The sequence below is a fragment of the Mesorhizobium album genome (assembly GCF_033977205.1).
GTDB classification, from domain to species: Bacteria; Pseudomonadota; Alphaproteobacteria; order Rhizobiales; family Rhizobiaceae; genus Mesorhizobium; species Mesorhizobium album.
The window spans coordinates 164,968-217,825 of the sequence record NZ_JAVIIW010000006.1 but is presented as its reverse complement, the minus strand read 5'-3'; the positions used below and the strand labels follow the sequence as shown (position 1 = coordinate 217,825).

The window sequence follows — 52,858 nt, the reverse complement described above, 5'->3', positions numbered from 1 at the left end:
ACGCCTGGCGATAGGTCGGGAAGCCGAACAGGCCGAGGAAGGTGTAGCCGGAGGCCTTCATCAGCTTGTTGTGCTGGGCGACCAAAAGGTTTTCGAGCAGCGTCATGCCTGAGAACAGGCGGACGTTCTGGAAGGTGCGCGCCACCTTGGCGCGCGCCGGGATCTCGTGGTTGGGCAGGCGCTCGAGGAGATAGGTCGAGCCGTTGCGCTTGTTCAGCGTGATCATGCCTTCGGTCGGTTTGTAGAAGCCGGTGATGCAGTTGAACACCGTCGTCTTGCCGGCGCCGTTTGGGCCGATCAGCGCGGTGATCTCGCCGCGCCTGGCCTGGAAGGACAGGTCGCCGATGGCGACCAGGCCGCCGAACTTCATCGACAGGTGCTCAACCTGCAGGATGAAGTCATTCGTCGAGGGGGTCGCGTCCATCAGCCGTGGCCCTCCTTGGTAAAGGAGCCTGAGACCGCTCTTCGCTCCTTGAGGAAGGCGGTCGGCTCTCGGCTGCCGACGAAGCCGCGCGGTTTCCACAGCATGACGATGACCATGGCCATGCCGAACAGCAGCATGCGGTAGAGTTCCGGCGTGAAGTCGGGGCCGAAGCCCGGAATGATCGTCATGTTACCCCAGTGCAGGCCCGTCTTGAGGAAGTCGAGCTCGCGCAGGATCTCGGTGCCGCCGATCATAACCATCGCCGCCACCGCGATGCCGCCGAGCGAGCCCATGCCACCCAGCACCACGATGGCCAGGATGATCGCCGATTCCAGGAAGACGAAGGACTCGGGACTGACGAAGCCTTGCCGGGCCGCGAAGAACGCGCCGGCGAAGCCGCCGAACATGGCGCCGGTGGCGAACGCCGTCAGCTTGGTGGTGGTGGTGTTGATGCCGAGCGAGCGGCAGGCGATCTCGTCCTCGCGCAGCGCTTCCCAGGCCCGGCCCACCGGCAGGCGGCGAAGCCTGATGGTGACGAAGGCGGTGAGGAAGCAAAGCCCCAGGATCAGGTAATAGAGGAAGATCTTGTAATAGGCGCCAGACTGGGTGATGTGCAGCACTTTGGCGATGTAATTCGGGTCCGAGACGTTGAACGACATCAGGCCGAAGAATGACACCTTCGGAATGCCGGAAACGCCGGCCGAGCCGTTGGTCACCTCACGCCAGTTGATCAGCACCAGGCGGATGATCTCGCCAAAGGCGAGCGTCACGATCGCCAGGTAGTCGCCGCGCAGTCTCAGCACCGGGAAGCCGAGCATGACGCCCCAGAAGGCGGCCATACAGCCTGCGGTCGGCAGCAGGATCCAGAACGACAGGCCGAAATGGGTGCCGAGCAGCGCATAGGCATAGGCGCCGACAGCGTAGAAGGCGACGTAACCGAGGTCGAGCAGGCCGGCCAGCCCGACGACGATGTTCAAGCCCCAGGCCAGCATCACATAGATCAAAATCTGGATGCCGAAATTGTCGACCCATTTGAGCGAGCCCTGGAAGCCGAATGCCAGGACCATCACGACTGGATAGGCGATCAGCACCGTGACGCCAATCCTGTTGAAGTTGCGCCGCACAAAGCCCGGCTCGGCCGCGACGGCTGCGGGCGCTTTAGCCTTCTCGGCCCTGGACCGTTCGATCGCGGGAAGCGCGTAGGCGACATAGAGGAAGCGGCCGGCGGCGACGGCGATCACCACTGCGGCAAGCAGGACCCAGCGCTGTACCAGGATCAGCTCGTTGTTGATGTTCTGGTCGGTTCTCAAGCCGATGAACAGCACGAACAAGCCGAGCGCAATGGCGCCGGCATAGAACGCTTCGCGCAAAGCCCGCTGCAAGGGAGGAGCGACCACGTCGCGCTCCGGAGACACGGTGACGGCCATGAGGATCAGACCTTTTCGACTTCAGGCCGGCCCAGTATGCCGGAGGGCAGGAAGATGAGCACAATCGCCAGGATCGAGAAGGCGGCAACGTCCTTGTAGTCGATCGAGAAATAGGCCGACCACATGCTCTCGATGAAGCCGATCAAAAGCCCGCCGAGCACCGCGCCCGGCAGCGAGCCGATGCCGCCGAGCACCGCCGCGGTAAAAGCCTTCACGCCCGGCACGAAGCCGTCGGAAAACACCACGACGCCATAATACATCAGGAACAGCGTGCCCGCGACCGCGGCAAGCGCCGCGCCCATGATGAAGGTGATGGAGATAGTGCGGTCGACGTCGATGCCAAGCAGCGCCGCCATCTTGCGGTCCTGCTCGCAGGCGCGCTGCGCCCGCCCCAGCGCCGTCCTGTTGACGAGGTACCAGAAGATGACCAGCAGCGCCGCGGTCACCAGCACGATAATGATCTGCTTCAGCGAGACGCTGATGCCGTCGACCGTGTAGACCTGGCTGACCAGCGGCGGGATCGGCTTATTGCGCGGGCCTTGCGTGACCTGCACGAAGTTGGACAGCACGATCGACATGCCGATGGCGGTGATCAGCGGCGCCAGACGGAAGGAGCCGCGCAGCGGCCGGTAGGCCACCTTCTCGATCGTCCAGTTGTAGAGGCTGGTAAGCAGCATGCCCACGATCATCATGATCAGGAGCGCCACCACCACCGGCACCGAATAGAACATCGCGCCGAGGATCAGGAAGACGATCAGGGCCGCGAAGGCGCCGACCATGAAGATGTCGCCATGGGCGAAATTGATCATGCCGATGATGCCGTAGACCATCGTGTAGCCGATCGCGATCAGCCCGTAGATAGATCCCAGCGTCAGCCCGTTGATAAGCTGCTGGACGAAGTACTGCATATTTATGCGGCTCCCCTGGAATGTCGCCCTTCGGGACGCATTCCTTTTCGTATTGCCCCTAGTCGTAAAGTTTCGAGCCCGGATTGCAACGTGATTTTTCAATCGCCACGCGTGGTTTGGAAGCACGACGCCCGATTGCCCGTTTTTTCGCACCCGGCCCCTGGACTATCGCGGACCCTATCATTGGCACAACGCAATGTCTTTGACGATTCAGCCGTATCATGCGCGTCGTTTCGAAGAAATCGCCGTCAAAATAAATTGATGAGGAGATTCCTTGCGTCGACGGGGGCGCTCGATTTTGCCGGCCCGCACATTCCGCGGGATCAGGATTCTGCTCAATGTGACGGTCATGCGACAGCGAGGCGACGCCGCGAATATTCGCCTCGCCAATGAAGCGTTTCTCCGGAGCCGAAGCGTCAGTAGGCAGAGCCTCCGTCCCCGTTGAGAGCATGCCGTTCCGTGCCCTGGAGCGGCGGATTGAAGACGCTGACCAGCACCATGTCGCCGGCCGCATCGGCGCGCAGGTAGTGATCGTCATGGGCATCGAGAACGTAGATCGTGCCGGGTTCGATGCGATGAACCGCGCCGGACATATCCTCGACTTCGCCGCTGCCGGAAATGCAGTAGCAGGCCTCCAGATGCCGCCGGTACTGAAGCCGCGACTCGCTGCCGGCACGCACGACCGTATGACAGACGGTGAATCCCATGCCGTCTCGCTGGGTGAGCAGCCGGTGGCTCGTGCCATTCCCCCAATCGACGAAGAAGTCAGTTTTTTCTACATCGGTCAATAGCCTGGTGAACATGGCATCTCTTTCTTGTGCGTTGTGGCGAGAGCGACAACGCTCCCGGATTGGTATGGTTTTTGCGGGTTCGATGCGCTATTTTTTCGAAACCGGGTCAAGAGATGTCGTAAGCGACAGCCAAGTTCAAATGACCGATTTTCGCCCAACGCATTAGAAAAATTTACAGATGGACTATTTGCCGCTGAACGCCATTCGCGCTTTCGAAGCCGCCGCGCGCCATCTCAGCTTCTCGGCCGCCGGCGAGGAGCTGCACGTTACCCATCCAGCGATCAGCCATCAGATCAGACGACTGGAAGAATGGCTCGGGGTGCCCTTGTTCCACAGGGATGCCCGCAAGGTTCGCCTGACCGACGCCGGACTGGCTCTCCAGGACTCGGCCAGCGCAGCGCTCTCCGACCTCGCGGCTGCCTGCCGGCGTATTCGCAGGAACGCGGTCGTCGCGTCGATCTCGGTGGGTTGCATTCCATCGATTGCCAGCCGGTGGCTGGTTCCACGCCTGCCGGACTTTGCTGCCCATCACCCCGAGATTGCGATCCGCGTCGCCTATGCGAAAGCCGAAGACCGGCTCGAGGACGACGACAACGACATCCTGATCACGCTCGGCGCGGATCCGTCTCCGAGGGCCACCAGCCTGAAGCTCTTTTCCCGCGTCAGCCAGCCCGCCTGCAGCCCGCATTACCTGGCCCGCAAAGGCTGGCTTGGCACGCCGGCGGACATTGCCGCGGCAGACCTTTTGCATGATGAGACCCGGCAGGGCTGGCGCGAGTGGTTCTCGCAGGCCGGCATGGCCGGAGTCGATGTCGGCAACGGGCCCGTCTTTGCGGATTTCAACATACTGGCGACCGCCGTCATCGCCGGCCACGGCGTCGCCCTTTGCCCGATCCAGGTTTTCCGTGAGGAATTGCGACGCGGCGATCTCGTTGTCGTCTCCGACATAGCGACCGACAAGGACAAAGGTTACTATCTCACCATGTCGGCGCAGCCCTCGGCCGCCGAGACCACATTTGCCGGCTGGTTTTGCGATCAGGTTTCGGCGGACGTCGAAGCAGCCTGACGCCTCGACCGGGAGCGATCAGGTGACGATGAATCCATGCGCGAACGGATCGCGGTCGTCGATGAAGATGGTGTTCAGTCCGGTCATGCGCGCCCAGCCGCCGATCGAGGGGATGATCGCCGGCTTGCCGGCCACGCTGACCTCCTTCTCGACCCTGCCCTTGAACAGCGAGCCGATAATCGATTCATGCACGAAGCCGTCGCCCGCCTTGAGCTTGCCCTTGGCGTGGAGCTGCGCCATGCGCGCCGATGTGCCGGTGCCGCAGGGCGAGCGGTCGATCGCCTTGTCGCCGTAGAAGACGGCGTTGCGCGCATCGGCCTCGGCATCTCTCGGCTTGCCGGTCCACAGCATGTGCGACAGCCTGTTGATGCCCGGGTTCTCGGGGTGCACGAATGAATATTTCTCGTTGAGGCGCTGGCGCACTACCGGGCTCCAGGCGATGAGGTCGGCGGCCGAATAGTCGGCCATGTCACGGTAGTTCTTCTGCGGCTCGACGATGGCGTAGAAGTTGCCGCCATAGGCGACGTCGACGCTGATCTCGCCAAGCACGGGACACTCCACCGTCAGCCCTTCGGCGTAGAGGAAGGACGGCACGTTGGTGATGCGCACTTCCTCGACATATTCGCCGACCTGCTTGTACTCGGCGACGACTAGGCCGGCCGGGGTATCGAGCCTGAGCACGCCCGGCGTCTTCGGCTTCACCAGCCCGTGCTCGATCGCCATCGTGACCGTGCCGATCGTGCCGTGGCCGCACATCGGCAGGCAGCCGGAGGTCTCGATGAAGAGAATGGCGATGTCGCAATCCCCGCGAGTCGGCGGGTAGAGGATCGAGCCCGACATCACGTCATGGCCGCGCGGCTCGAACATCAGGCCGGTGCGGATCCAGTCATACTCGGCAAGGAAATGCGCGCGCCGTTCCATCATCGTCGCGCCATGAAGCAGCGGCCCGCCGCCGGCGACCAGCCTGACCGGATTGCCGCAGGTGTGGCCGTCGATGCAGAAGAAGGATTTCTTGGCCATGGCGCTCTCTTGCTGTCAGAACCGTTGCGGACGGAAAGGGGTGAGATCGAGCGGCGGAGTCTGCCCGATAACGAGATCGCGGATCAAGCGGCCGGTCGCCGCCGCCTGAGTCAGGCCGAGATGGCCGTGGCCGAAAGCGTAGAAGACGTTCGGTGCGCGCGCCGCACCGATGACCGGCAGCGAATCCGGCAGCGACGGGCGGAAACCCATCCATTCGCGCCCGCCCGAGGGGTCGAGGCCCGGCAGGAACCGTTTTGCTTTTTCCAGCATCGCCTTCGAGCGGGCATAGTTCGGCGGACGCTCGATGCCGCCGAGTTCGACCGCGCCGCCGACGCGCAGACCCGTTTCCAGCGGCGTGATGACGAAGCCGTGCCCGGAAAAGATCAGTTGGCGCTTCACGTCGAAGGCCGAGACCGGCAGCGTCGTGTTGTAGCCGCGCTCGGTCTCGAGCGGGATGCGCTCGCCAAGATTTCTGGCAAGCAGATGCGACCAGGCGCCGGCGGCGATGACGAGCTGCTTCGCTTTCCGGGCCGTGCCGTCTGGAAGCGCGATCGCAGCACCATCCGCGCCGGCTTCAACGCGCTCGATGCGCGCATGCTCGAAGCGGGCGCCGAGCCGTTCCGCATAGGCCCAGACCGCTTGGCCGAGCAGCTTCGGATCGGCGACCGTCTTCCAGCCCGGCACGAAGGTGCCCTTGACGAAGCGCGGCGCAAGACCCGGCTGCAGCGCCGCCATCTCCTCGCCCTCGACATGGCGGAAGCCGATGCCGAAGCGCTCTCGCGCACGCCAGCCGGACAGGGAGGCGCGGAACTCGGCCGCGCTCTCGTAGAGCTCCAGCGAGCCTTCCTCGCGCAGCATCGGCCGCGTGCCGGAGCGGTCGAGCAGGCCCATCCATTCGGCCTCGGCGAGCTTCATCATGCCGGCCTGCGCCGCAAGGCTCGCCTCGAAATGCTTCGCGGCGCCCGCACGCCAGAAGCGGATCAGCCAGGGAAGCAGCTTCGGCAGATAGGCGGGCGGGATGGCGAGCGGCCCGAGCGGGTCGGCGAGCCATTTCGGCAATTGCCTGATCATGCCCTTATGCGCCAATGGCAGCACATCGGAGAAGGCAAAGGCGGCCGCGTTGCCGGAGCTCGTCTCCTCGCAGATGCCGGTGCGGTCGAAGACGGTAACATTGCGGCCCGCCTCGGCAAGAAAGGCCGCGGCGCAGATGCCGATGATGCCGCCACCGATGATGGCGACATCTTCACCTTCTCCCCGTTCACGGGGAGAAGGTGTCTGAAGGGTGTATGCGGGGCGGCGCCCCTCTTCAGTCATGGTATGTCCTTGCACGCTGGCGCTGCCCCTCGTCTGGCTGCCGCCATCTTCTCCCCGTGAACGGGGAGAAGAAAGCTATCAAAACGCCGGCAGTTCCGGCCGCGCGGCCAGCGCATCCTTGACGGTCTTTTCCACCGCCTTGCGGCGCTCGCCCGACAGCGGCTGGCGCGGCATGCGCACGCGGTCGTTGGTCTGAATGGCGAACACTTCTGCAAGCTTGATGTTCTGCACCAGATAGGTCGAGACATCGAGATCGAGCAAGGGCCGGAACCAGCGGTAGATCTTCAGCGCCTCCTCGCGGCGGCCTTGCTTCATCAGCTGATGGATGGCGACCGTCTCGCGCGGGAAGGCGGTCACCAGGCCGGCCACCCAGCCGATGGCGCCGACCGACAGCGCCTCGAAGGCGAGGTTGTCAACGCCGGTGAAGAGATCGTAGCGGTCGCCGAGACGGTTGATGATCTCGGTCGAGCGGCGGATGTCGTCTGAAGATTCCTTGATGGCGACGAAGCGCTTGTCCGACGCCAGCTCCTCCATCAGGTCGACGGTGACGTCGACGCGGTAGGCGAGCCGGTTGGAGTAGATCATGACCGGCAGGTCGCCGGCCTCCGCGACGGCGCGCAGCGCTGCGACCGTCTCTTCGGGATTGGTGTGGTAGATCGGGCTCGGCACCACCATCAGGCCGTTGGCGCCTTCCTTGGCGGCGCGGCGGGCGATGCTTGCCGCCTCGCGCGTGCCGGGCTCGTTGACGGTCAGAAGCACCGGCTTCTTGTCGGCCACCTTCTGCGCCGTCTTCAGCACATCGATCTTCTCGTCATGCGACAGCATCGGCCCCTCGCCGAGCGAGCCGCAGACGATGATGCCGTCGCAGCCGGCGTCCATCTGCAGGGAAAAGCAGCGCTCCATCTCGGCATGGTCGAGGCGGTCGTCCGTCGTGAACTTGGTCGTGACTGCGGGGAAAACTCCGGCCCACATGGCTATGTCTCCATCTGATATATCAGCCGTATATTTATTAAGAAGCGGGCTGTCAACGCTGAATCTGCTATGATATATGAAAAATATATCAGGAGCTGCCAATTGATATCCATCGAGACGAGCGCGGCCTTCGAGCCGGTTGCGACCAAGGCCTATCGTGTGCTGGAGCACATGATCGTGACCCTCGAGCTGGCGCCTTCGAGCTTCGTCACCGAGGGCGCGCTGATCGAGCGCCTAGGCTTCGGCCGCACCCCGGTGCGCGAGGCGATCCAGAGGCTGGCCTGGGAAGGCCTGCTGGACGTGAGGCCCCGCGCCGGCATCGCGGTCGCGCCGCTTCACCCCGGCGACTGGTTGCGTGTGCTTGACGCCAGGCGCGGTGTCGAGGTGGTGCTTGCCCGCTCAGCCGCCCGCTTCGTCACGCGCGAAGCTGCGGACCTTTTTCACGAAGCCGCCCTTGCTATGCAGAAGGCGGTGATCTCCGGCAACGTGCTTGCCTTCATCCAAGCCGACAAGGCGCTCGACGAAGCGCTGGCGATCGCCGCCGACAATCCGTTCGCGGCGCGCGTGGCCGCCCCCCTGCAGACGCACAGCCGCCGTTTCTGGTTCCGCTACAAGGCAGATACCGGCCTCGCAGAATCGGCCGAGCACCATGTTGCGCTGATCCGCTCGATCCTCGACGGCGACGAGGAAGCCGCCGCCAGGGACGCCAAGAAACTGATGGCACTGCTGCGCGGCCACGCCGAGGCGGCCGCGACGCGCTGACCGGAGCGGTTCAGCGCTTGCTCCAACTATTTGTTTTACGCAATTCCGGACGGAAAACCGTTGCACGCTTTTCCTGGAATTGCTTGGGCGGTCATCCGCCGGACTGACCAATCGTGGTGGCAAGCGTGTCTTCCCATCCGTCACCGGCGGCCAGGATGCAGGCTTGGCCTTTCACGTCGGTCATCAGGATGGTCCAGGTTCCGCCTGCCGAGACGAATACCTCGAAGATGGCGACCTGTCCGGCCACGCCGTAACCGAGCCGCTTCTCCTCGAATGTCGCCGCCAGCCTTGCGACCAAGATGTCATGGACGCCGCATATGATTTGCGCCCGCGCGGGGAATGCCGGCAACGCCATCGCAATGCCGACCACCGCAAGCCTGATCCATCGAAAAGAAGATAAGCGTGCCATGTGGCACCTCCTTCGCCTTCGCATTCCGGCAAGGGAGGCACATTCGGCCGCCTCAGTATGCCGGAACGCTCCAGGCCGGATTCGACGTTTTCATCACGTCACTCCTTCTGGTTTCCGGTCTGTCGCAGGGAGATTTATGACTCCCCGGATTCGATATGGTGAAGCAACGCCCGCTAAACAAGCGGGCGTTGCGGCGATCGCGTGGTTTCAGTTAACGCTCGACCGCAAGGGCTTCGACGCTTCGCCGGGCTCTGGGTGTCAGGCACCCGGCATGCGCGCCGTGATCGAAGGACTGTCCCAGCCTTCGCCTACGGACAGGATGCAGCTCTGCCCCTTGGTGTCGGAGGCAAGCACTGTCCAACTGCCTTGGTCGGACACAAAGATCTCGAGCACCACGTTCGGATTGATCAGCCCGCGCCCGGCTTCGCTTTCGTGGAACCTGTCGCCAAGCGCCTTGATGATGTCGGCGCGCGGTGCGCATTGCGCGGCCGCGTTGGCCTGGACGGCACCGCCGAACACCGCAGCCGCCGCAAGGAACATCGCCGCCATAAGAAATCGTGTCATCTGACACCTCCTCGCGCCAGACGAGAACCCCGGCTGCAACCGGCGCTGTTTGATTGGCCTGCATGCTCTGCAGGATACAGCCTAAGGCGGATGGTGGCCTGTTGGTTCCATTGCGTCGGCGTTTTGGTAGACGGACTTGGCGATCGAAACGCAAAAAGGCCCGGTACGCACCGGGCCCTTTATGTCGATCTGCGCTGGATCAGTTCATCGTCGGGATGGCGAATTCCGCGCCGTCCTTGATGCCTCGCCGCGCGCCCGCAGCCACGAAGTGGCGAGGACGCGCAAACAAGAAAACCGTCCGGCTAGTTCATCGTCGGGATGACGAATTCAGCGCCGTTCTTGATACCGGACGGCCAGCGCGAGGTGACCGTCTTGGTCTTGGTGTAGAAGCGGAACGCGTCCGGCCCATGCTGGTTGAGATCGCCGAAGGACGAGGCCTTCCAGCCGCCGAAGGTGTAGTAGGCGATCGGCACCGGGATCGGCACATTGATGCCGACCATGCCGACCTGGACCCTGGAAGCAAAGTCACGCGCGGCGTCGCCGTCGCGGGTGAAGATGGCGACGCCGTTGCCCATCTCGTGGTCGTTGGCGAGCTTGAGGGCGTTCTCATAGGTCGGGGCGCGCACCACCGACAGCACCGGCCCGAAGATCTCTTCCTTGTAGATGCGCATGTCCGCCGTCACGTTGTCGAACAGGCAGCCGCCCATATAGTAGCCGTTCTCGTAGCCCTGCATCTTGAAGCCGCGGCCGTCGACGACCAGCTTGGCGCCCTCCTTGACCCCGAGGTCGACATAGCCCTTGACGCGCTCGAGCGCCTGCGCCGTCACCAGCGGGCCGAAATCGGCGGAAGAATCCGTCGACGGACCGACCTTCAGGCTCTCGACGCGCGGCACCAGCTTTTCCATCAGCCGGTTGGCGGTATCGTTGCCAACTGGCACGGCCACCGAGATCGCCATGCAGCGCTCGCCCGCAGAGCCGTAGCCGGCGCCGACCAGGGCGTCGACAGTCTGGTCCATGTCGGCGTCGGGCATGATGATCATGTGGTTCTTGGCGCCGCCGAAGCACTGCACGCGTTTTCCCGCCGCGCAGCCGCGCGCATAGATGTACTGAGCGATCGGCGTCGAGCCGACGAAGCCGACGGCCTTGATGTCCGGATCGTCGAGGATGGCATCGACCACTTCCTTGTCGCCGTTGACGACATTCAGCACGCCTTCCGGCAGGCCAGCCTCGATGAACAGCTCGGCGATGCGGATCGGCACACCCGGATCGCGCTCCGAAGGCTTCAGGATGAAGGCGTTGCCGCAGGCGATCGCCGGCGCGATCTTCCACAGCGGGATCATGGCCGGGAAGTTGAACGGCGTGATGCCGGCGACGACGCCGAGCGGCTGGCGCATCGAATAGGTGTCGATGCCGGGGCCGGCGCCGTCGGTGAACTCGCCCTTCATCATATGCGGCGCGCCGATGCAGACCTCGACCACTTCGAGGCCGCGCTGGATGTCACCCCGCGCGTCGGCAATGGTCTTGCCATGCTCGCGCGCCAGGATGTCGGCCAGCTCGTCATAGTCGCGCTGGACCAGTTCGAGAAACTTCATCAGCACGCGCACGCGGCGCTGCGGGTTGGTGGCTCCCCACTTGAGCTGCGCGGCCTTAGCGTTCTCGACCGCGGCGCGCAGTTCCTGCGCCGAGGCGAGCGCCACCGTGGCGCGCACGGTGCCGTCCATCGGCTGCATCACATCCTGCTTGCGACCGCTGGTGCCGGCGACACGCTTGCCGCCGATGAAATGACCGTATTCGATCATGGCTTCTCTCCCTGTTCTGGTGATGAGGCATTGTCCGCCTTTGCGGCGACGATGGCAACGCGAGGAAGATCGCAACCGTTGTGCAAAAAATAGACAACCGCTGGAAGCAGTGCATTAATTGCCGCAAATGGCCGGTACGGCCTGGACGCTTAAAGGAGTAGAGGCTTGCATTCCTTCACACCCCCCTCTGTCCTGCCGGACATCTCCCCCGCAAGGGGGGAGATCGGACGTCACGTCCGCTTTCGCCTGTCACCAGCGCTCGAAGAGAGGCGCCGTCAAGGAAGCTGCCAACCTCCCCCGTTGCGGGGGAGATGGCCGGCAGGCCAGCGGGGGGTGGGCGGGAACGCGGCCTTTGCGAGTAATTCGGATCATCCCCATGAACTGGGATGACGTCCGCGTCTTCCTCGCCGTGGCGCGCGCCGGGCAGATTCTCGGCGCAGCGAAGCGCCTGGAGCTCAACCATGCCACCGTCTCGCGCCGCATCGCCGCGCTTGAGGAGGCGCTGCGCACAAAGCTGTTCCGCCGCCTGACCACCGGCAGCGAGCTGACGCCGGCCGGCCAGCGCTTCCTCGACATTGCCGAGCGCATGGAAAGCGACATGATCGCCGCGCGCTCGACCATCGCCGGCGAAGGCGACGATGTCTCCGGCACGGTGCGCATCGGCGCGCCCGACGGCTTCGGCGTCGCTTTCCTCGCCAAGCGGCTCGGCGAGATCACCGCGCTTCATCGCGAGCTCACCATTCAGCTGGTGCCGGTGCCGCGCTCCTTCTCGCTGTCGCGGCGCGAGGCCGACATCGCGATCACCGTCGAGCGGCCGACGGAGGGGCGATTGGTGGCGGGCAAGCTGGTCGACTACACGCTCGGCCTGTTCGCCTCCCGCGCCTATGCGGAAGCCAATGGCCTGCCGAAGATCGCGGCCGAGCTCGGTCGCCACACGCTGATCGGCTATGTGCCCGACCTCATCGTCAGCCCCTCGCTCGACTACGCCGCCGAGTTCAGCCCGGACTGGCGATCGAGCTTCGCCATCTCCTCCGCGCTCGGCCAGGCGGAAGCGGTTCGCTCCGGCGCCGGCATCGGCATCCTGCATACTTTCGTTGCCCGCTCGATGCCGGAGCTGCTGCCAGTCGACATCGTCAGGCCCATCCGCCGCGCCTACTGGCTGGTCTATCACGAGTCGGTGCGGCCGCTGCGCCGCGTCCAGCTCGTCGCCAATTTCATCACCAGGGCCGTGGAGCGGGAGAAGGGCTTGTTCGTTTAAAGCATGTCTCCCGAAAGTGGGAACCGGTTTCGGGATAAAGACATGCGTAAAATCAAAAACCTAAAGCGCATGGAGCGAATCTGAAAGATCGCGACGCGCTTTAGATCCGTTTTCAGGGCGGATCCAGCACGAACGAGTTCACGACCTTTTCGGCTTCATCGGCGAGCGGCGCCCACATCCGCGCGGTTTCGTCGGCGCTGTCGCCCATCAGCCCGCAGGTGACGAAGCCATAGCGGTCGCTGCGTATCGAAATCGCGATCTTGGCATGGCCGTAGAAGCTGGCGTTGCCATCGCTGAGCCGAAAATCCATGTCGGCTATCCGCACCGGATAGCCGTCCGGAAAATGCGCCAGCCTGTCCTTGCTGAAACTGGCCGAACCAAAGGCGGAGCCGATCAGTGTCTGCCAGTTGTCCAGCGACCAGTCCTTCTGGGCGAAGGCCCTGGGATCGGGCGGATTGTCCGGGGCGGTCGGATCGTAGAAGTTTTCCGACACCCTGCAGGTCAGGCCCTTTGCGCCGGATTTGACCTTGAGCCGCATGGTGTCGCTGAACGTGGTTTCGCTCGTCCATTCCTCGGGATAGGTGAGCGAGAAACCATGCTCCTTGTCGTGAACGGTCTTGTCCGCGGCAAGCGCGGCCGAGGCGCAGAGCAGATATCCGATCGCGATCAAAAGAAATGGGCGCATCAAAACGTCCCCGCCACAGCCGACGATAGCACAACCGGCGCTTCGACACCTTAAAGCGCGTCGCCTTAGTCGTTTTCGCCGCAACGCGCTTCAAGCTTTGACGTACCGGTCCGGGCTGAGGTCGAGCGCGTTGATCTCCGGCACCCGGTTGGAGATGATGTCGGCAAGCACCTTGGCCGAGCCGCAGGCCATGGTCCAGCCCAGCGTGCCGTGGCCGGTGTTGAGATAGAGGTTGGACAGCTCGCTGCGCCCGACCAGCGGCGGCCCGTCCGGTGTCATCGGCCGCAAGCCGCACCAGAAGCTTGCCGCCTTGAGATCGCCGCCGCCCGGGAAAAGATCGCCGACCGAGTGCTCGAGCGTGCGGCGGCGCGATTCATGCAGGCGAAGGTCGAAGCCGGAAATCTCCGCGGTGCCGCCGACGCGGATGCGGTCGCCGAGCCTAGTGATCGCCACCTTGTAGGTCTCGTCCATGACGGTCGACACCGGCGCCGCCTCGACGGTGGTGATCGGCACGGTGATCGAATAGCCCTTGACCGGATAGACCGGGATAGGCCGCTTGAGCTTGCGCATGAGCTGAGCCGAATAGCTGCCCATCGCCATCACATAGGCATCAGCCACCCGCCAGCCCTTGTCTGTGGCGACATTGGCGACCCGGTTGCGGTTCCTCACGACGCGCCGGATCGTCGTGCCGTATTCGAAGGTGACGCCGCGCTCCACGCAGAGCGCGGCAAGCTTGTCGGTGAACATCTTGCAGTCACCGGTCTCGTCGCCGGGCAGCCTCAGCCCGCCGACGAACTTCTCGCGCACACCGGCCAGCGCTGGCTCGGCCGCGATGCAACCGTCCCGGTCGAGGATCTCATAGGGAACGCCGTATTTCTTCAGCACCTCGACATCGTCGCCGGTGCCGTCGAGCTGCTTCTGCTTGCGGAAGAGCTGCAGCGTGCCCTTGGCCCGCTCGTCATAGGTGATCCCGGTCGCCGCGCGCAGCGCCTTCAGTGTGTCGCGGCTGTACTCGGCGACCGGCACCATGCGCGACTTGTTGAGCGCATAGCGCTCGGCCGTGCAGTTGCGTAGCATCTTGATGAGCCACGCCCACATATGCGGGTCGAAGGCCGGCCGCACCACCAGCGGACCGTATTTCATCAAGAGCCATTTGACCGCCTTGACCGGGATGCCGGGCCCGGCCCATGGCGAAGCATAGCCGGGCGACACTTCGCCGGCATTGGCGAAGCTGGTCTCCAGCGCCGGCCCCTGCTGCCGGTCGATCACCGTGACTTCATGGCCGGCCTCGGCAAGGAAGTAGGCGGTGGTGACCCCGATCACGCCGCCGCCCAACACCAGGACTTTCATTCGATGCTCCCTCAAAGCCGGCCGAACGCCTGACAGCGTTGGCCCTTTCATCTGTCTGCCGGATTTTGTTGCGCCCGCCAAGTAGGGCGGTTACGCGCCGATGTAGCGGCGGTGAAAGCGCGCACCCAGGCTGGTCAGGATTTCGTAGCCGATGGTGCCGGCGTGGCCGGCGGCGTCGTCGACGCTTTGCGACGGGCCGATGAGCTCGACGAGGTCGCCCTCGCCCAGCCTGCCCGCCGCAAGCGCTGAAATATCGAGGACGATCGAATCCATCGATACGCGCCCGACGAAGGGCAGCCGCATGCCCTCGAACCAGGCGGCCGAAGCCGCGCGCCGGTGCCAGCCGTCGGCATAGCCGAACGAGATCGTCGCCAGCCTGAGCGGTCCGCGCGCATGGTAAGTGTGGCCATAGCCGACGCCGGCGCCTTCTCCGACGCTGCGCGTTTGCGCCACCTTTGCCTGCAGCCGCACCACCGGCAGCATCGGGTTGGCCTCGCCCGGCGTCGGGTTGATGCCGTAGAGCGCGGCGCCCGGCCGGGCGAGATCGTAATGATAGGGCGCGCCAAGGAAAATGCCCGACGAATTGGCGAGCGAGGCGGGCGCCGCCGGCAGCATCCTGCGCAGCCGTTCGAACGCCAGCCGCTGTTCTTCGTTCGCCGGATTGCGCGTCTCGTCCGCGCAGGCGAGATGGCTCATCACGTAGCGGATGTCGATGCCGTCGAAAGCTTCCTTCGAGAGCGCCTCGACTTCGGCCGGCGGCATGCCGAGCCGCGACATGCCGCTGTCGACCTGGATGGCGGCCTGCAGCGTTCGACCGCTGGCCCGCGCCGTTTCGCGCCACGCCTTCAGTTGGGCGGCGCTGTTGACGACGGGATGAAGTGCGGCCGCGACCGCTTCCGATTCCGAGCCCGGAGGTAGGCCGTTGAGAACAAAGATATCAGACCCCGGCCCGACCGACTTGCGCAGCGCGATGCCCTCGCCGAGCAGCGCGACAAAGAAGATATCGCAGCCCTCCTTGATCAGCGCCGCTGCCACCGGCGCGGCGCCGAGACCATAGCCATCGGCCTTGAGCACGCCGGCGCAGCGCACGCCCGCCAGCCGCGCCTTGAGCCGCCGGTAGTTCTCACGGATGGCGCCGAGATCGATGGTCAGGATCGCGCCGGCCGCCGCTTCGCTGACCGTCGAACCGCCGGCGCAGTGTGCAGCCGGGAAACCGTGTCCGGTGTCGTCATTCATGGCGACCCCCTCATTGCATCAAAGGCAATCATTAGGACGCCGGTGCCGGCACGGCAACCGTGGCGGCTCAACCAATGCTGCACCGCTCTGGCCTGTTTATATTCAGGTCAGGCCGAGTCGAAGATGGTGGATTCCGAGAACCGGAGCGGAGCGTACTTGAAGTACGTGAGCACCGGAAGCGCAGGAAGCCGCCATCTGCAGGCCGGCCTCACCTGAATATCAACAGGCCAGATGCTGGAAGGCCGCCACCACCTGCTCGTACACCTGGCGCTTGAACGGCACTATGAGGTCGGGCAGCTCCTGCATCGACCGCCACGCCCATTGATCGAATTCGGCCTTGTGATCGCCCGGCGGCGGGTTGATCTGGATCTCGCTCTCGTCGCCCTCGAAGCGGTATGCGAACCATTTCTGCGTCTGGCCGCGATAGCGGCCCTTGAAGGCGACGCCGACCAGATGCGGCGGCAAATCGTAGTTGATCCAGCGCGGCGCTTCGGCAAGCAGCGAGACGCTGCGCATGCCGGTTTCCTCGTAAAGCTCCCGCTCCGCGGCCGCGAGCGGCTCCTCGCCCTTGTCGATGCCGCCCTGCGGCATCTGCCAGAGTTTGGTCGTGCCGGAAAACTCGCTGTCCGGTTCGGGAATGCGGTGCCCGACCCAGACCAGCCCGGCGCGGTTGAGGATCATCAGGCCGACACAGGGGCGGTAAGGCAGCGTCTCGGGATCGATCATTTTCTTGGATATTCCTGTAATCCGGCATCGGCGAAAAGCCGATGGCTAGCCTTTTTGGGGATCTATGGCCACAGCCGAGATCGGCACGATCTCGATGCCGCGCTTCTTCGCCTCGGCAACCCAGGACGCCACCGTGTCGACGGTGATATCGAAGGCCGAGCCGATGCCGACGGCGCTGCCCTTGGCCCGTGCCGTGGCTTCCAGACTGTCCAGCTTCTTCAAGATCTCGCCGCGATCCTGCACCGCGTCGATCGCCATGTCGCCGGCGACGAACGGCACGCCGTCCTTCAGCGCAAGGTCGGGCGCCAGGCTCCGCGCCGACGAGCCGTCGTCGACATAGGCAAGGCCGCGCTTGCCGAGCTCGGCCATGAACGGTCCCATCGCGTTTGCGTCGGCCGAAAACCGCGCGCCCATATAGTTCATGACCCCGGTATAGTTGGTCGTCCTGGACAGCGCCCAGTACAGGCTCTTCAGGTTCTCATCCGCGCTCGCCGAGACCGTCAGCGTGTTGCGCCCCGGACTGACGTTCGGATAGTCGAACGGCTCGAGCGGTATCTGCATGACGATCTCATGTCCGCCCTGCCGGGCCGCCTTCATCCAGCGGTCGATGCTGTTGCCCTGCGGCGCGAAGGCCAGCGTCACTTCGGCCGGCAATTTGGCGATCGCCGCCTGCGTGCCGGTCTGCGAGACGGCGAGCCCGCCGATGACGATCGCCACACGCGCACCGCGCGCGCCGGACCATGGCCGCGCATAGACATCGAACGGCCGCCTGCCGTCGGCGGAGCGGATCGGCAGCGGACCACTGTCGCTCGCCTCGATCAGCGCCCGGTCCGGGATATGCGCGACCTTGAAATTCTGGCTGAGCGAGGAAGGATCGCGGATGACAATCCCTGCCTTTGGCGGGCCGTCTCCCTCTTCTGTCTGGACATGGATGATCTGCGGGCCGCCGCTCTTCATTGGCGTGCTCACATTCGGGCTCGCCGTTGCCGCAGCAGCCGGCGTCGGCGCCGCGGCCGGCGCGGGCGTTGGCGCCACGGTCACCTTCGGCGTCGAAACGGCTATCTCTTCCGGCTTGCGAAAAGGTTTTTCACGCAAGGCGATCGCACCGGAAACGCCGATCACGGCGAGGACGGCGAGAGCGGCGACAAGCGTGCCGGCGCTGATGCCGCGCGCGCCGGGGCGCTGGTGCCGGATCGTCTGTCCGAGCGGGCGGTCGATGTCCTTGCCGATGTCAGCCAAGTTGTTTCCCCGGAAGCACGCCCTCAGGTGAGGTCACGTTTTTCGTGACATGTCGCGAACACTTCGCGATCGCCGGCACGATACCCCAGACATATGCCGCCCCTGCCGCGATCCCCGAATCAAACTGCCGGAACCTCGCGGTCCCGGCAGCATCGCATCGCTTCGGTCGGTCGGCCAGAGCGATATGCTCCGGCCATCCCGCCCTTACTGGTTCAGCACGGCCTTGTCCGGGTTCGGCGGGAAGGACGGGTCGGTCTTTTGGCCGCGCAGCAGCTGTTCGGCATAGATCAGCTGCAGATCGTCCTTCGGCTCCGGCGGCACATAGGCGGCCGAGCCCGAGCCGGTGGCGCTCTCGTCGGCGCCCTTGATGTGGCCCTTGAGGTCGGATTCGCCGCGGGTCAGGTCCCTGCCCTGCAGGTCCGGCGGCAGCGGCTGCTCGACCTTGATGTCGGGCGTGATGCCCTTGCCCTGGATCGACTTGCCGGACGGCGTGTAATAGAGCGCCGTGGTGAGCCTGAGCGCGCCATTCTCGCCGAGCGGGATGATGGTCTGCACCGAGCCCTTGCCGAAGGACTGCGAGCCGACCACGGTGGCACGGCGCAGATCCTGCAGCGCGCCGGCGACGATCTCGGACGCGCTCGCCGAGCCGCCGTTGACCAGCACGATCAAGGGCTTGCCGCCGATGTCGTCGTTCTGCTTCGGCTTGGCGTCGAAGCGGGTGACGTCCTTTGGATCACGACCGCGGGTCGAAACGATCTCGCCGCGCTTCAGGAAGGCATCCGACACGCTCACCGCCTGATCGAGCAGGCCGCCCGGGTTGAGGCGCAGATCGAGGACATAGCCCTTCAGCTTGTCGTTCGGCACCTGCTTCTTGATGTTCTCGATGGCATTCTCGAGATCGTCATAGGTCTTCTCGGTGAAGGAGGTGATCTTCATGTAGCCGACGTCGTTCTCGACCCGGTACTTCACCGCCTTGACCTTGATGATGTCGCGCACCACCGTCAGTTCGATCGGCTTGTCGGCACCCTGGCGCAGGATCGTGAGCTTGATCGGCGTGTTGACCGGGCCGCGCATCTTCTCGACGGCGTCGTTGAGGGTCAGGCCGCGCACTTCTTCGCCGTCGATCTTGGCGATGTAGTCGCCCGCAAGCACGCCCGCTTTGGCGGCCGGCGTGTCGTCGATCGGTGTGATCACCTTGACGAGGTCGTTCTCCATGGTGACCTCGATGCCGAGGCCGCCGAACTCGCCCTTGGTCTGCACGCGCATATCCTGCGCCTGCTCGGCATTCATATAGGAGGAGTGCGGGTCGAGCGAGGCGAGCATGCCGTTGATGGCGTTCTCGACGAGCGACTTGTCATCCGGCGGCGTCACATACTGCGCGCGCACGCGCTCGAAGATGTCGCCGAAGATTGCCAGCTGCTTGTAGGTTTCGGAACCCGCAGCGTTCGCCGCCGAGCCGGGTGCGCCGTAGACCAGGCTCATTGCCGATGCGCCCATCAGCGCGCCGGCAAACAGAAGCGACAATTTCCGCATCATTTCACGTCCTTCCAGAAAATCGGTCCGCCCACCAGGGTGCCGGATCGACGGGTTTTCCATCCTTGCGGAACTCCACATAGAGTTCCAGCGCCGCATTTCCATTCTGCGAGGCCGAGGTGCTTGCCACCCGGGCCTCTCCCATCGCGCCGATCGGTTCTCCTGCGAGCACCGACTGTCCGGTCGCGACGCTGATTCTGCTCATCCCCGCCAGAACGACATGATACCCGTCGCCCGCATTGAGGATCAAGAGTTGACCATAGGAGCGAAACGGCCCCGCATAAAGTACGTTTCCATCCGCCGGTGCGGTGACGATGGCTCCCGATTGTGTCGCAACCATGTCGCCTTGCATCATCTGGCCGTTGCCGTCGTCGGTGCCGAAGCGCCGTTTGATCTTACCGATGACCGGCAGCGCGATCTGGCCCTGCAGTGCCGCGAACGGCGCGGAAGCGGTCAGACGGTTGCCCTCTGGAACCGCCGGCGGAGCGGGCTCCGCCGTGGACGCCGTCGTATCGCTGTCCGTCGATTTCCGCTCCGCCGCCTTGGCCTGCTCGACCGCCTTGCGCGCCTTTTCGGCTTCGAGCGAGGCGATCAGGTCCTTGAGGCTGCTGGCCTTGGCCGCCAGTTGCTGCGAGTGCTGCTGCTCGGCGGCCAAAGCCGTCTCCGTGTCGGCCTGCAGCTTCTGTTTGGCCTCGAGCAGCATGGTGAGCCGCTTCTTTTCCGCCGTCTGCTCGGTGACGGCGGCGGCGAGTCGCGCCCGTTCGGCCTCGATCGACGCCGTCACCCGGGTCTGCTCCTTGAGGTCGGCCATCAGCCTCTCGGTTTGCTGGCGCAACTCCGGCACCACGGCGCCGAGCAGGATGGCGCTGCGCACCGACGACAACGCATCCTCCGGCTTGACCAGGATCGCGGGCGGCGGATTGAGCCCCATGCGCTGCAGCGCGCCGAGCACTTCGGCAAGCACGTCGCGGCGCGCGAGCAATGACGAGCGCAGCTTCTCTTCCTCCGCCTTCAGCCCTTCCAGCTTGGCGCCGATGTCCTCGATGTCCTGGCCGAGCTTCTGCTCGGTCATGGCCGACTGGATGAGCGCCGCGCTGATCGAGGCATGGTCCTTCTTGACCGTCGCGACATCGGCGGCGAGCTTCGCCAGCCGCTCGGACGACAAGGTGATTTCCTTGGAAACCTGCTCGTATTCGGCCCGGCTCCGGTCGGGATCGGGCGCGACATCGAGTGTGTTTTCCGTCGCCCGCGCCGGCCCGAGCGCAATGAGCGCGGCGACAAGGGTCAAGCCGCAGCGGCCGCGCCAGGCGCGCATTCTCGAATTCCAGCCTTCAGACATCAGGCCTCGACTCTAATCGCCGCTTCGTTAACGAACCATCAACCATGTTGGAAGGACCCACGCTCGTTCACGATGGCGTGTCATTGGGGCGGAAATCCGGGCAAGAAGCCGCGATCCCCGGCTTTCGGCGCGGATCCGGCGAACAACGGCTCATGCGCGGTGGTAGGGATGGCCGGACAGGATCGTCGCCACCCGGTAAAGCTGCTCGCCGAGCATGACGCGCACCAGCTGATGCGGCCAGGTCAGCGCTCCGAACGACAGCACCAGATCGGCCTTTTCGCGCAGCGATTTGTCGTGACCGTCGGCGCCGCCGATCGCGATGACCATCGCCTTGCGGCCACCGTCTCGCAACTGGCCGATGCGGGCGGCCAGATCCTCCGATGACAGCGCCTTGCCGCGCTCGTCGAGCAGGATCAGCACCGTGCCAGGCTGCAATTGGGCTTCAAGCTTCTGGCCCTCCTCGCGTCGGCGCTCGTCGGCGCTCTGTCCACGGCTCTCGGGAGTCTCGACGATGCCGGCAAATTCCAGCCCGATCGCGGGCCCGCTCCTGGCGAAGCGCTCGAAATAGCGGTCGGCGAGTTCTCTCTCGGGGCCGGTCTTCATCCGGCCCACGGCATGAATGGCAATCTTCATCCTCGCCCCGGCGAGCCCTCGATCGGTGCCGGACCGGACCGGTCGCGGCAGGCGATATGGCTTAGTGCAAGGTCTCTTCCTCGAGGTCCGGCGCCTGCCACATCTTCTCGAGATTGTAGAACTCGCGGACTTCGGGACGGAAGACGTGGACGATGATGTCGCCCGAATCGATCAGGACCCAGTCGGCGCTGGCCAGCCCCTCGACGCGCGCCATGCCGAGGCCGGCATCCTTGAGCGCCTTGAGAAGATGATCGGCGACAGCCGAGACATGACGGTGCGATCGGCCCGACGCGATGACCATATAGTCGCCGAGGCTCGATTTACCCTGGATGTCGATTGAGACGATGTTTTCGGCCTTGGAGTCTTCCAGACTGGCAAGGACTGTGTTGATGGCGAGGGAGGCAGCATCGCTTCCGCTGATCCCGGCCGGCGAAGGCACGATATCGGCCTTCTTCCGCAGTGCTGTTCTCAGTGTGTTTCCTTTCCCAATAAGAACAACCAAATCACCCAGCAAATCAGGTGACACCACTTAGATAGGCAGAGTTCCGTTGCAGTTTCAAGACGGGCACCCTGCCTGCGCCAACGCGGTCCGCTTCGGCAGGTTCCGTAGTCCCGGAAAAATCGGAACCCTTTGCGCTTGGCACGGGTTATCGGCTCATCGACCATCGGGGACTTCATTCATGCCGACCGACCCGCAAAACGCATTTCTCACCGTTCAGGCCGGACTTGCGCAGCTCAGCACGCTGATCGTCTCTTACTCCTTCTCGGCGATCGGCGCCGTCATCCTTCTGATTGTCGGCTATTTCGTCGCCGGCCTTGCCGAGCGCTCGATCTTCGCCGGCCTCGGCCACATCCACGGCTTCGACGCCACCTTGCGCCATTTCTTCTCGAAGATCGTCCGCTACGGCATCCTGGTCCTTGTCGTTATCATGGTGCTCGGCCAGTTCGGCGTGCAGACGGCCTCCATCATTGCCGCCATCGGCGCCGTCGGCCTGGCTATCGGGCTGGCTCTCCAGGGCACGCTGCAGAATATCGCCGCCGGCATCATGCTTTTGGCGCTGCGGCCGTTCCGCATCGGCGAAAACGTCGAGGTCGGCACGATCGCCGGCACGGTCGAGGAGATCGGGCTGTTCGCAACCAAGCTGCGCACCGTGGAAGGCGTCTACATCCTGGCGCCCAACCAGACGCTGTGGAACCAGCCGGTGCGCAACTTCACCCGCAACGGTGTCCGCCGCACCGACATCACGCTCAACATCGGTTCATGGAACGACATCGACCGTGGGCAGAAGACGCTGCTTGGCATCGCCGGCGCCGAGAAGCGCATCAGGCGCGAGCCGGCGCCGATCGCCTTCGTTGCGAGCCTCGGCGAGAGCACGGTTTCGCTCACCCTGCGCTACTGGACGTCGGCGGCCGATTACTTCGCCACCCAGATCGACATGACCAAGCGCGCCAAGCAGGCCTTTGACAACGAGGGCATTTCGATCCCGCTGCCGCCGCCCGAGGCGCCGACGGCGGAAGCCCGCAAGCAGTAGAGCAGTCGGAATTTTCAGTCGTTGGTTCGCCGCGGCTCATCGTCCGGCGCGAAGGCGAGTTCCACGGGTAGAGGCGCCTGCGCGCTCATCGGCGCGAAGCTGGCCGTCGCGATTGCCGGAGCCGGCCGCGCCGCAAACACCCGCCACAGCACGAACAGGCAGAACGCCGAGGCGATGAAGATGCCGACATAGATGAAGGTCTCGGTGCCGAAGACGGCGGAAAGCGCCGTCACGACGCCGGGCACGACGAAGCCGGACAGCGACCAGGCAAAGAGCAGCGAGCTCGACAGGGCGAGCAGCTCGTCCTTGCCGGCGCGGTCGGCGGCATGCGCGCTGGAAAGCGAATAGATCGATTCGGACGCCCCGTCCCAGATCAGATAGATCACCGCAAGGATGGCCAGCGCGCCGCCGTCGAAGCCGATGGCAAGCAGGCTGGCGGCGACCGCGAGCGCCGCCGCGCCCGCGAGCACATAGCGCCTGTCGGTTCGGTCCGAAATCCAGCCGAGCGGCACCTGCAGGATCAACGTGCCGATCGGCATCGCCGACAAGAGCAGCGCCACATCCGCCTGGCTGTAGCCCTTGGCGGTGGCATGGATCGGCGCGAAGCCGGAAATGCTCATCGAGAGGCCGCCGACGGCCAGCATACCGACGACGCCGACTGGCGAGATCTTCCAGGCTCGGGCGAGCGCTACCGAAGCGGCCTGCGGCGGTGGCGGCTGCGCAAGCCGCGTCATGCCGACCGGTAGGATCGAGAGCGCCGTGAAGGTGATGCCGATGAGCGGCACGGCTGCACTCAGTATATCGACCGTGGCGAGCGTCGCGTAGCCGACGCCGAGACCCGCGACATAGGCAACGTAGAACACCGCCATGATCCGGCCGCGTATCGCATTGGGCACGGCATCGTTGAGCCAGCTCTGCGCGACGATGAAAATGCCGCATATGGCAAAGCCGTAGAGCGCCCGCGCCGCGATCCAGAGCAGCGGGATAGGACCGGCGCCGATTGCGGCATTGGAAAGCGCGATCAGCGCCGAAAGCACCATGAACGCTCGGGCATGGCCAACCCTTCTGACGAGAGGCCCGGTCAGGATGCAGCCGGCGAGCCCGCCGGCAGAGAGCCCGGTGACGATCAGCCCGGCCCAGGTCGGATCGAAGCCGTCGGCGCCGAGACGAACGGGGATATAGGCGAACATCAGCCCGTTGCCGATCGCAATCAGCGCCATCGAAACGATGACGCTGGCAATGGCGATCAGCGGCGCCGACGGCGCGGCCTGTCCGGTGTCGGTCGTGGTGCGGCTGGTCTTCAGCATGCCTGCCAGCATCGCTCACGGTAGAGCGAAAAGCCGCCGTAAAAGCGACATGGCCAAGCTCCCCTTCTCCCCTTGTGGGGGAAGGTGGATTGCCGCGAAGCGGCAAGACGGATGAGGGGTGTTGGAAGAAATGAGGCATCGGTGATTGAGGCCTGTGTCAAGCTGGAGCACCCCTCATCCGTCTCGGCGCTGCGCGCCGATCCACCTTCTCCCCCAGGGGGAGAAGGAAAATGCCTACCCATTCGCCCCGTTGCGTATCGCGGTGGAGGAGAGCGACGAACGCGGACCGTGGATGAAGGTCCAGGCCGGCGCCCGCATGCGGGCCAGCCGTGGCGCGTCGCCCTCGTCGACGCGGGCATAGTCGAAGGTCTTGGCGACGACCGACGACAGGAAGGAGAGCGTGGCGCCCGGACGGTCGATGACCGCGATCGGGAAGGTGAGCACGATCTCGCGCCAGCGCTGCCAGTGATGGAAGTCGCGCAGCGAATCGGCACCCATGATCCAGACGAAGTCGACGCCGGGATTGCGCGCCTTGACCAGAGCCAGCGTGTCGGCGGTGTAGCGGACGTGATGCGTCGCCTCGAAGGCGGTGACCTTGATCTTCGGGTTGCGGGCGATCTTTTCCGACAGCGCGATGCGCTCGGCGAGCGGCGCCAGCTCGCGCGCGCTCTTCAGCGGATTGCCGGGCGTCACGATCCACCACAGCTGGTCAAGAGCCAGCCTTCTCAGCGCGATCTCGGCAACCAGCGCATGGCCGGCATGCGGCGGATTGAACGAGCCCCCGAACAGGCCAACGGCCAGCCCCCTGCCGGCATGCGGCATGTGAAGATAAGGCGCAGGGACGGGCTGCTCGGGCTGGGAAAGCATTCGCCAGGCCTCCCCTCAGGCCTTGGTGGCGAAAAAGGTCAAGGCCTCACCTGTCCCGACCCGCGCACGCGGTATTTGAACGAGGTCAGCTGCTCGACACCGACCGGTCCTCGCGCATGCATCTTGCCGGTGGCGATGCCGATCTCGGCGCCCATGCCGAACTCGCCGCCGTCGGCGAATTGCGTCGAGGCGTTGTGCAGCAGGATCGCCGAGTCGATCTCGTTGAAGAATCTTTCGACCGCTTGCGGATCCTCGGCGATGATCGCCTCGGTGTGATGCGAGGAGAAGGTCTCGATATGCTCGATCGCGCCGGCGACGCCGTCGACCAGCTTCACCGCGATGATGGCGTCGAGATATTCCGTCACCCAGTCGGCATCGGTCGCCGGGCTGGCATCGGAAAAAGCCTGCATCACTTCCGTATCGGCGTGAATCTCGCAACCCGCCGCACGCAGCGCTTGGAGGATCGGCACCAGATGCGTGGACGCCACCGCGCGGTCGACGAGCAGCGTCTCGGCCGCGCCGCAGACGCCGGTGCGCCGCATCTTGGCGTTGACCGCGATCTTCACCGCCATGTCGAGCTTTGCCGAGCGGTCGACATAGAGATGGCAGATGCCTTCGAGATGGGCAAAGACCGGTACGCGGGCCTCGTTCTGCACGCGTCCGACCAGGCTTTTGCCGCCGCGCGGGATGATGACATCGAGATTGCCGCTCAAACCTTTGAGCATCTCGCCGACGGCGGCGCGGTCGGTGGTCGGCACCAACTGGATGGCGTCCTCCGGCAGGCCGGCAGCCTTCACCCCCTCGACCATGCAGGCATGGATCGCCGAAGAGGAATTGATCGAATCCGAGCCGCCGCGCAGGATGACCGGATTTCCCGCCTTCAGGCAGAGCGCGCCGGCATCCGCGGTGACGTTCGGGCGGCTTTCATAGATGACGCCGACGACGCCGAGCGGCGTGCGCACGCGCTCGATATGGAGGCCGTTCGGCCGGTCCCATGCGGCGATCACGTCGCCGACCGGATCCTTGAGCGCCGCGATCTCGCGGATGCCGTCCGCCATGGCCTTGATGCGCGAGGGGTTAAGCTTCAGCCGATCCATGAAGGACGCGGACAATCCGGCTTCCGCGCCGTTCGACATATCGATGGCGTTGGCCTGGAGGATCGCCTGCTCGTTGCGCAGGATGGCGTCGGCCATGGCGAGCAACGCATCGTTCTTGGCCTTGGTCGTGGCGACGGCCAACGGTCGGGCGGCGGCGCGGGCGCGGCGGCCGATATCGGCCATCATCGCCACCGTGTCTTCGCCGGATTTTTCATGCAGCTTCAGCATGGTTCATCCTCCGCCGGGTCATTCGTCGCCGGTCAATACTTGGTCGCCCGCCAATACTTGATCACTGGATTGGCTTATCACAAGGTCGTCGCGATGGATCATCGCCGAGCGCGCCTCATAGCCGAGCACGTTTTCGATCTCGGTCGTCTTCAAACCCGCGATCCTTACGGCATCGGCGGCATCATAGGCAACCAGCCCGCGCGCGATCTCACGACCCTCGGGCGACAGGATTGCTACCGTATCGCCGCGCGAGAAATTGCCGCTGACCAGCTTGACGCCGGCCGGCAGCAGCGACTTGCCCGACTTCAGCGCGCCGACGGCGCCGGAATCGACGGTGAGCCGGCCGGCCGGCTCGAGCTGTCCGGCGATCCAGGTTTTGTAGCCCTTCACCGGATTGGGGCTCGGCCGGAAGAAGGTGGCGCGCTCGCCGCGCTCGATCGCCATCAGCGGCGACAGCCGCGTGCCGGCGGTGATGATCATCGCCGTGCCGGCGGCGTTGGCGATCTTGCCGGCATCGAGCTTTGTCCGCATGCCGCCGCGCGAGAGCTCCGACGCGGCCGCTCCCGCCATCGCCTCGATGTCAGGGGTGATGCGGTCGACCACCGGGATGAATTTCGCCTGGGGGTCCTTGGCCGGCGGTGCCGTGTAGAGCCCGTCGATGTCGGAGAGCAGCACCAGGAGATCGGCGCCCATCATGGTCGCCACGCGCGCCGCCAGCCGGTCGTTGTCGCCATAGCGGATTTCCGATGTCGCCACCGTGTCGTTCTCGTTGATGACCGGCACCGCCTTCATCTTGAGCAAGGTCGAGATCGTGGCGCGTGCGTTCAGGTAGCGCCGGCGCTCCTCTGTATCGCCGAGGGTCAGAAGGATCTGGCCTGATTTCAGCCCGTTCTTGCCGAGCGCGTCCGACCATGCGCCGGCAAGCGCGATCTGGCCGACGGCGGCAGCGGCCTGGCTTTCCTCGAGCTTCAGCGCGCGCTTGCCGAGCTCGAGGATGGTGCGGCCGAGCGCAATGGCGCCCGAGGAGACGACCAGCACCTCCGCGCCGGCATCGGCGAGCACCGCGATGTCGTCGGCTAAAGAGGTCAGCCAGTCGCGCTTCAAGCCGCTCGCGCGGTCGACCAGCAGCGCCGAGCCGATCTTCACGGTGATGCGCCGGTATGATTTCAGCGATTTCATAGATTTTGCTGCCAGCGCGTGTCGACAGGAGCGGGGACGGCGTCGCGCGCCTCGGCGACCACTGCCATCAGCGCGCGCAGCACGGCCTCGACGCCTTCGCCGGTGGCAGCCGACAGAAGCATCGGCGCGCGACCGGCGGCGCGCTTCAGCGAGGCCGCCTTCTTCTTGCGGGCGTCCGCATCGAGGATGTCGATCTGGGAGAGCGCGACGATCTCGACCTTGTCGGTCAGCCCATGGCCGTACGCCTCGAGCTCGGCGCGCACGGTCTTGTAGGCCTTGCCAGGGTTCTCCTCCAGCGCCGAGACGAGGTGGAGCAGCACGCGGGTGCGCTCGACATGGCCGAGGAAACGGTCGCCGATGCCGACGCCCTCATGCGCGCCCTCGATCAGGCCGGGGATGTCGGCCAGCACGAATTCGCGGCCGTCGATACGGGCGACGCCGAGGCCGGGATAGAGCGTGGTGAAGGGATACTCGGCGATCTTGGGCTTGGCGGCGGTGACGGCGGCAAGAAACGTCGACTTGCCGGCATTGGGCAGGCCGACGAGGCCGGCATCCGCGATCAGCTTCAGCCGCAGCCAGATGCTCATCTCCTCGCCGGGCTGGCCCGGATTGGCGCGGCGCGGCGCCTGGTTGGTCGAGGTCTTGAAATGCTGGTTGCCGAAGCCGCCATTGCCGCCCTTGGCGAGCAGGAAACGCTGGCCGACCTCGGTGAGGTCGCAGATCAGCGTCTCATTGTCCTCCGCAAACACCTGGGTGCCGGCCGGCACCTTCAGCGTCACGTCGGCGCCCTTGGCGCCGGTCATGTTACGGCCCATGCCGTGCATGCCCGTCTTGGCCTTGAAATGCTGCTGGTAGCGGTAGTCGATCAGCGTGTTCAACCCGTCGACCGCTTCAACCCAGACATCGCCGCCGCGGCCGCCGTCGCCGCCGTCCGGCCCGCCGAACTCGATGAATTTCTCGCGGCGGAACGACATCGACCCGGCGCCGCCGTCGCCGGAACGTATGTAAACCCTGGCCTGGTCGAGGAATTTCATCGGATTTTCAAGTTTCTGCTATTGAGCTTGCGGATTGCTCTAAACCAAGGCGGGGCCAAGGGCGAGGCCCGTTTTGCGACTAAAACGCCGGGTGCCCTTAAAGCGCGTCGCGATCTTTCAGATTCGCTCCGTGCGCTTTAGTTTTTTGATTTTACGCATGTCATTGTCCCGAAACCGGTTCCCACTTTCGGGAGACATGCTTTAGGCCAAGGACGCGGTAGCACTGTTTGCGGGCGAGACTGAGAGGCGCGGGAATGAAGATCGTCACCTACAACATCCAGTACGGCATCGGCCTCGACGGTCGCTACGGTGTCGACCGCATCGCCGACGCGGTGCGCGGCGCCGACGTGATCGCGTTGCAGGAAGTCACGCGCAACAATCCGCGCAATGGCGACCGCGACATGGTAGCCGAGATCGGCGAGGCGCTGCCGGACTACTTCGCCGCCTATGGCAGCAATTTCGAGGTCAATGTCGGCTCGCGCCTCGACGCTGGCCGCGCCGTGACCCGAACCTTCCAGCTCGGCAACATGGTGCTGTCGAAGACGCCCATTCATCTGTCGCGCAATCTCCTTTTGCCGCGCAGCCGCAGCCTCGAGGCGATGAACTTCCAGCGCGGCGCGCTCGAGGCGCTGATCGAGACGCCGCTCGGCTTCGTCCGCTTCTACTCCACCCACCTCGACCACCGCAGCCCGGTCGAACGCCAGAGCCAGATCTGCTTCCTGCGCCAGCGCCTTTTGAACTACGCGCTGGAAGGCGGCGGGCTTTCCGGCATTCCCGAGATCGGCCTGCCGGACCTGCCCTATCCGGAAGCGTTCATCGTCATGGGCGACTTCAACATGCTGCCTGGTTCGCCCGAATATGTCGAACTCGCCGGCCGCACGGACCACGAATTCGGCATGCCGCTGACCGCCGATCTCGCCGTCGACGCTGCCCAGCGCCTTGGCGCTTCCGGCCTCGTCACCTGGGTCGATCCGAAGCGGCCCGACGATGCCGGCCGCCACAAATGCATCGACTACGTCTTCACCAGCGCCTCGCTCGCCAGATCGCTGAAGCGCCTGTGGGTCGACAGCGAAGCGGCCGGCTCCGATCACCTGCCGGTCTGGGTCGAGCTCGGCTGAGCCGGTTTTCGACCTTCAACACTCGGCACCTGGGCGTGTTGCAATTCAGGTCAGGCCGAGTCGAAAATGACGGTTTCCGAGAACCGGAGCGGAGCGTACTTGAAGTACGTGAGCACCGGAAGCGCAGGAAACCGGCATTTGCAGACCGGCTTCACCTGAAATTTCAACACGCCTAAAAATGCACCCAGTTGCGCAGACTCGTCCAGGTCTTGCGGTCCAGGCGGTAGCGCTCGACCGGCACCTGGCCGGCGACGATCGAGTTCAGCATGCCCTGGCCGGCATACTGGAAGCCGCACTTGTGGATGACCCGGCGCGAAGCCGGATTGATCACCCTGGTCGAGGCATGCAGCACCTGGATCGAGGTCTTCTGGAAGGCGAGGTCGACCAGCGCATGCGCGGCCTCCGTCGCATAGCCGCGCTTCCAGTAGGGCTCGCCGATCCAGTAGCCGAGCTCCAGGCCGCGATCGGTGGTGTTGAGCCCTGCGCAGCCGACGAAGGTGCCGGTTCCGGCAAGCGTCAGCGCATAGACGATGCCGGCGCGGCGGGAGGCTGCCATGGCGAGGAAGGCTCTGGCTTCGGCCTCGCCGTAGGGATGCGGCATGCGGGCCAGCATCTCGGCGACGTGACGGTTGTCGGCGAGCGCCACCAGTTGCTCGAGATCGCCCTCGCGCGGGGCGCGCATGACCAGGCGCTCGGTGGCGAGCGCCGGGCAATCGATCGCGTAACTTTCGTCTTCGGTGTCTTCCGCTTCGGCAACCATTTAGTCCTCCAGGGCAAAGAAAAATGAAAAAGGAGAGATGGAAGCCCATCTCTCCTGATCCTTTTCCTGGCCTGGCCAGACACCGGTTCCCGAGATGGGCGCCGGTGTTATGGTGCGGAACCGGCTACTCCGCTGCTTTGGTAATCGGGTTTACCGACACGTAGGTTCGGCCGTTGGCTTTCTTGTTGAAGGCGACTGCGCCTGCTTCGAGCGCAAAAAGGGTGTGATCCGTGCCCATGCCAACGTTGGTGCCCGGATGCCATTGCGTGCCGCGTTGACGGATGATGATGTTGCCGGCAACCACGGCTTCGCCGCCGAACTTCTTCACGCCGAGCCGCTTGGAGTGCGAGTCGCGACCGTTGCGCGACGAACCGCCAGCTTTCTTGTGTGCCATCTAACTAACTCCGATGCGCCGTGAGGCGCTTGAATGGTCTTATGAACGCGTTCGCGTTCCGTTTCAAGTGCGTACCGGCGACGATTATCGCCGGCCTGTCTTATCGTCTCACTTCTTCGCCAGTTCCTTGGCCTGCTCGCGCCAGTCCTTGATCTGGTCGGCGCCGAACGGCATGTGCTCGTCGATCTTGGCGACATCCTTGTCGGTGAGCTTGGCGAGCTGCGCGAAGGTGACGATGCCCTGCTCGGCGAGATCCTTCGCCGCGACCGGGCCGATGCCCTTGATGACGGTGAGGTCATCCGGCTCGCCCTTCGGCGCCTTGAACAGCGGCGCAACCTTGGCCTCTTCGCTCGAAGCCTCTGCCTTGGCTTCCTTCTTGGCCTTGGCCTCCTTCGGAGCGGCCTCTGCCTTCGCCTCGGCGGCGGCTTCAGCCTTGGCTTCGGCCTTCGCGGCGGCCTTCTTCGACGGCTTGGCGCCACCCAAGAGGATCTCGGAGATCCTGACGGTGGTCAGAAGCTGGCGGTGGCCGATCCGGCGGCGCGAATTCTGGCGGCGGCGCTTCTTGAAAGCGATGACGGTGCGGTTCTTGCCCTGCTCGACGACTTCCGCCGTGACCATGGCGCCATCGACGAACGGCGCGCCGAAGGTGACATTCCCGCCCTCGCCATGCGCGAGCACCTGGCCAATCTCGACGATATCGCCGATCTTGGCTTCGACTTTCTCGATCTTGAGCAGATCGTTGGCGGCGACGCGGTACTGCTTGCCGCCCGTTTTAATGACTGCGAACATTTTTTGCCTTTCGCTGTTCGGTCGGCCTTGATGAGCCGCCTCAAGCGGTTCGGCCGTCTTTTTGTCAGTCTGCGGGTTCAAAAAACAAGCGGCGCGGAGAAGCCCCCACGCCGGATGCGGGCTGTCCCTAACCGAAGGTTGCGCGGAAGTCAAGGCAATGGGCCCGGCTTTAAGGAGGCTGCAATGCCCCTGGGGCAGCGCCCGATACTGCGGCGGGACTGCAGCTTGTGCCGACCGCCCTGATTTGACCGGCGACACGAAGCGCGGTGCAAACGGCAAAGTCATGCCGAGCCCGCTGCCGGCAAGCTCAAACCATCGCGCTCCACAGAAGCCGGAAAATCGGTGGAATAAGGCCTTGTAACTGCGGCAGTCAGCCGTTATCTAGTGCGCCGCGCCGGCAACGGCCGACCATGACCTCGCGGAGAGGTGGCAGAGTGGTCGAATGCACCGCACTCGAAATGCGGCATACTCGCAAGGGTATCGGGGGTTCGAATCCCTCCCTCTCCGCCAATTTCCAGGGAACTCTCACCCAATTTTGGCAAACGCCTGATCCGCCTCAGGAAATGATTTCCCGCGGCTCCGCGCAAGGGAGTTTCGAGGTGGACGTGTCGCGCAGTGTATCGCCAGACGTATCGCGGGATGAGCTCTCCAGCGCGATCATGGAGAGGCAGCATTTGCCTGTTTCAGGAAATGGCAAGGGCCGCTCGCCAGGCCGCTACCTGGTCCGGTCAGGATCCGTTTATCTTTTCCAGATCAGGATGCCCGAAGACGTCGGCGGTTCGCCTGCCCGCATCCTTCGGATCGGGCTCGGTGCGCTGACGGCGAGACAGGCGCGGGTGCGGGCCGAACTTTTGGCTGCGCTTGCCCGTGAGAGCTTCGAGCAGGTGAGTTCGGTCATGATTCCCGGCTGGCTCCGATCTCGATCGATGCGCCCGAGACGCTGATGGACGAAGCCTTGATCTGCCTGCGCGAGCGCAGCGGCGGCAAGCTGGTGCGCGCGTTTCTCGACATGGCCCGCTCATTGTCGAACGACTAGGTCCCGCTGCATAGTGGGCAATCGGCAATCCATTTGGATCGTAAGCTAGGCGTGAGGGAACGCAAACCGTTCATCCGAATTGGGTCAACCCGAACACCTGCGACCTATGTGAAAGTCCGATCTCGGGCGCGAAGCAGTTCTGCAGCATTGGGGCCGGAGGTAATGGCAGCTTTCCACCCTCGAAGCGAAGATATCAGACGTTCAACCTGCCTCGGGGTTCCTGAGCTGTCCTTGCTTTTCGCAAACACCGTTGACGAAGTGCTCAAGCGGGAACGCGATCCGACAGAAAGCGGCGCCAGCCACCGAATGACGAGATATCAGAGGCGCCTAGCAAGCCCACGGATTCCACCAGGAAGCCCTTGGCGGTGCTTCCGTCATCAAGCTCTATACTACCGATGCCCAGCGGCGGCGGGATGGCGGCGACGAAGTGGCCAAAAGCGTCGGCAGGTAGCCGCCAAACCTCTACCTCGATCGCAGTGCCGCCGTTCCCCACGCGGACAAGTCCCGGCTTGGGCGTGGCCTGGCCCGCGAGCTCAAAGAGCTTATATGATGAGGCCGTCCTCGTCGCCCGGCAGAACCGGGCACCGGCCTCCTTGAGCTGGCCATTGAGCGGCATTCCCGAGAGGTGAGCGCCGACCACGACAAGTTCGATCGAACCGTCCGCCGCCGCTGCGGAGACAGGCTGCGCGATGGGTTGACGCCATCCCGTCGCGCCGAGGGTGAGACCGCTCGCGGCATGGAGATCGCGCGCGACTGACGCCACAAGTCCGTCCAGTCCGGCGGCCGCAAGCAGCGTCACGCCCATCGGCAGGCCGTCATCGCGCGTACCGGTAGGCACGGCAATGCCGCACATGTCGAGAAGATTGACGAAATTGGTGTAGGTGCCGAGGCGGCTGTTGGTGGCGATCGGATCTGCGAGCACGGCATCGACCGTGTAGTGGGTCGGCGCGGTCGGCACGCAGAACAGATCGACGGAAGCGATGACCGGGGCGAGCCGCGCTTTGTAGGCCTGCAAGGCATAGAGCCCGCGGAAGGCGTCGGCCGCAGACAGGTTTCTGGCGCTGCCGATGATCTTGCGCGTCACCGGATGGAGTGCCGCTTCGTTGGCCTCGAAGAAATCGAGGATGGCTGCGTAGCGTTCCGCCACCCAGGCGCCTTCGTAGAGGAGGTCGGCTGTGGCGTAGAAGTCGCTGAACGGTATCTCGACAAGCCTGGCGCCCAGGGTCTCCAGTGCGGCCAGGGCTGTCTCGAAGCCAACCTGCATCGAGGCATCGCCGAAGAATTTCCGGTCCGCGCTTGCTGGAACGCCGACGGTCAGAGTTGGCGGGCGGGGCCCTAGCGGAGAAGTGGACACCGACCTCGAATACGGATCGGATGGATCGAAGCCGGTGGCGGCGCCAAACACCGCATAGGCGTCATCGACGCTCAGCGCGAATACCGAGACGCAGTCGAGCGTCCGGCAGGCCGGCACCACGCCTGTAGTTGACAGCGCGCCGACGGTCGGCTTCAGCCCGACGATGTTGTTGAGACCGGCCGGAATGCGCCCGGAGCCGGCGGTGTCGGTGCCTAGCGCAAAGGAGACGATGCCGCGCGCCGTCGCCACCGCCGAGCCGGAGGAGGAGCCGCCCGGCACCAGCTTCGGATCGATCGCATTCCTCGGGATCGGCCAGGGTGTGCGCACCCCGACAAGGCCGGTGGCGAACTGGTCGAGATTGGTCTTGCCGAGGACGAGTGCGCCCGCGGCCCTGAGCTTTGCCACGACGGTCGCATCTTTGGTGGGCACGTAAGCATATTCGGCGCAGGCGGCCGTGGTCGGCATGCCGGCGACGTCGATGTTGTCCTTGACCGCGAAGGGTATGCCCCAGAGCGGCTTGGCGACCGGATCGAAAAGGCCCAGCGCTTCGGCCTGCGCCAGCAATTCAGCTCTCGTCGCAAGGTGGATGAAGATGCCCGGGTCGTCAGCCGCCTCGATGCGAGCCAGTGCCGTATCGATCACCTTGGCTATGCCGGTGCCGGCCTCGTAGGCCGCGTGCAGGCTGCCGATGTCGAAGCGGATGTCGCTCATTTCGTCTCCCCCAGAATGACCACTGGCAGATCCCACTGGATCAGCACGACGCAGCCGCCTTTCGTCCATACCGAGTGCTCTGTGCCGACCGGATTGAGGATCACGCTGCCCGCCGGATAGTTCCCGTTCTCATCGCTCTGGGTGCCGTCCAGCACCACGATGGTCTCCAGCCCGGCATGGCGGTGGCGCGGCACCCCGGCGCCCGGCTGGTATTGCAGCACCGCGACGGACGGTTCGACCGGCCCGCCCTTGAGCAGCCAATGCGCCGTGACGCCGTCGCGGAAAGGTTCGAACGCCAGATCGCGCCAGCCACCGTCGACAAGGCCGGCAAAGGCAAGATTAGGCATTCGCTATTCCTTCAAGCACCTGATCCGTCGTCGCCGTCCAACCGACGATCGCGCCTTGCGCCCTGATCATAGCGAGCGCGGCCGCCTTGAATTCGGGAAAGTAGCTTTCCGTCGCATCCTCGGCGACTAGGCATTCATAACCGCGGTCGTTGGCTTCGCGCATCGTCGTCTGCACGCAAACCTCTGTCGTCACGCCGGCGAAGACCAGCTGACGGGCGCCGATCCGTTTCAGGTCATCGCCGAGGCCGGTTGCGTAGAAGGCGCCTTTGCCGGGCTTCTCGATGACGGTCTCGCCAGGCAAAGGCGCGAGCTCGTCAAGGATCGCGGTGCCGGGCTCGCCGGCGATCAGCACGCGGCCCATCGGGCCGACATCGCCGATGCGGATCGAGGGATTGCCGCGGTCGCGCTTGGCGGGTGGCAGGTCCGACAGGTCGGGCCGGTGGCACTCCATGGTATGGATCACCGGCAGGCCGGCGGTGCGAAAGCCCTCGATCAGCCTCTTCACCGTCGGCACGATTGCCGTGATCCGGCTGACGTCGTTGCCGAGGCTGGCACCGAAACCGCCCGGCTCAGTGAAGTCGCGCTGCATGTCGATGACGATAAGAGCCGTCGTCTCGGGCTTGAAGGCAAAGGCGAAGGGCTGCGCTTCGATTTCCGCCATCAATGGTGCCCCGCCATATGCTCGCCAATTGTCTGCACGCTGGCCTGGGCGATCGGCGTCTCGTAGACGAGCGCGCCGTCGGACATGACGAGGATGCGGTCGGAGAGCTCCAGCAGCTCGTCGAGGTCTTCGGACATCAGGAGCACCGCGGCCCCCGCGTTGCGCGCCTTCATGATGCGGGCGCGGATTTCGGCGACGGCGGAGAAGTCGAGGCCGAAGCACGGGTTGGAGACGACCAGCAGGTCGACCTCGCCAGTCAGCTCGCGGGCAAGCACCGCGCGCTGCACATTGCCGCCCGACAGCGAAGCAATTGGCGACGAGAGCGATGCAGTCTTGACCTTGAACTGCTCGACGAGCCGGGCGCTGAAGGATTTGATAGCGCCGGCGCTGATCCAGCTCACCGGCCTGCCATTGCCGTCCACGTCGAAGGTGCGGAAGGCGATGTTCTCGGCCACCGTCATCCTCGCTGCGCACGCATTCTTCAGCGGCTCCTCGGGAATGAGGCGCACATTGAGCGCGCGCGCCTCGGCGCGCGTCGCCGCATAGGCGGCACCGCGAACCACGACTTCGCCCTGATCACGGGGGCGCTGGCCGGCCAACACTTCCATGAACTCCTTCTGGCCGTTGCCCGAGATGCCGGCGATGCCGACGATCTCGCCGGAGCGCACGCAGAGGTCGGCGATGTTGATCGATTTGAGACCCGTGCGGTCGGGCGCCTTCAGCGCGCTCACCTTGAGCACGATCTCGGCGTCCGGCTTCGGCTCGGCGCGGCTGTCGAGCGCCGCGATCGGCTGGTCGCCGATCATCATTGCCGCCATCTCTCTATGTGAAAGATCGGACACTCTCCCGGTTCCGGTGAGCTTACCCTTGCGCAGTACCGTGATGTCGTCGGCGAATGCCGTGACCTCGTGGAACTTATGCGAGATCATCAGCACGGTGAGCTCGCCGGCCTTCGTCATGCTGCGCACCAGGCCGAGCACTTCCTGCGCCTCGCCCGGGGTGAGCACGGATGTCGGCTCGTCCAGCACCAGGAAATTGCGGCCGAGATAAAGCTGCTTGATGATCTCCAGCTTTTGCTTCTCGCCGGCGGCGAGCTCGGCCACCTTGACGTCGAGCGGCAGCTTGAAGGGCATGCGCTGCATGAATTGGGCAAGCGCGCCGCGCTCCTTGCGCCACTCGATGACGCCCGGCACCTTCTCGCGCGAGATGACCAGGTTCTCGGCGCCCGTCAGCGAAGGGACGAGCGTGAAATGCTGATAGACCATGCCGAGGCCGAGCGCCGAGGCATCCCTGGGGCTGGCGATCGCGACCTCTTGCCCATCGACCAGCATGTCGCCCGACGTCGGCTGGTAGAAACCCATCATGCATTTGACCAGCGTCGACTTGCCGGCGCCGTTCTCGCCGAGCAGCGCATGAAAGGAGCCTGCAGGCACCTTGATGGAGACGTCGTGGAGCGCCGTGAAGGCGCCGAAGCGCATGGTCATGCCGATGGTCTCGAGGCCGATCGCCTTGCCGTGGGGAGTTCCGCTCATCGCCGGCTCCTCACGGCAGCTGGGCGACGAGCGCCGTGGAATTCGAGACGGCACCGAAGACACCGCCCTGCATCTTGATCATCTTGATCGCCGCCAGATGGTTGCCGTAGTCGGTCGCTCCGCAGCAATCCTCCAGCATCAAGCATTCGAAGCCTCGGTCGTTGGCCTCGCGCATGGTGGTGTGCACGCAGACATCGGTGGTGATGCCGGTGAGCACGATGTTCTCGATGCCGCGCCGGTTGAGGATCAGCTCGAGATCAGTGGCGCAGAACGAGCCCTTGCCGGGCTTGTCGATGATCGGCTCGCCCTCGGCCGGATAAAGGTCGGGGATGATGTCCCAGCCCGGCTCGCCGCGCACCAGGATGCGCCCGCATGGCCCTGGGTCGCCGATCCCGGCATTGATGCGGCGCGAGCGCCAGCGCTTGTTGGCGGGCAGGTCGGCGAGGTCGGGCCGGTGGCCCTCGCGGGTGTGGATAATGGTGTAGCCCTTCGCCCGCATGGCAGCGAGCACTGCCTTGATCGGCTCGATCGGCGCTCTGACCAGCGACAGGTCGTAGCCCATATGGTCGACATAGCCGCCCGGCCCGCAGAAGTCGGTCTGCATGTCGATGATGATCAGTGCCGTGTTATCCGGCCTCAGATCGCCGTTATAGGGCCAGGGATAGGGATCGGCGTCGATGTAGCGCTGGGTGATCTCAGCTCTGGCGTTCATGGCAACAACTCCGGTCTCGCGAGCGGTTCCTGGGCGACGGTCACTTGGTGATCGAGAGTTCGCCGGGCGCGCCGGCGAGCGTGCGGCTCGGCGACGAGGTGGCGATCATGATGATGAGGGTGAGGATGTAGGGCGCGGCGTAGAAGAGATAGTAGCCTTGCGTGATGCCCACCGACTGCAGCGCCGGTCCAAGGGCGCCTGCGCCGCCGAACAGCAGCGCGGCGGCAAAACAGCCGAGCGGATTCCAGCGGGCGAAGATGACCAGCGCCACCGCCATCAATCCTTGGCCGGAGGAGATGCGCTCGGTCCAGCTGCCGGGATAGTAGAGCGACAGATAGGCGCCGCCGATGCCGGCCAGCGCGCCGCCGACGCCGGTCGCGAGCAGACGCACCGCGTTCGGGTTGAGGCCCATCGCGCGCGCGGCATCGGCGCTGTCGCCGACCACGCGTACGATCAGGCCGATACGGGTGTTGCGAAAAGCCCACCAGAGAAAGACGGCGAGCGCAGCGCCGATCAGGAACAGCACGTTGACGTTGAGCGCAGCCTGCACCTGCGGGATGTCGGACCAGGCGCCGAAGGGGATCGCCGGCAGGTCAGGCGCCGAGGGCTGGATGAACGGCTTGCCGAAGAAGAAAGCGAGGCCCGTGCCGAACAGCATCAGGGCGATGCCGATGGCGATGTCGTTGACCTTCGGGAATTTGCAGATCCAGCCATGGAAGAGACCGAAGCACAGCCCGGCGACTGCCGCGGCCAGCAGGCCGAGCCAGGGCGAGCCGGTCATCACCGCTACCGCATAGGCGGTCATGGCGCCGAACACCAGCGTGCCTTCGAGGCCAAGATTGATGCGGCCCGAGCGCTCGGTGATGGCTTCCCCGAGCGAGACGAAGATAAAGGGGGTGGAGACGCGGATGGCGCCGCCCAGCATGGCGAGCGGGACGCCCCACAGCCCGATGTCGGTCGTCTCCATCAGGTGCTCCTCTGCCAGAGATCGGGGTTGAAGAGCTTGAAGCGGCCGTAGAAGGTCTCGCTGAACAGGATGACGATGAAGAGCATGCCCTGCAGCACCAGCACGGTCGCATCGGGCAGGTCCATGCGGCGCTGGATCAGGCCGCCGGACGCGTCGATGCCGCCAAGCAGGAAGGCGACGGGGATAATGGCGATCGGATTGTGGCGCGCGAGGAAGGCGACCAGAATGCCGGTATAGCCGTAGCCGGCGGCAAGCGAGCCGTTGGCGTTGCCTTGCACGGCTGCGACCTCAAGCATGCCGGCAAGGCCGGCGAAGCCGCCTGCCAGCGCGGTGAAGCCGACAATCAAAGGACCGACGGCAAGGCCCTGCACCTGTGCCGCCCTGACATTGCCGCCGGCGATGCGGGCAGCGAAGCCCCAGCGAGTCTTCTCGATGAGCAGCCAGGAGAGCACGCAAGCGAGAACGCCGACGAGGAGGCCCCAATGAACTTCCATGCCCGGGATGTTGCCGACACGGTAGATGTCGGCCAGCGGCTGGGTCGACGGCTTGTTGAGCGAGGCCGGGTCGCGCAGCGGCCCTTCCACCAGATGGTTCATCAGGGCAATCGCGATGTAGGCCATCAGCAGGCTGGAGATGGTTTCGTTGACGGCCCGGTAATGGCGCAGCGCGCCGACGGCACCTATCCAGATGCCGCCGGCGGCCGCGCCCCCCACGCCCATGAGGAGGATTACGAGAAAGGACGGAGCGCCGTTCAGGGCGACGCCGATGGCGGCAGCGGCGACGCCGCCGAGCACGATCGCGCCCTCGCCGCCGATGACGACCAGGCCAAGGCGCGCGGGCAGCGCCACGCAGAGCGCCGCGAGCAGGAGCGGCGCGCCCCGCGACAGCGAGTTCTGGATCGAGAACCAGGACCCGAAGCCGCCCCGCCACATCGTCTGGTAGAGCTGGACCGGCGACTTGCCGACCAACGCAATGAACAGGCTGAACAGCACCATGCCGGCGACCAGCGCGGCGAGCGGAATGACGAAGGCTTCTGCCCGCCTGGCGATCCATTCGAGCGCCGCCCGATATCCCCTTGCATCGAGGATGGTCCGCACGGTCGGGCTGCTCATCGTATCCGTCATGTCCCGTCTCCCGCGGCCCGCTCAGGCCGTCGAGCCGACGACGCCCTCGACGAGATAGTCCATGCTTTCGAGCTCTATGGCGGTCTCGACAAAGGCTTGGCCTTCGGTGGCAACGACGGCGCCCTTGTTGCTCTTCAATGGGCCCTTGATGACGGAGAAGCCGCCTTTCATCATTTCCGCCAGCGTGGCGTCGAACTGCTTGCGCGCCGCTTCGCCGACGGCGGGGCCGAGCGGGCTCATCTTGACGAAGCCGTCGGCCAGTCCACCGCGCGTGAAGTTCGGCAGAGGCTTGCCGGCGACGAGGTCGTCGACGAACATCTTGTAGACCTTGGCCCAGTTCCATTCCGCGCCGGTCAGGTATTTCTCCGGCGCCAGCGGGCTCTGATTGGCGTGATAGCCGCAGACGAAGGCGCCACGACCGGCTGCCGTCTCGACCACCACCTTCGGGCTGTCGACATGGCAAGTGATGACGTCGGCGCCCTGGTCGACCAGCGCGTTGGTGGCCTCGGCCTCCTTGACCGCCAGCGACCATTCGCCGGTGAAGATGACCTGGCAGGTGATTGCCGGATCGACCGAACGCGCGCCGAGCAGGAAGGAATTGATGTTGAGCAAGACCTGCGGGATCGGCTTGGCGGCGACGAAGCCGAGCTTCTTCGACTTGGTGGTGTGACCGGCGACGACGCCGTTGAGGTACTGGCCCATGCCGATATAGCCGAAATAGGAACCGGCGTTCATCGGATGCTTGTCCTTGTTCCACATGCCGCCGCAATGGCGGAACTGCACGTCGGGGAACTTCGCGCACATGGCGAGCATGTGCGGATCGAAATAACCGAAGGAGGTCGGAAAGATCAGCGAGGCGCCGTCGAGATTGATCATCGATTCCATCGTTTTCTGCACGTCGACCGTCTCGGGGACGTTCTCTTCCTCGACGATGGAAATGCCCTCGATGCCCTTCAGCGACGCGGCCCCTTCGGCATGCGCCTGGTTGTAGCCATAGTCGTCCTTCGGGCCGACATAGATGAAGCCGACGGTCGCGGACGCAGCGCGCGCCGCGCGGATCGGAAAGACCGCCGAGGCCAGGCCGAGCGCCGCTCCGGCGGCAGAGGTCTTGAGCAGATTGCGGCGGCTAAGCATGAATCTGTTGGTCATTCGAATGCTCCCCTTCTTGGACCCGGTTCGGGGTCGGTTGATGTCGCGTCAAGAAAGTGCATGCAATCGCTATGCCAGTTCCACGGCGATAATTTCTGTAATAAAATCAACAAGTGCCTTTAGCAGATCTGCATAAACGCAAGGCAAGTGCATGCAGTTTATGCCTGAAGAATGACCAATTTGACATGGAGGTCAAAATCTAGGCATACAGAGGTGCAGCCTGAGTCGAAATCAGCCCGCGAGCCGTCCAGGTCGCGGGCCTGACCGCAATAAAACTGGACGGGAGGAGACGTGTCGGGAAAGCGCTTGGTCAGGTCGGGCACGACCGTGGATCAGATGGTGAGGGCGATCGCGGACCGCATCGTCACCGGCTATCTGCGCCCCGGCGAGAGGCTTGACGAGGTCTCGCTCGCCGCCCGTTTCGACGTCTCGCGCACACCCGTCCGGGAGGCACTCGGCCATTTGAGCGCCATGGGGCTGGTCGAAAGACGGCCCAACCGGGGCGCCATCGTCGCGGTGATCACACAGGATCACCTCGCCTCGATGTTCGAGAGCATGGCCGAGCTGGAAGCGATCTGCGCGCGCTTCTCGGCGGAACGCATGACTGGCGGCGAGCGCCGCTCGCTGGAGATCGAGCATCAGGCCTCGGCGCGGCTCGTGCAGCTCGGCGCCGAGGAGGACTATGAGTATTTCAACACCGAGTTCCACAGCAGGCTCTATCGCGGCGCCCACAACACGCATATCCATGATTTGACCGTGGCGACCCGCAGCCGGCTGGCGCCGTTCCGGCGCGCACAGTTCATGCTGCCAGGCCGGCTGGCTAAGTCCTGGCAGGAGCATGATGTGATCGTCACCGCGATCATGCGCGGTGACGCGGCAGCTGCCGGCAAGGCCGCCCGAGATCATGTTTCAATCGTCAGCGAGGCGAGCGCCGTGTTTGCGGCGGATGATCGCAAGCCAGTTCGGCGGGACGTGGCCTGAAATTACGGGCAGTCCGGATACTCGCAGACGATGTCTGCTTCCAGGCCGTGCAAAGCTTGGACCCAACGGCCGAAATGCTGAACAAAGCGGCCATTGACACTGCTCCGAGCGTAAGCTGGCTTTGAGTAGCGGCGAAGGAAATGTCTTCCCGCAAACGCCGTTCTGGTTGGAGGATCCTATGGACTCTAGGCAGGATTTGAGGTGGCCCACCTCGGCGGAGACGCTCGTACGAAGTGCCCGGCGCATATCGGCAACAGCAGCATGGCTGCGTTGGATCGGAGGTATCGGAACAGGTCCAACCTCGTCCTATCGCTCGCCTTCAAATTCCGGGCTCTCAAACCGGATGTAGCGTGCTATGTATCGCCGATACGTATCGCTGACGGGGCAGCTGCGGGAAAGCCCGCGGAACGGTTGCCAGCAATTGGGTTAGAGTCCCTCCCTCTCCGCCATCCTTCTTCGCGCTGCGCGCTTCGCAGGACGAGTCCGGCAAAATAATTCCTCTCAGCGCGAAGCAGGATGCCGGGTCAGCCTGAGATGATTTCGTAGTGAAGGATCTGGGCGTCGCCGAGGGACGATCTTCGCCCAGGCGAGATGACTCCGGAGCCGAAGAGGAGAATATCTTCGCGGCGCACGAATACTTCATGGTCGGGTCCCGTCGACACAAATGTGCCCGACGAGCTTCGCTCGATAAGCCAGGCCTTGCCATTCGAAATGGTGAAGGTCGCGTGGTGCCTTGAGACCCAGGGCCTCTGGACGACGATATTGCATTCCGGAGATCGGCCGATCGTCACGAATTCGTTGCTTCGGCAGGATCGCAACTGATCTCCGTAGCGGATCACCAGGTTGATCTGCGGCGGCGGCGCGGAGCGCCTTTCGATAATGGTGCCCCGGTTGGCGATGTGCGTACTGAGGGGCCTATCGTCGCTCCCCAGGGTATAGACATCGAAGAGTTCCTGCTTCCCCTTGAAGGCCATTTTGTCGAGGAGCCGCAAGGCATTGCGGCTGCCCGCGGAAAGCGCTTCGAAGAAGCTCTGGCTGATCAGCACCTCCCCGGGGTTGGCCGTGGTGGACAGCCTTGCGGTGACATTGACAACGTCACCGAATACCGCGCCCCGCGCGCGAATGATCGCCCCGAAATGCAATCCGATCCGGGCGCTCAACGGCCCTCTCGTCAGTTGGCTGCTGATTTGGCAGACGGCCCTCAGCGCCGCCTCTGGCCTCTCGAACAGGCTGAGCACGTCATCGCCCTTCGAGTGAATGAAATCACCGCCGTGCCGGGCGACGATATCGCGTATCGCGTCGAGGCAATCCGAGACCTGCTGCAGAGCGGCATCGTCGCCGATGCGCTCATAGAGCGGCGTGCTGCCCACGACATCAGCCAAGAGGACTGCGGCTAGAAGTCTTTCCTGCTCCATCGTATCCGCCCAAGAACGCAGCGTATATTAGCACACAAAGTTGCATTCTACGTGCGCGGCCAGCATCCAATCCATCAAGCCACCTTGAGCAAGGCCGCCCGGAACGAAATCACCTTGGTGCAGCGATTTTTGGACCCTTTTAACTCGATTGGACTGGAGGGATACTGACGCGCCGAGGTTCCCTGCCACGTGCAAAGACTGGGTCCAACCTCACTGGCGGTGGCCAGAGAACTATCCTTCCGGACATGACGCGCAGCAGAGGGCACCCTTGCAACCGCGATGATCAATCCGGCACGCCGGAGATGCCCAGCGCCTCGAGGTAACGCTCGGCGAACGCCTTGTCCTGCCAAGGGTTAATCTGCCTCTGCAGGGTGAGCGTGTAGGTCGGGAACGCCTCCATCAACCGCCGCGCCGCCGCTCGCGCTTCGTCCAGCCGGTTGAGTTTGACCAGCGCCATGATCACCACCCGGTGCGAGGAGCCGTAGTTCGGCATCTCGTGCAGCGCGCGTTCTCCCCATGCCAGCGCTTCCTCGTAGCGCTCGAGCATCAGGTAGCTCATCCCGATGCCGGAGAGCGCGATGCCCTTCTCGGGGTCGATCGGGCTCAGCCGCATCGCCCTGTGAAAGTGCTCGATCGCGACCAGCGGGCGGCCGGAATGCGCGTTCACCCAGCCGCTGCCCGTATGGCCCTGCGCCGAATTGGGGTTGAGCAGCAGGGATCGTTCGATCGTGCCCAGCGCCATCTCGTACTCCTTCGCGCTATAGGCGATCACCTGCGCGGCGAAGCGTAGGCTCGTGGGGTCGTCGCGCGCTTCCGCCAATACCTCGCGCGCCATGCGCGCGGCGACTCTGGTATCGTCGGGCTCGTGCCAGCACTGGCTCACCGATAGGCTGCGGATATAGGCGCCGAGTGCCTTCGCCAAGCTGAAGCCGGGGTCGATGCTGAGCGCCTCGTTCGTGAGCCGGCGCACGTCGGCAAAGCCTTCGCGCGTCATGCTGTAGAAGCGCGGCAGCGCGCGAAGGTAGAGGTCGTAGGCGCTGATGTAGTCGGTCGGCTTCATGCGCGCCTGCTTGATCTCCTCCAGCTGGATGCTCGGCTCGACAGCGCCGACGACGCTCTCGGTCACCTTGTCCTGCAGGTCGAAGATGTCGCTCACGTCGCCCTCGAAGCGGCCGGCCCAGACATGGTGTCCGCTGATCGCGTCCACTAACTGCCCACTGATGCGCAGCCGCGATCCTGCTCTGCGAATGCTGCCTTCGAGCACGTAGTGGACGCCCAGTTCGCGCCCGACCTGGCGCAGGTCCACCGCCCGGCCCTTGTAGGTGAAGGACGAGTTGCGGGCGATCACGAAGAAGGAGTTCACCCGGCTCAATCCCGTGATGATGTCCTCCACCAGCCCGTCGGCGAAGTATTCCTGGTCGGGGTCGCCGCTCATGTTGGTGAAAGGCAGAACCGCGATCGAGGGTTTCTCGGGCAGGGGAGGCGGTGCAGCCACCGAAGCGTCGGCGTCGGTCTCGACGCGGTAGGCGCGCACAGGCCGCTCGATGTTCTTGAGGCGCAGGTCGCCGAGCGGCGTGAAGCCGCAGTCGAGCTTGCCCTGAAGGTGGTCGTAGGCGGTGCCTGAGATGACCACGGTGCCCGGATCGGCGATGCTTTCGAGGCGGGCGGCGATGTTGACCCCATCGCCGTAGAGGTCGCCGTCCTCTTCGCACACCACGTCGCCGAGATTGACGCCGATGCGGAAGCGAATTCGCTTTTCCTCGGGCGTCTCCGCCTCGTGTTCTGCCAAGACCTGCTGGATCGCCATCGCCGAGGTCACCGCGTTAACGACGCTCGCGAACTCGCACAGCATGCCGTCGCCGGTGAGCTTGACGATCCGACCCTGATGCTCGGAGACCAGCGGTTCGAGGAGGTCCTTGCGGTAGATCTTCAGCCGCTCGAGCGTGCCGCGCTCGTCGCGCTCCGTCAGCCGCGAATAGCCGACCACGTCGCAAGCCAGGATCGCTGCGAGGTGGCGCTGTGTTGCACCGCCCGGCCAAGCGCCTGCACGCGGGCCGCCCCGCGTCCATGTCCTGCCAACTTCCAGATGCGCCACGCGCATGGTGCCCATCTCTCCCAGTCTCCGCCCGTCGCCGATACAGAACGGAGAACGCAGCTTGACCTTGCCTTCACGAGATTTCGCTATCCCGCTCGCGAGGCGTGGAGCGTTCCGGTCGCCGCGCTAACAGCCAACCGACGACACGCCCACGCAGCCTCTGGGGACGCTGACTCGCCACTCCCAGAAGGCCGGGGATATTTCCTGCTCTGTGTAACCGGTTGACGCCACCGTGGCGGTGCTTTTGTATCGGGCATCACACCAGACCCTCGGCATCAAGACGCGCCAAGCCACCGGCCGGTGGCAAAAACCGGCTGCCGCATCCTCGGTGTGAAGCAGGATGCGCATTCAACCCCGCTAATGTGTTATATATTTCATGGAAGGGGCATCCCCTACGTGAAATTGCGACTGGAACAAGCAAGCAAAGCCGCAACTTGATTGAAAGTGCGCGCGATGAAGTTCTGGGCCGCCATTGTTGGTTTGTTCTTCCTGGCAGCGGCCGATCTGCTGCAGGCAGGCGCCCTTGCCGCCGGCAACAATCGGGTCGCCCTGGTCATCGGCAACAGCAAGTATGTTTACGCGCCCGCCCTTCCCAATCCGGCCGGCGATGCGCGGCTGATGGCCGAAGTGCTGCGCAAGGCGGGGTTCAACGTCATCGAGGGCGTCGATCTCGACTATGCCGGAATGCGCGACCGGCTGAACAAATTCACCGAGGCCTCCTACGACGCCGATACGGCGCTGATCTACTACGCCGGCCACGGCATGCAGGTGAACGGCAAGAATTATCTCATCCCGATCGATGCCGAGCTTACGGCTCCGGCGCATCTCAAGACTCGGACCGTCCAGATGGACGAGCTGCTCGCCGCTCTCCCGCCCGACCCGGCCGTCGGCATCGTCATCCTCGATGCCTGCCGCGACAATCCGCTGGCAAGGACCCTGGCGGCTTCCTTGCCGAAGAGCCGCTCGACCACCGCGCCGGGCCTGGCGCCCATCGATGTTAGCGGGTCGGAAGTCGGCACCGGTGGCGTGCTGATCGCCTTTGCGACCGATCCCGGCGCCGTGTCCTACGACGGCAATGGCGCCAACAGCCCCTACACGATGTCGCTGGCCAGGCATCTCGCCGAGCCGGGCGTGGAAATCCAGAGCGCGCTGACCCGCGTTCGCGGTGAGGTGACGGCCGAAACGGATGGGCGGCAGCGGCCCTGGCATAATGCCTCGCTCGGCCGAGAGGTCTTTATCGGCCCGCAGGCGCCGCCGCCCGCAGCGCCGGCTCCGCAGCCGTCCGCAACCGAGACTCCGGCCGAGCCGCCAGGCGCGGATGCGCGCGGATGGGAAATCGAGCAGCGCGTGTGGGACGAAGCCTCGAAGCGCAACACGCTTGCCCATTACGAAGCCTATCTGCAGCAATTCCCCAGGGGGGCGTTCGCGGATCTCGCCCGCCTCAACATCGATCAGTTGAAGAAGCCGCCGATCTCCGTCGGCAATACACCGATCGTCGCCAATACCAAGAACGACGCGTCGCGATCAGCCACCGTGGCGCAATCTCCGGCCGAGACCGCCAATCCGGATTCCGACGCCGGGACCGAACTGACGGAAAGCGCGATCGGGCTCGATCGTCAGGCAAAGATCGAGCTGCAGGAAAGGCTGCTGGCGATCGGCTACGACCTGGACGAGGCCGACGGCGACTTCGGCATCAAGACGCGCCAAGCCATCGGCCGGTGGCAGCAAGAAAACCGGCTGCCCCCGACCACCTTCCTGACCCCAAAACAATATGCTCGCCTGAAGCTCGACACGGACGACGCGCTGAAGAACTACCGCGCCCAGCGGGCGTCAGAGGCGGAAGCGAAGAAGCAGGAAAGCGCCACGTCGCAAAAGACTGAGAAGCCGCAGCCGGTCGTCCGTGCGAAGCCGAGACGTGAACAGCAACGCGAAGCCGCCAATCCGCGGCCGACGCAAAAGGCGGGCAAGCCGGCGCAGCGAAAGTCCGGATACCGCACCTGCAGCGGCATTGACGGCACCTTCGAGGTTCCCGCGTCCCAGAGATGTCCCTTGAGCGGTTATGCGCACTATTGAATATCGAACGCAATCGAAGCGGTGAAACCCATTATCGCTTGCCGCGCGGCGCCTTTGTTCGGTTGACCGCCACCGCGAAAAGCTCACCCTTAGACCGTCGGCCGACCCCGCTCTTCAAACCTCATCGACAAAGCTCTGCATGGCTGCGATCTTGTCGTTCCGTTCTTGATCTTTACGGATAAGATCGCGCACGTAGTCGCTCGCATTAGCGTAACGCCCGGTTTCGGCCTGCGCCTCCACTCACTCTTTCATGGGACCGGGCAAGGATACGTTCATTGTCGCCATATCGGCCTCCATACACCTGCCAGTATGGCATAATTTGACAAAGTTTTGCCCCGCCGCACGCCGCATCAAACACCGCCGGGTGAGATGCCTCTAGCCGCGACGCGTGGGTAAGTAGAATTGTGGTACCAAACGCATCCGCCTGATGAGCGTTTGCAAGCCGAATGATCCGGCGTAGCTTTGGTGACCAAGAACGCATGAGGACGACATGAAGAAGGAAGAGGTCGAAAAGCTCTTCGGCGGCGGCAGGGACGACTTCGAGCTTGGCCCGATAGAAGACTATCTGCATGACGTGGCGACCGAGCGCGAGGTGCCGGACGTCTCAATCGGGCTCTGCACGATCAGGATCGAGGAATCCGCACCTCCGCTGCGTGCGGTCCTTGAACGGGCAGCCGATGGAGAGGCTTTGTCGGACGATGAGGAGATGCTGGTCTTCAGGGGCCTGCATATTCTTGGCGGCGCCCGTGACAGCCAGGCGTGCCAACCCTTGCTGCGCCTGTTGCGCCGCCCCATGGAGGAAACCTACCGTCTGCTTGGCGATACCATAACCGAAACCTTGTCGCGCATCCTCGCCGGCGTATTCGACGGCGATGGCGACGCGCTGTTCGGCATCATCGCCGACCGCTCCGTCGACGAATTTATCCGCGACGCGGTGTTTGGCGGGGTGACTTTTTTGACCTGGGACGGTCGCATCGAGCGCGACCGGACACGGCATTTCTTGGAGCGATTCTACCGGGAGAGGCTGGCCGACGACTGGGATTACGCCTGGGTCGGCTGGCTGCAGGCGATCGCGATGCTCGCCCTGAGAGACCTCGTTCCGCTTGTCTACAGCGCCTGGGAAGAGGGTCGTATACCGGAAGATGTGCTTGAACGCAGCGATTTCGAAAGCGACCTGGAGGAGGCCGAGCAGGAACCCGGCGACATCGGCCGGTTCGATCGCGCCAGTCTGAGCTACATCGAGGATGTCCTCGTGGCGCTGGACTGGACTCGCGGCCCAGACGACGATTTCGATTTTGCCGAGGGCGACGACTTCGAGCTTGACGAGGACGATTTCGAGCCTGACGGCGACGAAGGCTGGCAACCCGCTTTGCCGGACCTGGCTTGGTCGAGCGCCAAACCGGTCACAAACCCCCGGCGCGACGTCGGACGCAACGATCCGTGCCCTTGTGGAAGCGGCAAGAAATTCAAGAAATGCTGCCTCGCGAGCTGAGGCACCGGGCTCGCCCGGTCATTCGGCAGCATGCGCCGCGATCGCGCTCAAGAACACCTCGCCGAATTCCCTGAGCTTGGCCTCGCCGACGCCGTTCACTTGCGCGAAGGCATCGAGGTCGCGCGGGCGGCGCTCGGCCATGTCGATCAGCGTTCGGTCGGAGAAGACGACATAGGCCGGCACCTGGCGTTCCTTGGCGAGGCGCAGCCGCAGCGCCTTCAGCATCCCGAGCAGCGCGGCATCCACATCTTCGGGGCCCGCCGCGGCTGCGCCCTGGGCCGAGCGCGCCTTGTTGCGCAGGGAACGGTGTCGCGTCTCGACGCGGTACTCGAACGCAGTCTCGCCGCGGCCGAGCGCGCGGCCGCTTTCGGAAATGGCAAGGCCGCCATAGCCGTCCGGGTCCGGCATCAGGAACCCGCCGGCCACGAGCTGGCGGATCAGCGACAGCCATGCAGGTCTCTTGTGCGCCGCGCCTGTGCCGAAGCTGGCAAGCCTTTGATGGCCCCTTGTCAGCACTTTCTCGGTCTCCTGGCCGAGCAGGATGTCGATGACATGGGAGGCGCCGAAGCGCTCGCCGGTTTGTGCGATGGCCGAAAGGATGATCCGCGCCTCGGCGCTGCCGTCCGCGCGCGGCGCTTGGCTGAGGCAGCTGTCGCAATTGCCGCAAGGCGAGGCGCTTTCGCCGAAATAGCCAAGCAGCACCTGGCGCCGGCATTGCGCCGTCTCGCAATAGCCGATCAAGGCGTCCAGCCGGCCATGCGAACGCCGCTTATGCTCCGGCGAGGCGTCTTCGTCGTCGATGAACAGGCGACGTGTGCGGATGTCGCCGAGGCCATAGAGCATATGCGCCTCGGCCGGCCGGCCGTCGCGGCCGGCGCGGCCGATCTCCTGGTAGTAGGCCTCGAGGCTCGCCGGCAGATCGGTGTGGAAGACATAGGCGACGTCCGGCTTGTCGATGCCCATGCCGAAGGCGATCGTCGCCACCATGACGACGCCGGAGAGCGTCATGAAGGCGTTCTGGTTGGCCTCGCGCGTCTCCTTGCTCATGCCGGCATGATAGGCGAGCGCGGTGACGCCGTTCTTTTCGAGGAAGGCGGCCATCTCCTCGGTCTTCCGGCGCGACAGGCAATAGACGATGCCGCTGCACCCCGAATGGCGCTCTACAAAGCGCAGCAGCTGGCGCTTGCTGTCTTGCTTCGGCTCGATGGCGAGCCTGATGTTCGGCCGGTCGAAGCCCAGCACCAGCGTGTCGACGCGGTCGGCAAACAGCCGAGCCGAAATGTCGGTGCGCGTCGTCTCGTCCGCCGTCGCCGTCAGCGCGATGATCGGCACCTTCGGAAAGATGTCGCGCAGCCGTGCAAGGTCCTCATATTCGCGCCGGAACGCCGGTCCCCATTGCGAGATGCAATGCGCCTCGTCGATGGCGATCAGGCGGATGTCGAGCCTGGCGAGCGCGTCGAGCATCCGCTCGGTCATCAGCCGCTCCGGCGCGAGATAGAGCAGACGCGTCTGGCCCGACGCAACCCGGCGCCATGCCGCGACATTGGCGTCGCGGTCGAGCGAGGAGTTGATCGTGTCGGCGGCGACGCCGGCGAGCCGCAGCGCGGCGACCTGGTCCTGCATCAGCGCTACCAGCGGCGAGACGACGATGGTGAGCCCGCCGAGCACAAGCGCCGGAACCTGATAGCAGAGCGACTTGCCGGCGCCCGTCGGCATGACGGCCAGCACATGGCGTCCGGAGAGCAGCGCCTCCATCACGCCGGCCTGGCCGGGGCGAAAGTCGTCGAAGCCGAACACGTCCTTCAGCACGCGCCGCTTGGGATCGTGCCCCTCCGCCGCAATGCTCGCCATCGAATTTTGCATTGAGAGTGATTCCCGGATTCGGCTGAGGCCACGTTCTTAAGGCGCAGATCGCTCGAATGCCATCTCATCCCACGCTTGTTCGCTGTTTTGCCAGCCAGCTCCGCGGGCGCGCCGCCATCGCATTGCCTTTCCGCGCAAAGAATGGCTTGCTGTTCCGGCCTGCAGCGGAGGAACCCGGCAATGATCGATTTGGCCACATTGGCGACCTATGTCGCGATCGTGCTTGGCTTCGTGTTTATTCCGGGGCCGGCCACGCTGCTTACCGTGGCGCGGGCGACCAGCTCGGGAACCAGGGTCGGCATCGCCACCGGCGCCGGCGTCGCGGCGGGCGATGTCGTCCACACCGTCATGGCGATCTTCGGCATCTCGGCCATCATCGCCACCTCGGCGATGCTGTTTTCCATCATCAAATATATCGGCGCGGCCTATCTCGTTTACCTCGGCGTCCGCGCCATCCTCGAGAAGGCGCCGGCCAGTCTCGCCCGCGGCGCTCCGCCGATCCCGGCGGGAAAGGCGTTCCGGCAGGCCATATTGACCGAGGTGCTGAACCCGAAGACCGCCCTGTTCTTCCTCGCCTTCCTGCCCCAGTTCGTGCGCCCGGAAAACGGATCGGTCGTGCTTCAGCTGACGATCCTCGGCGCCGTCTTTGTGCTTCTCGGTCTCTTCAGCACCGTGGTCTTCGCCGTCTCAGCAGGCGGCCTCGGCTCCTTCATGCGTCGCAACCCGGCCGTGCTGAAATGGCAGGGCAAGGTGGTCGGCGGCATCTACTGTGCGCTCGGCGTGCGATTGGCGCTGCAGCAACGCTGAGGTCCGTGATCGATCGTCGCAAGCACGCAACCTTCGGGCAGCATGCCGGGCGCAATTAAAGGGCCATGCCGTTCGGCGACAAGACCGAACGTCGAAGTCATGCGTTCGCCCGGTCCGGCATATCGTAGCCGAACTCGTCACAGAACTCTTTGAGGCGAGCGAGGAAGGCCGGCGGCAGGGTGCGCAGATAGGATCGGAACTCTTCGTTTCGCTCCCACTTCCTCAGGGAGGTTGCGCGTATCGGATTGCTTGGATCCTGGCTGAACCGGATGCGCGGCTTGAGGTCGAACGCCCGCGCGATCCGCTCCTGCAAGGCGTCCGGCTGAGCGATCATGTCTTCGTAGCGGACGTAAGTGATCGCGCGGCCGGACTGTGCTTTCCTCAACCGCAGCAAAGCGCCATATTCTGCCAGCCAGCGCTCGGGTGTGACGTGGAACCGGCGCTGCGCCCTGCTTTGCGGATGCGAGCTTGTCAGCACGTCGAACGGGTGGCGAACGCAATAGATCAAGCCAACGGCACTTGGCAGTTTCGCCAAGTGCACATGACCCCGCTCGGTGCGCTTGACCACAAGGTTGGCTTCCGGGCGGTCCAGCATATCCAACTGGGTATATTTCGCTTCGGCCTGATGGACGAAAGTGTCTTCAAAACATCCCATCAGGCGCTGTGTAAGCGTCGTTCCGCTGCGCGCGCAGCCGGCGATGAATATCTTGTTGTAACGCGCCGTGTCCGCCGTCACCCAAAGCCGCCATAGTCGCTTCAAGTCCAGCGCTATACGCCGG

Annotated in this window: 49 protein-coding genes, 1 tRNA gene and 2 pseudogenes (1 of these 52 cut by a window edge); 12 read left to right on the top strand and 40 right to left on the bottom strand. The window is 64.5% G+C overall.

The genetic code is table 11. From position 1 onward, the window contains the following. The 4 genes from RFN28_RS07860 to RFN28_RS07845 all read right to left on the bottom strand — a co-directional run. Positions 1–424: ATP-binding cassette domain-containing protein (locus tag RFN28_RS07860; protein ID WP_320286794.1), on the bottom strand; the 424-nt coding region annotated here is incomplete at its 3' end. After that, complete coding sequence (gene livM, locus RFN28_RS07855) at positions 424–1,851, bottom strand: high-affinity branched-chain amino acid ABC transporter permease LivM (protein ID WP_320286793.1); 1,428 nt, start codon at positions 1,849–1,851, stop codon at positions 424–426. The genes livM and RFN28_RS07860, both read right to left, overlap by 1 nt. Positions 1,852–1,856: 5 nt before the next feature. Next, positions 1,857–2,759, bottom strand: a complete 903-nt coding sequence (locus tag RFN28_RS07850; RefSeq protein ID WP_320286792.1) for a branched-chain amino acid ABC transporter permease — start codon at positions 2,757–2,759, stop codon at positions 1,857–1,859. A 416-nt stretch (positions 2,760–3,175) separates the two neighbouring features. Next, positions 3,176–3,562, bottom strand: a complete 387-nt coding sequence (locus RFN28_RS07845) for an ectoine synthase (protein WP_320286791.1) — start codon at positions 3,560–3,562, stop codon at positions 3,176–3,178. A gap of 166 nt (positions 3,563–3,728) precedes the next feature. On the opposite strand from RFN28_RS07845, the gene RFN28_RS07840 reads away from it, so the two are divergent. After that, the gene (locus RFN28_RS07840; RefSeq protein ID WP_320286790.1) at positions 3,729–4,616 is read left to right on the top strand and encodes a LysR substrate-binding domain-containing protein; all 888 of its coding nucleotides are present in this window, start codon (positions 3,729–3,731) and stop codon (positions 4,614–4,616) included. Positions 4,617–4,634: 18 nt separating this feature from the next. On the opposite strand, the gene RFN28_RS07835 is transcribed toward RFN28_RS07840, so the two are convergent. The 3 genes from RFN28_RS07835 to RFN28_RS07825 all read right to left on the bottom strand — a co-directional run bounded on the left by RFN28_RS07835 (position 4,635) and on the right by RFN28_RS07825 (position 7,922). After that, the gene (locus tag RFN28_RS07835) at positions 4,635–5,636 is read right to left on the bottom strand and encodes a 4-hydroxyproline epimerase (protein ID WP_320286789.1); all 1,002 of its coding nucleotides are present in this window, start codon (positions 5,634–5,636) and stop codon (positions 4,635–4,637) included. A 15-nt stretch (positions 5,637–5,651) separates the two neighbouring features. Next, the gene (locus tag RFN28_RS07830) at positions 5,652–6,950 is read right to left on the bottom strand and encodes an NAD(P)/FAD-dependent oxidoreductase (RefSeq protein ID WP_320286788.1); all 1,299 of its coding nucleotides are present in this window, start codon (positions 6,948–6,950) and stop codon (positions 5,652–5,654) included. Positions 6,951–7,028: 78 nt separating this feature from the next. Continuing rightward, positions 7,029–7,922: a dihydrodipicolinate synthase family protein gene (locus RFN28_RS07825; RefSeq protein ID WP_320286787.1), complete on the bottom strand. Its 894-nt coding sequence runs from the start codon at positions 7,920–7,922 to the stop codon at positions 7,029–7,031. Positions 7,923–7,991: 69 nt separating this feature from the next. On the opposite strand from RFN28_RS07825, the gene RFN28_RS07820 reads away from it, so the two are divergent. Further along, a complete protein-coding gene (locus RFN28_RS07820; RefSeq protein ID WP_320286786.1) occupies positions 7,992–8,684 on the top strand; it encodes a GntR family transcriptional regulator in 693 nt (230 codons plus the stop codon). Between the two features lie 91 nt (positions 8,685–8,775). Here RFN28_RS07820 and RFN28_RS07815 read toward each other — a convergent pair whose 3' ends face one another. From RFN28_RS07815 to RFN28_RS07805, 3 genes are all read right to left on the bottom strand, one after another. Then, entirely contained in the window at positions 8,776–9,093 is a 318-nt protein-coding gene (locus RFN28_RS07815; RefSeq protein ID WP_320286785.1) for a hypothetical protein, read from the bottom strand. A 258-nt stretch (positions 9,094–9,351) separates the two neighbouring features. After that, entirely contained in the window at positions 9,352–9,657 is a 306-nt protein-coding gene (locus RFN28_RS07810; RefSeq protein WP_320286784.1) for a hypothetical protein, read from the bottom strand. Between the two features lie 302 nt (positions 9,658–9,959). Then, a complete protein-coding gene (locus RFN28_RS07805; RefSeq protein ID WP_320286783.1) occupies positions 9,960–11,456 on the bottom strand; it encodes a CoA-acylating methylmalonate-semialdehyde dehydrogenase in 1,497 nt (498 codons plus the stop codon). Between the two features lie 376 nt (positions 11,457–11,832). Between RFN28_RS07805 and RFN28_RS07800 the strand changes: the two genes are divergently transcribed. After that, entirely contained in the window at positions 11,833–12,714 is an 882-nt protein-coding gene (locus tag RFN28_RS07800) for a LysR family transcriptional regulator (protein WP_320286782.1), read from the top strand. 112 nt (positions 12,715–12,826) lie between these two features. On the opposite strand, the gene RFN28_RS07795 is transcribed toward RFN28_RS07800, so the two are convergent. The 9 genes from RFN28_RS07795 to rsfS form a co-directional block, all read right to left on the bottom strand. Then, the gene (locus RFN28_RS07795; protein WP_320286781.1) at positions 12,827–13,399 is read right to left on the bottom strand and encodes a hypothetical protein; all 573 of its coding nucleotides are present in this window, start codon (positions 13,397–13,399) and stop codon (positions 12,827–12,829) included. 90 nt (positions 13,400–13,489) lie between these two features. Beyond that, positions 13,490–14,749 carry a D-amino acid dehydrogenase gene (locus RFN28_RS07790; protein ID WP_320286780.1) on the bottom strand — a complete coding sequence of 420 codons (1,260 nt, stop codon included), beginning with the start codon at positions 14,747–14,749 and terminating at the stop codon, positions 13,490–13,492. Positions 14,750–14,839: 90 nt separating this feature from the next. Then, positions 14,840–15,985, bottom strand: coding sequence for an alanine racemase (gene alr, locus RFN28_RS07785; protein ID WP_320286779.1), 1,146 nt, complete (start codon positions 15,983–15,985; stop codon positions 14,840–14,842). Between the two features lie 219 nt (positions 15,986–16,204). Beyond that, on the bottom strand, positions 16,205–16,711 hold the full coding sequence (locus tag RFN28_RS07780) for an RNA pyrophosphohydrolase (protein ID WP_430677477.1): 507 nt from the start codon (positions 16,709–16,711) through the stop codon (positions 16,205–16,207). 45 nt (positions 16,712–16,756) lie between these two features. Further along, positions 16,757–17,950 (bottom strand): divergent polysaccharide deacetylase family protein, encoded by a 1,194-nt coding sequence (locus RFN28_RS07775; RefSeq protein WP_320286778.1) that lies wholly within the window; start codon positions 17,948–17,950, stop codon positions 16,757–16,759. A gap of 204 nt (positions 17,951–18,154) precedes the next feature. Then, positions 18,155–19,486: a S41 family peptidase gene (locus RFN28_RS07770; protein ID WP_040974440.1), complete on the bottom strand. Its 1,332-nt coding sequence runs from the start codon at positions 19,484–19,486 to the stop codon at positions 18,155–18,157. A gap of 1 nt (position 19,487) precedes the next feature. Then, positions 19,488–20,822: a murein hydrolase activator EnvC family protein gene (locus RFN28_RS07765; protein WP_320286777.1), complete on the bottom strand. Its 1,335-nt coding sequence runs from the start codon at positions 20,820–20,822 to the stop codon at positions 19,488–19,490. 150 nt (positions 20,823–20,972) lie between these two features. Next, complete coding sequence (gene rlmH / locus RFN28_RS07760; RefSeq protein ID WP_320286776.1) at positions 20,973–21,455, bottom strand: 23S rRNA (pseudouridine(1915)-N(3))-methyltransferase RlmH; 483 nt, start codon at positions 21,453–21,455, stop codon at positions 20,973–20,975. Positions 21,456–21,516: 61 nt separating this feature from the next. Next, positions 21,517–21,894, bottom strand: coding sequence for a ribosome silencing factor (gene rsfS, locus RFN28_RS07755; RefSeq protein WP_320286775.1), 378 nt, complete (start codon positions 21,892–21,894; stop codon positions 21,517–21,519). Positions 21,895–22,135: 241 nt separating this feature from the next. Between rsfS and RFN28_RS07750 the strand changes: the two genes are divergently transcribed. Further along, entirely contained in the window at positions 22,136–22,987 is an 852-nt protein-coding gene (locus RFN28_RS07750; RefSeq protein WP_320286774.1) for a mechanosensitive ion channel family protein, read from the top strand. Between the two features lie 14 nt (positions 22,988–23,001). Here RFN28_RS07750 and RFN28_RS07745 read toward each other — a convergent pair whose 3' ends face one another. The 5 genes from RFN28_RS07745 to obgE form a co-directional block, all read right to left on the bottom strand. Beyond that, the gene (locus tag RFN28_RS07745; protein WP_320286773.1) at positions 23,002–24,294 is read right to left on the bottom strand and encodes an MFS transporter; all 1,293 of its coding nucleotides are present in this window, start codon (positions 24,292–24,294) and stop codon (positions 23,002–23,004) included. A 234-nt stretch (positions 24,295–24,528) separates the two neighbouring features. Continuing rightward, entirely contained in the window at positions 24,529–25,116 is a 588-nt protein-coding gene (locus tag RFN28_RS07740) for a nicotinate-nucleotide adenylyltransferase (protein WP_320286804.1), read from the bottom strand. Positions 25,117–25,199: 83 nt separating this feature from the next. Further along, positions 25,200–26,486, bottom strand: coding sequence for a glutamate-5-semialdehyde dehydrogenase (locus tag RFN28_RS07735; protein ID WP_320286772.1), 1,287 nt, complete (start codon positions 26,484–26,486; stop codon positions 25,200–25,202). Positions 26,487–26,504: 18 nt separating this feature from the next. Further along, positions 26,505–27,665, bottom strand: coding sequence for a glutamate 5-kinase (proB, locus tag RFN28_RS07730; RefSeq protein WP_320286771.1), 1,161 nt, complete (start codon positions 27,663–27,665; stop codon positions 26,505–26,507). Further along, on the bottom strand, positions 27,662–28,699 hold the full coding sequence (gene obgE, locus RFN28_RS07725) for a GTPase ObgE (RefSeq protein ID WP_320286770.1): 1,038 nt from the start codon (positions 28,697–28,699) through the stop codon (positions 27,662–27,664). Before obgE ends, proB begins: the two co-directional genes overlap by 4 nt. A 254-nt stretch (positions 28,700–28,953) precedes the next feature. On the opposite strand from obgE, the gene RFN28_RS07720 reads away from it, so the two are divergent. Next, entirely contained in the window at positions 28,954–29,817 is an 864-nt protein-coding gene (locus RFN28_RS07720; protein ID WP_320286769.1) for an endonuclease/exonuclease/phosphatase family protein, read from the top strand. Between the two features lie 172 nt (positions 29,818–29,989). Here RFN28_RS07720 and RFN28_RS07715 read toward each other — a convergent pair whose 3' ends face one another. From RFN28_RS07715 to RFN28_RS07705, 3 genes are all read right to left on the bottom strand, one after another. Next, positions 29,990–30,577: a GNAT family N-acetyltransferase gene (locus RFN28_RS07715; RefSeq protein WP_320286768.1), complete on the bottom strand. Its 588-nt coding sequence runs from the start codon at positions 30,575–30,577 to the stop codon at positions 29,990–29,992. Positions 30,578–30,701: 124 nt separating this feature from the next. After that, the gene (gene rpmA, locus RFN28_RS07710; RefSeq protein ID WP_059189273.1) at positions 30,702–30,971 is read right to left on the bottom strand and encodes a 50S ribosomal protein L27; all 270 of its coding nucleotides are present in this window, start codon (positions 30,969–30,971) and stop codon (positions 30,702–30,704) included. Positions 30,972–31,079: 108 nt separating this feature from the next. Beyond that, complete coding sequence (locus tag RFN28_RS07705; RefSeq protein ID WP_320286767.1) at positions 31,080–31,760, bottom strand: 50S ribosomal protein L21; 681 nt, start codon at positions 31,758–31,760, stop codon at positions 31,080–31,082. Between the two features lie 420 nt (positions 31,761–32,180). Here RFN28_RS07705 and RFN28_RS07700 point away from each other — a divergent pair. From RFN28_RS07700 to RFN28_RS07690, 3 genes and pseudogenes are all read left to right on the top strand, one after another. Then, positions 32,181–32,270 (top strand) — tRNA-Ser (locus RFN28_RS07700). A gap of 89 nt (positions 32,271–32,359) precedes the next feature. Next, positions 32,360–32,704: a hypothetical protein gene (locus RFN28_RS07695; protein WP_320286766.1), complete on the top strand. Its 345-nt coding sequence runs from the start codon at positions 32,360–32,362 to the stop codon at positions 32,702–32,704. After that, a pseudogene (locus tag RFN28_RS07690) lies at positions 32,641–32,796 on the top strand (LysR family transcriptional regulator); the annotation flags it as partial. The gene RFN28_RS07695 and the pseudogene RFN28_RS07690, both read left to right, overlap by 64 nt. Positions 32,797–33,058: 262 nt before the next feature. Here RFN28_RS07690 and atzF read toward each other — a convergent pair. The 8 genes from atzF to RFN28_RS07650 are packed head-to-tail and all read right to left on the bottom strand — an operon-like array spanning position 33,059 to position 41,353. Then, positions 33,059–34,861 (bottom strand): allophanate hydrolase, encoded by a 1,803-nt coding sequence (atzF, locus tag RFN28_RS07685; protein ID WP_320286765.1) that lies wholly within the window; start codon positions 34,859–34,861, stop codon positions 33,059–33,061. Beyond that, positions 34,858–35,208 carry a cupin domain-containing protein gene (locus RFN28_RS07680; RefSeq protein ID WP_320286764.1) on the bottom strand — a complete coding sequence of 117 codons (351 nt, stop codon included), beginning with the start codon at positions 35,206–35,208 and terminating at the stop codon, positions 34,858–34,860. Before RFN28_RS07680 ends, atzF begins: the two co-directional genes overlap by 4 nt. Next, a complete protein-coding gene (locus RFN28_RS07675) occupies positions 35,201–35,869 on the bottom strand; it encodes a cysteine hydrolase family protein (protein ID WP_320286763.1) in 669 nt (222 codons plus the stop codon). Before RFN28_RS07675 ends, RFN28_RS07680 begins: the two co-directional genes overlap by 8 nt. Beyond that, positions 35,869–37,401 (bottom strand): ABC transporter ATP-binding protein, encoded by a 1,533-nt coding sequence (locus RFN28_RS07670; protein ID WP_320286762.1) that lies wholly within the window; start codon positions 37,399–37,401, stop codon positions 35,869–35,871. The genes RFN28_RS07675 and RFN28_RS07670 overlap by 1 nt, the downstream gene beginning before the upstream one ends. Positions 37,402–37,411: 10 nt before the next feature. Next, the gene (gene biuH, locus RFN28_RS07665) at positions 37,412–38,113 is read right to left on the bottom strand and encodes a biuret amidohydrolase (protein ID WP_320286761.1); all 702 of its coding nucleotides are present in this window, start codon (positions 38,111–38,113) and stop codon (positions 37,412–37,414) included. Positions 38,114–38,153: 40 nt separating this feature from the next. After that, positions 38,154–39,080 carry an ABC transporter permease gene (locus RFN28_RS07660; RefSeq protein ID WP_320286760.1) on the bottom strand — a complete coding sequence of 309 codons (927 nt, stop codon included), beginning with the start codon at positions 39,078–39,080 and terminating at the stop codon, positions 38,154–38,156. Further along, a complete protein-coding gene (locus RFN28_RS07655) occupies positions 39,080–40,204 on the bottom strand; it encodes an ABC transporter permease (RefSeq protein WP_430677466.1) in 1,125 nt (374 codons plus the stop codon). The genes RFN28_RS07660 and RFN28_RS07655 overlap by 1 nt, the downstream gene beginning before the upstream one ends. Positions 40,205–40,225: 21 nt before the next feature. Beyond that, positions 40,226–41,353, bottom strand: coding sequence for a BMP family ABC transporter substrate-binding protein (locus RFN28_RS07650; protein WP_320286759.1), 1,128 nt, complete (start codon positions 41,351–41,353; stop codon positions 40,226–40,228). A gap of 336 nt (positions 41,354–41,689) precedes the next feature. On the opposite strand from RFN28_RS07650, the gene RFN28_RS07645 reads away from it, so the two are divergent. Continuing rightward, positions 41,690–42,334 (top strand): GntR family transcriptional regulator, encoded by a 645-nt coding sequence (locus RFN28_RS07645; RefSeq protein ID WP_320286802.1) that lies wholly within the window; start codon positions 41,690–41,692, stop codon positions 42,332–42,334. A 524-nt stretch (positions 42,335–42,858) separates the two neighbouring features. Here RFN28_RS07645 and RFN28_RS07640 read toward each other — a convergent pair. Together RFN28_RS07640 and RFN28_RS07635 are read right to left on the bottom strand one after the other, a co-directional pair. Continuing rightward, on the bottom strand, positions 42,859–43,749 hold the full coding sequence (locus RFN28_RS07640; protein ID WP_320286758.1) for an FHA domain-containing protein: 891 nt from the start codon (positions 43,747–43,749) through the stop codon (positions 42,859–42,861). Positions 43,750–44,032: 283 nt separating this feature from the next. After that, entirely contained in the window at positions 44,033–45,859 is a 1,827-nt protein-coding gene (locus RFN28_RS07635) for an adenylate/guanylate cyclase domain-containing protein (RefSeq protein ID WP_320286757.1), read from the bottom strand. Positions 45,860–46,297: 438 nt separating this feature from the next. Between RFN28_RS07635 and RFN28_RS07630 the strand changes: the two genes are divergently transcribed. Continuing rightward, on the top strand, positions 46,298–47,917 hold the full coding sequence (locus RFN28_RS07630) for a caspase family protein (protein WP_320286756.1): 1,620 nt from the start codon (positions 46,298–46,300) through the stop codon (positions 47,915–47,917). A gap of 31 nt (positions 47,918–47,948) precedes the next feature. Here the strand turns inward: RFN28_RS07630 and RFN28_RS07625 are convergent. Further along, positions 47,949–48,157 (bottom strand): annotated as a pseudogene (locus RFN28_RS07625) (ribbon-helix-helix domain-containing protein). Between the two features lie 334 nt (positions 48,158–48,491). On the opposite strand from RFN28_RS07625, the gene RFN28_RS07620 reads away from it, so the two are divergent. Further along, a complete protein-coding gene (locus RFN28_RS07620) occupies positions 48,492–49,409 on the top strand; it encodes a DUF1186 domain-containing protein (RefSeq protein ID WP_320286755.1) in 918 nt (305 codons plus the stop codon). An 18-nt stretch (positions 49,410–49,427) separates the two neighbouring features. On the opposite strand, the gene recQ is transcribed toward RFN28_RS07620, so the two are convergent. Next, positions 49,428–51,272: a DNA helicase RecQ gene (recQ, locus tag RFN28_RS07615; RefSeq protein WP_320286754.1), complete on the bottom strand. Its 1,845-nt coding sequence runs from the start codon at positions 51,270–51,272 to the stop codon at positions 49,428–49,430. A gap of 180 nt (positions 51,273–51,452) precedes the next feature. Between recQ and RFN28_RS07610 the strand changes: the two genes are divergently transcribed. Beyond that, the gene (locus RFN28_RS07610; RefSeq protein WP_320286753.1) at positions 51,453–52,079 is read left to right on the top strand and encodes a LysE family translocator; all 627 of its coding nucleotides are present in this window, start codon (positions 51,453–51,455) and stop codon (positions 52,077–52,079) included. 97 nt (positions 52,080–52,176) lie between these two features. Here the strand turns inward: RFN28_RS07610 and RFN28_RS07605 are convergent, their stop codons facing one another. Next, a protein-coding gene (locus RFN28_RS07605) for a sulfotransferase domain-containing protein (protein ID WP_320286752.1) crosses the window boundary here: on the bottom strand, positions 52,177–52,858 show its 3' portion. The gene runs 65 nt beyond the window's last position; only the last 682 of its 747 coding nucleotides appear in the window; its start codon lies beyond the right edge, outside the window; the stop codon is at positions 52,177–52,179.

Coding starts and splice junctions, on each gene's coding strand:
- RFN28_RS07830 (WP_320286788.1), bottom strand. CDS start 6,950: ATGACTGAAGAGGGGCGCCGCCCCGCATACACCCTTCAGACACCTTCT.
- RFN28_RS07680 (WP_320286764.1), bottom strand. CDS start 35,208: ATGCCTAATCTTGCCTTTGCCGGCCTTGTCGACGGTGGCTGGCGCGAT.
- RFN28_RS07845 (WP_320286791.1), bottom strand. CDS start 3,562: ATGTTCACCAGGCTATTGACCGATGTAGAAAAAACTGACTTCTTCGTC.
- RFN28_RS07850 (WP_320286792.1), bottom strand. CDS start 2,759: ATGCAGTACTTCGTCCAGCAGCTTATCAACGGGCTGACGCTGGGATCT.
- RFN28_RS07655 (WP_430677466.1), bottom strand. CDS start 40,204: ATGACGGATACGATGAGCAGCCCGACCGTGCGGACCATCCTCGATGCA.
- RFN28_RS07745 (WP_320286773.1), bottom strand. CDS start 24,294: ATGCTGAAGACCAGCCGCACCACGACCGACACCGGACAGGCCGCGCCG.
- RFN28_RS07770 (WP_040974440.1), bottom strand. CDS start 19,486: ATGATGCGGAAATTGTCGCTTCTGTTTGCCGGCGCGCTGATGGGCGCA.
- RFN28_RS07740 (WP_320286804.1), bottom strand. CDS start 25,116: ATGCCGCATGCCGGCAGGGGGCTGGCCGTTGGCCTGTTCGGGGGCTCG.
- RFN28_RS07815 (WP_320286785.1), bottom strand. CDS start 9,093: ATGGCACGCTTATCTTCTTTTCGATGGATCAGGCTTGCGGTGGTCGGC.
- RFN28_RS07720 (WP_320286769.1), top strand. CDS start 28,954: ATGAAGATCGTCACCTACAACATCCAGTACGGCATCGGCCTCGACGGT.
- recQ (WP_320286754.1), bottom strand. CDS start 51,272: ATGCAAAATTCGATGGCGAGCATTGCGGCGGAGGGGCACGATCCCAAG.
- RFN28_RS07825 (WP_320286787.1), bottom strand. CDS start 7,922: ATGTGGGCCGGAGTTTTCCCCGCAGTCACGACCAAGTTCACGACGGAC.
- RFN28_RS07670 (WP_320286762.1), bottom strand. CDS start 37,401: ATGAGCGGAACTCCCCACGGCAAGGCGATCGGCCTCGAGACCATCGGC.
- livM (WP_320286793.1), bottom strand. CDS start 1,851: ATGGCCGTCACCGTGTCTCCGGAGCGCGACGTGGTCGCTCCTCCCTTG.
- RFN28_RS07675 (WP_320286763.1), bottom strand. CDS start 35,869: ATGGCGGAAATCGAAGCGCAGCCCTTCGCCTTTGCCTTCAAGCCCGAG.
- RFN28_RS07735 (WP_320286772.1), bottom strand. CDS start 26,486: ATGCTGAAGCTGCATGAAAAATCCGGCGAAGACACGGTGGCGATGATG.
- RFN28_RS07765 (WP_320286777.1), bottom strand. CDS start 20,822: ATGTCTGAAGGCTGGAATTCGAGAATGCGCGCCTGGCGCGGCCGCTGC.
- RFN28_RS07840 (WP_320286790.1), top strand. CDS start 3,729: ATGGACTATTTGCCGCTGAACGCCATTCGCGCTTTCGAAGCCGCCGCG.
- RFN28_RS07660 (WP_320286760.1), bottom strand. CDS start 39,080: ATGGAGACGACCGACATCGGGCTGTGGGGCGTCCCGCTCGCCATGCTG.
- proB (WP_320286771.1), bottom strand. CDS start 27,665: ATGAAATCGCTGAAATCATACCGGCGCATCACCGTGAAGATCGGCTCG.
- RFN28_RS07610 (WP_320286753.1), top strand. CDS start 51,453: ATGATCGATTTGGCCACATTGGCGACCTATGTCGCGATCGTGCTTGGC.
- RFN28_RS07635 (WP_320286757.1), bottom strand. CDS start 45,859: ATGGGCACCATGCGCGTGGCGCATCTGGAAGTTGGCAGGACATGGACG.
- rpmA (WP_059189273.1), bottom strand. CDS start 30,971: ATGGCACACAAGAAAGCTGGCGGTTCGTCGCGCAACGGTCGCGACTCG.
- RFN28_RS07800 (WP_320286782.1), top strand. CDS start 11,833: ATGAACTGGGATGACGTCCGCGTCTTCCTCGCCGTGGCGCGCGCCGGG.
- RFN28_RS07795 (WP_320286781.1), bottom strand. CDS start 13,399: ATGCGCCCATTTCTTTTGATCGCGATCGGATATCTGCTCTGCGCCTCG.
- alr (WP_320286779.1), bottom strand. CDS start 15,985: ATGAATGACGACACCGGACACGGTTTCCCGGCTGCACACTGCGCCGGC.
- RFN28_RS07705 (WP_320286767.1), bottom strand. CDS start 31,760: ATGTTCGCAGTCATTAAAACGGGCGGCAAGCAGTACCGCGTCGCCGCC.
- RFN28_RS07715 (WP_320286768.1), bottom strand. CDS start 30,577: ATGGTTGCCGAAGCGGAAGACACCGAAGACGAAAGTTACGCGATCGAT.
- RFN28_RS07645 (WP_320286802.1), top strand. CDS start 41,690: ATGGTGAGGGCGATCGCGGACCGCATCGTCACCGGCTATCTGCGCCCC.
- RFN28_RS07820 (WP_320286786.1), top strand. CDS start 7,992: ATGATATATGAAAAATATATCAGGAGCTGCCAATTGATATCCATCGAG.
- RFN28_RS07750 (WP_320286774.1), top strand. CDS start 22,136: ATGCCGACCGACCCGCAAAACGCATTTCTCACCGTTCAGGCCGGACTT.
- rlmH (WP_320286776.1), bottom strand. CDS start 21,455: ATGAAGATTGCCATTCATGCCGTGGGCCGGATGAAGACCGGCCCCGAG.
- RFN28_RS07630 (WP_320286756.1), top strand. CDS start 46,298: ATGAAGTTCTGGGCCGCCATTGTTGGTTTGTTCTTCCTGGCAGCGGCC.
- RFN28_RS07650 (WP_320286759.1), bottom strand. CDS start 41,353: ATGACCAACAGATTCATGCTTAGCCGCCGCAATCTGCTCAAGACCTCT.
- RFN28_RS07640 (WP_320286758.1), bottom strand. CDS start 43,749: ATGGAGCAGGAAAGACTTCTAGCCGCAGTCCTCTTGGCTGATGTCGTG.
- RFN28_RS07835 (WP_320286789.1), bottom strand. CDS start 5,636: ATGGCCAAGAAATCCTTCTTCTGCATCGACGGCCACACCTGCGGCAAT.
- biuH (WP_320286761.1), bottom strand. CDS start 38,113: ATGAACGCCAGAGCTGAGATCACCCAGCGCTACATCGACGCCGATCCC.
- RFN28_RS07810 (WP_320286784.1), bottom strand. CDS start 9,657: ATGACACGATTTCTTATGGCGGCGATGTTCCTTGCGGCGGCTGCGGTG.
- RFN28_RS07790 (WP_320286780.1), bottom strand. CDS start 14,749: ATGAAAGTCCTGGTGTTGGGCGGCGGCGTGATCGGGGTCACCACCGCC.
- atzF (WP_320286765.1), bottom strand. CDS start 34,861: ATGAGCGACATCCGCTTCGACATCGGCAGCCTGCACGCGGCCTACGAG.
- obgE (WP_320286770.1), bottom strand. CDS start 28,699: ATGAAATTCCTCGACCAGGCCAGGGTTTACATACGTTCCGGCGACGGC.
- RFN28_RS07780 (WP_430677477.1), bottom strand. CDS start 16,711: ATGATCGATCCCGAGACGCTGCCTTACCGCCCCTGTGTCGGCCTGATG.
- RFN28_RS07805 (WP_320286783.1), bottom strand. CDS start 11,456: ATGATCGAATACGGTCATTTCATCGGCGGCAAGCGTGTCGCCGGCACC.